At 62.4% G+C, this 56138-nt stretch carries 52 protein-coding genes, 1 tRNA gene, 2 pseudogenes and 1 riboswitch (2 of these 56 running past the window's edge); of the genes and pseudogenes, 31 read left to right on the plus strand and 24 right to left on the minus strand.

Annotated elements, in window-relative coordinates; translation table 11 throughout:
- On the plus strand, positions 1–862 hold the 3' portion of the coding sequence (locus tag AC07VU_RS17190; protein WP_274304583.1) for a sensor histidine kinase. Its footprint begins 479 nt before the window's first position; the window shows 862 of its 1341 coding nt (coding positions 480–1341); the start codon falls outside the window, past its left edge; it ends in the stop codon at positions 860–862.
- An 8-nt stretch (positions 863–870) separates the two neighbouring features.
- Here AC07VU_RS17190 and AC07VU_RS17195 read toward each other — a convergent pair whose 3' ends face one another.
- The 6 genes from AC07VU_RS17195 to AC07VU_RS17220 all read right to left on the minus strand — a co-directional run bounded on the left by AC07VU_RS17195 (position 871) and on the right by AC07VU_RS17220 (position 11356).
- A complete protein-coding gene (locus AC07VU_RS17195) occupies positions 871–3606 on the minus strand; it encodes a winged helix-turn-helix domain-containing protein (protein WP_495030180.1) in 2736 nt (911 codons plus the stop codon).
- A gap of 325 nt (positions 3607–3931) precedes the next feature.
- The gene (locus AC07VU_RS17200) at positions 3932–5296 is read right to left on the minus strand and encodes a DUF1329 domain-containing protein (RefSeq protein ID WP_007928419.1); all 1365 of its coding nucleotides are present in this window, start codon (positions 5294–5296) and stop codon (positions 3932–3934) included.
- A 28-nt stretch (positions 5297–5324) separates the two neighbouring features.
- A complete protein-coding gene (locus AC07VU_RS17205) occupies positions 5325–7214 on the minus strand; it encodes a DUF1302 domain-containing protein (protein ID WP_007928418.1) in 1890 nt (629 codons plus the stop codon).
- Positions 7215–7551: 337 nt separating this feature from the next.
- Complete coding sequence (locus tag AC07VU_RS17210; RefSeq protein ID WP_053262578.1) at positions 7552–9234, minus strand: fatty acid--CoA ligase; 1683 nt, start codon at positions 9232–9234, stop codon at positions 7552–7554.
- 255 nt (positions 9235–9489) lie between these two features.
- Positions 9490–10590: a hypothetical protein gene (locus AC07VU_RS17215; RefSeq protein WP_274304585.1), complete on the minus strand. Its 1101-nt coding sequence runs from the start codon at positions 10588–10590 to the stop codon at positions 9490–9492.
- Positions 10591–10726: 136 nt separating this feature from the next.
- Positions 10727–11356, minus strand: a complete 630-nt coding sequence (locus AC07VU_RS17220) for a LysE family translocator (protein ID WP_495030181.1) — start codon at positions 11354–11356, stop codon at positions 10727–10729.
- A gap of 82 nt (positions 11357–11438) precedes the next feature.
- Here AC07VU_RS17220 and AC07VU_RS17225 point away from each other — a divergent pair, with 82 nt between their 5' ends.
- From AC07VU_RS17225 to AC07VU_RS17235, 3 genes are all read left to right on the plus strand, one after another.
- Positions 11439–12404, plus strand: a complete 966-nt coding sequence (locus AC07VU_RS17225) for a 2-hydroxyacid dehydrogenase (protein WP_150052828.1) — start codon at positions 11439–11441, stop codon at positions 12402–12404.
- 33 nt (positions 12405–12437) lie between these two features.
- Positions 12438–13436, plus strand: a complete 999-nt coding sequence (locus tag AC07VU_RS17230; protein ID WP_274304586.1) for a methyltransferase — start codon at positions 12438–12440, stop codon at positions 13434–13436.
- A gap of 51 nt (positions 13437–13487) precedes the next feature.
- Positions 13488–13611: riboswitch (yybP-ykoY riboswitch) on the plus strand.
- 88 nt (positions 13612–13699) lie between these two features.
- Complete coding sequence (locus AC07VU_RS17235; RefSeq protein ID WP_009045541.1) at positions 13700–14284, plus strand: TMEM165/GDT1 family protein; 585 nt, start codon at positions 13700–13702, stop codon at positions 14282–14284.
- A 126-nt stretch (positions 14285–14410) separates the two neighbouring features.
- Here AC07VU_RS17235 and AC07VU_RS17240 read toward each other — a convergent pair whose 3' ends face one another.
- On the minus strand, positions 14411–15226 hold the full coding sequence (locus tag AC07VU_RS17240) for a M48 family metallopeptidase (protein ID WP_007928401.1): 816 nt from the start codon (positions 15224–15226) through the stop codon (positions 14411–14413).
- A 1356-nt stretch (positions 15227–16582) separates the two neighbouring features.
- On the opposite strand from AC07VU_RS17240, the pseudogene AC07VU_RS17245 reads away from it, so the two are divergent.
- Together AC07VU_RS17245 and AC07VU_RS17250 are read left to right on the plus strand one after the other, a co-directional pair.
- Positions 16583–16780 (plus strand): annotated as a pseudogene (locus AC07VU_RS17245) (HAMP domain-containing protein); the annotation flags it as partial.
- Between the two features lie 111 nt (positions 16781–16891).
- Entirely contained in the window at positions 16892–17635 is a 744-nt protein-coding gene (locus AC07VU_RS17250; protein WP_370686835.1) for a methyl-accepting chemotaxis protein, read from the plus strand.
- 168 nt (positions 17636–17803) lie between these two features.
- On the opposite strand, the gene AC07VU_RS17255 is transcribed toward AC07VU_RS17250, so the two are convergent.
- From AC07VU_RS17255 to AC07VU_RS17265, 3 genes are read right to left on the minus strand one after another with little or no spacing between them, the layout of a single operon-like run.
- On the minus strand, positions 17804–18424 hold the full coding sequence (locus tag AC07VU_RS17255; protein ID WP_009045543.1) for an SOS response-associated peptidase: 621 nt from the start codon (positions 18422–18424) through the stop codon (positions 17804–17806).
- A gap of 34 nt (positions 18425–18458) precedes the next feature.
- Entirely contained in the window at positions 18459–18719 is a 261-nt protein-coding gene (locus AC07VU_RS17260; protein WP_007928396.1) for a putative signal transducing protein, read from the minus strand.
- 11 nt (positions 18720–18730) lie between these two features.
- Complete coding sequence (locus AC07VU_RS17265; protein ID WP_007928395.1) at positions 18731–18913, minus strand: CPXCG motif-containing cysteine-rich protein; 183 nt, start codon at positions 18911–18913, stop codon at positions 18731–18733.
- A 142-nt stretch (positions 18914–19055) separates the two neighbouring features.
- On the opposite strand from AC07VU_RS17265, the gene AC07VU_RS17270 reads away from it, so the two are divergent.
- Positions 19056–20222: a 1-acyl-sn-glycerol-3-phosphate acyltransferase gene (locus AC07VU_RS17270; protein WP_007928394.1), complete on the plus strand. Its 1167-nt coding sequence runs from the start codon at positions 19056–19058 to the stop codon at positions 20220–20222.
- A 108-nt stretch (positions 20223–20330) separates the two neighbouring features.
- Here the strand turns inward: AC07VU_RS17270 and AC07VU_RS17275 are convergent, their stop codons facing one another.
- Positions 20331–20618, minus strand: a complete 288-nt coding sequence (locus tag AC07VU_RS17275) for a hypothetical protein (protein WP_274304589.1) — start codon at positions 20616–20618, stop codon at positions 20331–20333.
- A gap of 187 nt (positions 20619–20805) precedes the next feature.
- On the opposite strand from AC07VU_RS17275, the gene AC07VU_RS17280 reads away from it, so the two are divergent.
- Positions 20806–21012, plus strand: a complete 207-nt coding sequence (locus tag AC07VU_RS17280; protein ID WP_007928392.1) for a hypothetical protein — start codon at positions 20806–20808, stop codon at positions 21010–21012.
- 145 nt (positions 21013–21157) lie between these two features.
- Here AC07VU_RS17280 and AC07VU_RS17285 read toward each other — a convergent pair whose 3' ends face one another.
- On the minus strand, positions 21158–21742 hold the full coding sequence (locus tag AC07VU_RS17285) for a YajG family lipoprotein (RefSeq protein ID WP_009045547.1): 585 nt from the start codon (positions 21740–21742) through the stop codon (positions 21158–21160).
- A gap of 206 nt (positions 21743–21948) precedes the next feature.
- Here AC07VU_RS17285 and AC07VU_RS17290 point away from each other — a divergent pair, with 206 nt between their 5' ends.
- Positions 21949–22182 (plus strand): hypothetical protein, encoded by a 234-nt coding sequence (locus AC07VU_RS17290; RefSeq protein WP_025806225.1) that lies wholly within the window; start codon positions 21949–21951, stop codon positions 22180–22182.
- 732 nt (positions 22183–22914) lie between these two features.
- Positions 22915–24426, plus strand: a complete 1512-nt coding sequence (gene mqo, locus AC07VU_RS17295; RefSeq protein WP_274304590.1) for a malate dehydrogenase (quinone) — start codon at positions 22915–22917, stop codon at positions 24424–24426.
- A gap of 91 nt (positions 24427–24517) precedes the next feature.
- On the opposite strand, the gene AC07VU_RS17300 is transcribed toward mqo, so the two are convergent.
- The 4 genes from AC07VU_RS17300 to AC07VU_RS17315 all read right to left on the minus strand — a co-directional run bounded on the left by AC07VU_RS17300 (position 24518) and on the right by AC07VU_RS17315 (position 26480).
- The gene (locus AC07VU_RS17300) at positions 24518–24805 is read right to left on the minus strand and encodes a PA4642 family protein (protein ID WP_457274871.1); all 288 of its coding nucleotides are present in this window, start codon (positions 24803–24805) and stop codon (positions 24518–24520) included.
- A gap of 63 nt (positions 24806–24868) precedes the next feature.
- The gene (locus tag AC07VU_RS17305; RefSeq protein WP_007928383.1) at positions 24869–25354 is read right to left on the minus strand and encodes a hypothetical protein; all 486 of its coding nucleotides are present in this window, start codon (positions 25352–25354) and stop codon (positions 24869–24871) included.
- A gap of 91 nt (positions 25355–25445) precedes the next feature.
- A complete protein-coding gene (locus AC07VU_RS17310; RefSeq protein ID WP_274304592.1) occupies positions 25446–25919 on the minus strand; it encodes a WbuC family cupin fold metalloprotein in 474 nt (157 codons plus the stop codon).
- A 3-nt stretch (positions 25920–25922) separates the two neighbouring features.
- The gene (locus AC07VU_RS17315; protein ID WP_007928381.1) at positions 25923–26480 is read right to left on the minus strand and encodes a hypoxanthine-guanine phosphoribosyltransferase; all 558 of its coding nucleotides are present in this window, start codon (positions 26478–26480) and stop codon (positions 25923–25925) included.
- Positions 26481–26646: 166 nt separating this feature from the next.
- On the opposite strand from AC07VU_RS17315, the gene upp reads away from it, so the two are divergent.
- Together upp and AC07VU_RS17325 are read left to right on the plus strand one after the other, a co-directional pair.
- A complete protein-coding gene (upp, locus tag AC07VU_RS17320) occupies positions 26647–27285 on the plus strand; it encodes a uracil phosphoribosyltransferase (RefSeq protein WP_007928379.1) in 639 nt (212 codons plus the stop codon).
- A gap of 2 nt (positions 27286–27287) precedes the next feature.
- The gene (locus AC07VU_RS17325; RefSeq protein WP_053262590.1) at positions 27288–28562 is read left to right on the plus strand and encodes a uracil-xanthine permease family protein; all 1275 of its coding nucleotides are present in this window, start codon (positions 27288–27290) and stop codon (positions 28560–28562) included.
- Between the two features lie 88 nt (positions 28563–28650).
- Here AC07VU_RS17325 and hemH read toward each other — a convergent pair whose 3' ends face one another.
- Positions 28651–29667 carry a ferrochelatase gene (gene hemH, locus AC07VU_RS17330; protein ID WP_274304593.1) on the minus strand — a complete coding sequence of 339 codons (1017 nt, stop codon included), beginning with the start codon at positions 29665–29667 and terminating at the stop codon, positions 28651–28653.
- Between the two features lie 13 nt (positions 29668–29680).
- Positions 29681–30583: a TIGR01777 family oxidoreductase gene (locus AC07VU_RS17335; protein WP_457274873.1), complete on the minus strand. Its 903-nt coding sequence runs from the start codon at positions 30581–30583 to the stop codon at positions 29681–29683.
- 196 nt (positions 30584–30779) lie between these two features.
- Here AC07VU_RS17335 and AC07VU_RS17340 point away from each other — a divergent pair, with 196 nt between their 5' ends.
- The 5 genes and pseudogenes from AC07VU_RS17340 (at position 30780) to AC07VU_RS17360 (ending at position 35790) form a co-directional block, all read left to right on the plus strand.
- Positions 30780–31763, plus strand: coding sequence for an NAD(P)/FAD-dependent oxidoreductase (locus AC07VU_RS17340; protein ID WP_009050779.1), 984 nt, complete (start codon positions 30780–30782; stop codon positions 31761–31763).
- Between the two features lie 290 nt (positions 31764–32053).
- A complete protein-coding gene (locus tag AC07VU_RS17345) occupies positions 32054–33022 on the plus strand; it encodes a YbgA family protein (RefSeq protein WP_457274876.1) in 969 nt (322 codons plus the stop codon).
- Positions 33023–33025: 3 nt separating this feature from the next.
- A pseudogene (locus AC07VU_RS17350) lies at positions 33026–33962 on the plus strand (MerR family transcriptional regulator).
- Positions 33963–33975: 13 nt separating this feature from the next.
- Positions 33976–35421 carry a deoxyribodipyrimidine photo-lyase gene (gene phrB / locus AC07VU_RS17355; protein WP_495030182.1) on the plus strand — a complete coding sequence of 482 codons (1446 nt, stop codon included), beginning with the start codon at positions 33976–33978 and terminating at the stop codon, positions 35419–35421.
- A gap of 63 nt (positions 35422–35484) precedes the next feature.
- A complete protein-coding gene (locus tag AC07VU_RS17360; RefSeq protein WP_023967381.1) occupies positions 35485–35790 on the plus strand; it encodes a YkgJ family cysteine cluster protein in 306 nt (101 codons plus the stop codon).
- A gap of 7 nt (positions 35791–35797) precedes the next feature.
- Here AC07VU_RS17360 and AC07VU_RS17365 read toward each other — a convergent pair whose 3' ends face one another.
- The 6 genes from AC07VU_RS17365 to hemA all read right to left on the minus strand — a co-directional run bounded on the left by AC07VU_RS17365 (position 35798) and on the right by hemA (position 41167).
- Positions 35798–36316 carry an acyloxyacyl hydrolase gene (locus AC07VU_RS17365; protein ID WP_007928361.1) on the minus strand — a complete coding sequence of 173 codons (519 nt, stop codon included), beginning with the start codon at positions 36314–36316 and terminating at the stop codon, positions 35798–35800.
- Between the two features lie 115 nt (positions 36317–36431).
- On the minus strand, positions 36432–37223 hold the full coding sequence (gene murI / locus AC07VU_RS17370) for a glutamate racemase (RefSeq protein ID WP_457274882.1): 792 nt from the start codon (positions 37221–37223) through the stop codon (positions 36432–36434).
- A complete protein-coding gene (locus AC07VU_RS17375; protein ID WP_274304598.1) occupies positions 37216–37971 on the minus strand; it encodes a molybdopterin-synthase adenylyltransferase MoeB in 756 nt (251 codons plus the stop codon). Before AC07VU_RS17375 ends, murI begins: the two co-directional genes overlap by 8 nt.
- A complete protein-coding gene (gene prmC / locus AC07VU_RS17380) occupies positions 37965–38795 on the minus strand; it encodes a peptide chain release factor N(5)-glutamine methyltransferase (RefSeq protein ID WP_457274885.1) in 831 nt (276 codons plus the stop codon). The genes AC07VU_RS17375 and prmC overlap by 7 nt, the downstream gene beginning before the upstream one ends.
- A 6-nt stretch (positions 38796–38801) precedes the next feature.
- Entirely contained in the window at positions 38802–39884 is a 1083-nt protein-coding gene (gene prfA, locus AC07VU_RS17385) for a peptide chain release factor 1 (RefSeq protein WP_274304600.1), read from the minus strand.
- A complete protein-coding gene (hemA, locus tag AC07VU_RS17390) occupies positions 39881–41167 on the minus strand; it encodes a glutamyl-tRNA reductase (RefSeq protein WP_053262600.1) in 1287 nt (428 codons plus the stop codon). The genes prfA and hemA overlap by 4 nt, the downstream gene beginning before the upstream one ends.
- A 181-nt stretch (positions 41168–41348) precedes the next feature.
- Between hemA and AC07VU_RS17395 the strand changes: the two genes are divergently transcribed.
- From AC07VU_RS17395 to gspD, 14 genes are all read left to right on the plus strand, one after another.
- Positions 41349–43073 carry a tetratricopeptide repeat protein gene (locus AC07VU_RS17395; RefSeq protein ID WP_053262601.1) on the plus strand — a complete coding sequence of 575 codons (1725 nt, stop codon included), beginning with the start codon at positions 41349–41351 and terminating at the stop codon, positions 43071–43073.
- A gap of 4 nt (positions 43074–43077) precedes the next feature.
- Positions 43078–43695 (plus strand): lipoprotein insertase outer membrane protein LolB, encoded by a 618-nt coding sequence (gene lolB / locus AC07VU_RS17400; protein ID WP_007928346.1) that lies wholly within the window; start codon positions 43078–43080, stop codon positions 43693–43695.
- A gap of 2 nt (positions 43696–43697) precedes the next feature.
- Positions 43698–44549, plus strand: a complete 852-nt coding sequence (gene ispE / locus AC07VU_RS17405) for a 4-(cytidine 5'-diphospho)-2-C-methyl-D-erythritol kinase (protein WP_053262602.1) — start codon at positions 43698–43700, stop codon at positions 44547–44549.
- Between the two features lie 37 nt (positions 44550–44586).
- Positions 44587–44661 (plus strand) — tRNA-Gln (locus AC07VU_RS17410).
- A 48-nt stretch (positions 44662–44709) separates the two neighbouring features.
- Entirely contained in the window at positions 44710–45651 is a 942-nt protein-coding gene (locus tag AC07VU_RS17415; protein WP_003171603.1) for a ribose-phosphate pyrophosphokinase, read from the plus strand.
- Between the two features lie 140 nt (positions 45652–45791).
- Complete coding sequence (locus AC07VU_RS17420; protein WP_007928342.1) at positions 45792–46391, plus strand: 50S ribosomal protein L25/general stress protein Ctc; 600 nt, start codon at positions 45792–45794, stop codon at positions 46389–46391.
- 168 nt (positions 46392–46559) lie between these two features.
- Positions 46560–47144, plus strand: a complete 585-nt coding sequence (gene pth / locus AC07VU_RS17425; protein ID WP_007928340.1) for an aminoacyl-tRNA hydrolase — start codon at positions 46560–46562, stop codon at positions 47142–47144.
- Positions 47145–47166: 22 nt separating this feature from the next.
- Positions 47167–48267: a redox-regulated ATPase YchF gene (gene ychF, locus AC07VU_RS17430; RefSeq protein ID WP_007928338.1), complete on the plus strand. Its 1101-nt coding sequence runs from the start codon at positions 47167–47169 to the stop codon at positions 48265–48267.
- Positions 48268–48562: 295 nt separating this feature from the next.
- Positions 48563–49189, plus strand: coding sequence for a response regulator (locus AC07VU_RS17435; RefSeq protein WP_150052841.1), 627 nt, complete (start codon positions 48563–48565; stop codon positions 49187–49189).
- Between the two features lie 4 nt (positions 49190–49193).
- Positions 49194–52787: an ATP-binding protein gene (locus tag AC07VU_RS17440; RefSeq protein WP_495030183.1), complete on the plus strand. Its 3594-nt coding sequence runs from the start codon at positions 49194–49196 to the stop codon at positions 52785–52787.
- A 252-nt stretch (positions 52788–53039) separates the two neighbouring features.
- Positions 53040–54533: an N-acetylglucosamine-binding protein GbpA gene (gene gbpA / locus AC07VU_RS17445; protein ID WP_007928332.1), complete on the plus strand. Its 1494-nt coding sequence runs from the start codon at positions 53040–53042 to the stop codon at positions 54531–54533.
- A gap of 63 nt (positions 54534–54596) precedes the next feature.
- On the plus strand, positions 54597–55118 hold the full coding sequence (locus tag AC07VU_RS17450; RefSeq protein ID WP_495030184.1) for a cytochrome b: 522 nt from the start codon (positions 54597–54599) through the stop codon (positions 55116–55118).
- Positions 55115–55666 carry a type II secretion system protein N gene (locus tag AC07VU_RS17455; protein ID WP_009045571.1) on the plus strand — a complete coding sequence of 184 codons (552 nt, stop codon included), beginning with the start codon at positions 55115–55117 and terminating at the stop codon, positions 55664–55666. The genes AC07VU_RS17450 and AC07VU_RS17455 overlap by 4 nt, the downstream gene beginning before the upstream one ends.
- Positions 55663–56138, plus strand: partial view of a type II secretion system secretin GspD gene (gspD, locus tag AC07VU_RS17460; protein ID WP_495030185.1) — the beginning only. 1426 nt of this gene lie beyond the right edge of the window; only the first 476 of its 1902 coding nucleotides appear in the window; it begins with the start codon at positions 55663–55665; its stop codon lies off the right edge, out of view. The genes AC07VU_RS17455 and gspD overlap by 4 nt, the downstream gene beginning before the upstream one ends.

Here is a 56138-nt window from a genome sequence, read left to right on the forward strand (position 1 = left end):
CATCAGTCTGGCGGTATTCATCCCGGCACTGATCATCATCGCCCTGCTGGTCTGGTGGCTGGTGCGCCCTCTCGGCCGGCTGGCCCAGTGGTCCACCACCCTGAAAGATCCGGAGGAAGTGTCCAGCCAACGCCCGAATTTCCGCTTCAAGGAGTTCAATGTCCTGGCCGACTCCCTGGCCCAGAGCGTGCAGCAGGTGCAGGCCGCCAGCCAGCGCGAAGGGCGCCTGCTGCGCTACACCAGCCATGAGTTACGCACGCCGCTGGCGGTGCTCAAGGCCAACCTGGAACTGCTGACCCTGCAGGCCGGGGGCTCCCTGCCCCTGCCTCTGCAACGTATCGAACGCTCAGTGCTGAACATGCAGCGCATTGCCGAGACGCTACTGTGGATGAGCCGCGAGCGCGTTGAACCCTTGCCGGAAGAAGCCATCGACATGGCCGAGTTGTTCAACGAATTGATCCAGGAGCATCGCTACCTGATCGGCAAGCGGGATATCGAACTGATCCTCGACATCAGCAACGAGCCTTGTCGCCTGCCCCTGACCGCCTGCCGAATCGTGGTTGGTAACTTTCTGCGCAATGCCCTGCAATATGCTGAAGAAGGCAGCATCGAAATCACCTTCGAACAGCTGCAACTGCGCATCGTCAACCGTATCCGTGATACCAGCCAGTCAGAAGAATCCAGCGACTTCGGCTACGGCCTGGGCCTGGAGCTGATGCGCCAGTTGTGCGCCAGGCTGGGCTGGCACATCCAGGTCCTCACTGAACAACAGCGCTTCACCGTGACCCTGGACTTCAACACCGCAGAGCCCCCTGCTTCGCCCCAGGAGCGAGCCGAGGACGATACCTGCAAGATCAGCTGAGCGCTCAATCAGCCCAGTAACCCCAACTCCTGGGCCCGGGCCACGGCCTGGGTGCGACGCTCCACCCCTAGCTTGCTGTTGATATGGCTGGCATGGGTCTTCACGGTGTGCAGCGAGATAAACAACTGATCGCTGATTTCCTGGTTGGAACAGCCCTGGGCGATCAGTTGCAGCACCGCCAGCTCACGGGAGCTGAGGGCTTCGCCGTGATGCTGCTCCAGGGAATCACGTGCCAAGGCGGCCGGCAGGCGTTCGAGCAAGGTCTGGCGCAATGGCGTCGCCGCCCCCTGCTGAAGTTGCTCGCGAACCCAGGCCGGATGCGCCCGCACCGCCCATTCGAAGGGTTGCAATGCCCCGCCCACGGCAGCCTCCAGCGCCAGGGCAAAGGCCTGTCGGGCCTCGGGGTCGCGCCCCTGGGCCAGCAACAGCGCGACCTTCTGATTCAGCGCCATCACATTGAGCATCTGCCGCCCGGTCTGCCGGCCATGCTCCAGCAGTTTGTCCAGGCGCTGCTCGGCCAGGGCCGGCTCGCCCTGGATGCTATCGAGCAAGGCTTGCTGCAACTCGATATGCAGCGGCAGCTGTGGATGAAATTCCGGTGCCGCTGCGGCCTGGTCGCCGGTGTAGGTCTGCCCCAGGCGAGCCAGCCATGCCTGCGCCAGGTCGGTGCGGCCCTGGGCCAGCCAGAGTTCGCATTTGACCAGGGTGATCATCGCCAGGTAGTAGATCGGCGGTACGTCCCAGATGTGCATCAGGCGTTCAGCCTCGGCCAGCTCGGCAAAGGCCTTGGCAAATTCACCGTTGTGACCTTCCAGGTTGGCGATCACGCAATGGCCGATCAGCACGCTGATATCGCGACAGGCCCGCGCCTCGACCAGTCCCGCCCGCAGGCGCGCCAGTCCGGTCTCGGGCTGGCAGCGCAACGCCAGCAGGTAACCCTCATACAACGTCAGCCGCGCCCGCACCGCGTACAGGCGTTGCGCGGACAGGCCATACAAGCGCTGCAAGCCCTGGCGGACTTCATCCAGCGCCCGCAGGATCTCGCCGCGGGCTTGCAGCACCCGGGCCCGGTCGTAATGGGCCAGGGCCTCGAACAAGGGGTTGCCGACCCGCTGCGCCAGTTCCAGGGACTCGCGGTTAAGCCCCCGGGCACGCCACAGGTCGCCATCGGCGATCGCCAGGTTGGACAGGGTCGACAGACACACCAGCCGCTGCCCGTAACGTTTCTGCGGCAAGGTTTCCAGGGCTTCGGTGCAATACAGCAGGGTCAGCTCGCGATTCCCTCGTCCGCGGGCGACGATCCCGCTCAAGGCCAGCCATTGCGCCAGCATGGATTTCTGCGCGGTGGCCGAGGGGGCCGGCAGGAAGCGGCTCAAATGGCTGGCCAGCTCCTCGGCGGCGTCCAGCTGGCACGCCAGCCCCAGCGCCCAGCTGTACAGCACGATCAGCCGCGGGGTGCTGATCAGCAGGCTGTCGGGCAAGTCCATTTTCCAGCGCAGCAGCATGCCGACGTTCTGCTCGGCCAGCAGTTGTTCCTCGGACAGGTTCTGTACCAGGTTCGCCGCCACGTCCAGGTGCCCGGCGCGCAACGCCTGCTCCACCGCTTCATCCAGCAGCCCCTGGGCGTTGAACCAGCGACAGGCCCGCAGGTGCAGGCTGGCCGGCGGCAATATCGCGTTGGCGGTGGGCCGGGTGCGCAGCAGGTCGGAGAACAGGTGGTGATAACGGTACCAGTGCCCCTGCTCGTCCAGCGGCACCAGGAATACCTGGTGGGCCAACAGGTAACGCAGGATCTCGGCACTGTCGTGGGACTCGCGCAATGCATCGCACAGGTCGCTGCAGAAACGTTCCTGGGGCGCCGTGTCGTAGAGGAACGACTGCACTTCGGCAGGCAGGCAATCGATGACTTCTTCCAGCAGATAATCGCGAATCAGACCTTCGCCGCCATTCAGCGACTGCGGCAAGGTTGCGCCACTGCCCGCCTCCGAGGCCGCCAACAGCCAGAAGCGCAGCCCCGCCACCCAGCCTTCGCTGCGCAGGATCAAGTTTTCCAGCGCCTCGCCGCGCAGCGAACTGCTGTGCCGGTCGAGCAGGGTCAGGGATTCGTCGTAAGTCAGGCGCAGGTCCTGTTCGTGCAGTTCCAGCAACTGCCGCGACAGGCGCAGACGCGCCAGGTGCCAGTCCGGGCGCTGGCGGCTGGTTACCAGCACCAGCAAGCCGTCGGGCAAATGATTGAGGAAGAACTGCAGGCAGCGATCGAGCACCGGCCCCTGGGCCAGGTGGTAATCGTCCAGTACCAGCAACAAGGGAGAAGCAGTGGAAAGATGGGCCGCCAACTCATCGAGCAGCCCGTCCAGCCACTCTTCGAAGGCGAAGGGCTGGTGGCGCTGGCGCATCTTCAGCAGCCCGAGGGATTGGTTGCCCAGTTGGGCGAAATATTGTTGCAGCCCCTCAAGCAGGCGTTCAAGAAAACGTCCCGGATCGCTGTCCCGGCGACTGAGCCCCAGCCACAGGCTGCGCCAGTGCGGCGGCAGGCTTTGGCAGAACTCCACCGCCAGAGAACTCTTGCCAAAACCGGCCGGTGCGCTGACCAACAGCAGCCGGCCATTGAGGCCCGCGCTCAAGCGCTCGCACAGACGCGGCCGCAGTACGTAGCCGTCGGGCAAGGGAGGTCGGTAGAAGCGCCCTTCCGGCGCGGGAATGGCCGCACCGGCAGGCCCCTGGATACGGGACAGATCAGTCATGGCCAACTCTTATTGAAGTGCTGTTGTCGGCAATACAGATGTCGGCAGACTAGCGGTAAAAAGCCCCCTGTTGAAGATTTTTGCTACAGATGGATAGAAAAAGAATACAACCGGGTTTTTCAGCGTTCCCCGCGTACCAGTAGGAGCGAGCTTGCTCGCGATAAGGGCAGCGCGGTTTTACCGGGAGGTGGCATCGTCTGGAGTATTTTTCGCGAGCAAGCTCGCTCCAGAGGCCACCCCGGGTCTTGTAGAAAAACGCAGACAATAAAAAACGCCCCGAACCAGTCGGGGCGTCGATCGAGGATGCGCCTCGATTTACCGCGGGTTAACGAACGCCATCCTGGCGCAGGGCCGCCGGAGTGAAGTCGCTGGTGGTGGCAGTGAAGCCGAAGTCGTAGGCCGATTTCTCTTCGTTCTTCATGCCCAGTGCCAGATAACGGCCGGACTGCAGGTCGTAGAGGGTTTCCAGGGCGTACCACGGCACTTGCTTGTCGTAATAGTTCTCGGCATGCGCCTCGGCCACGCGCCACAGCTGGCCACGACCGTCGTAGTGGTCGATCACTGCGGCCTGCCAGGTGTCTTCATCGATGTAGAAGTCACGCTTGGCGTAGATATGGCGCTGACCTTCCTTCAGGGTCGCGACCACGTGCCAGACACGGCGCAGCTCGTAGCGAGCCAAGTCCTGGTTGATGTGGCCGGCCTTGATGATCTCGGCGTACTTCAGCTGCGGCGAGTCGAGCTTGTAGCTGTTGGAGGCGATGTACATCTCCTTCTTGCCTTCCAGCTTCCAGTCGTAACGGTCCGGCGCACCGTTGTACATGTCGAGGTTGTCGGAGGTACGCAGGCCGTCGGCGGCGGTACCCGGACCGTCATACGACACTTGCGGGGCGCGACGCACACGACGCTGGCCAGCGTTGTAGACCCACGCCGAACGCGGCTCCTTCACCTGGTCGAGGGTTTCGTGCACCAGCAGCACACCACCGGCCAGACGCGCCGGCGCGGTCACTTTCTGCTTGAAGTAGAACAGGATGTTGCCCGGGTTGGCCGGATCGTAGTCCTTCATCTTGTCGCGGAACACGAACTGGTCCTGGAAGTACACCAGGCTGAACGAGCCGTTGGCCTGTGGCGTCGCCTGGGTCACCAGGCGGGTCACGCTGCCGCCGCGATAGCGGGTGATGTGGTTCCAGATGACTTCCACGCCGCTTTTCGGAATCGGGAAAGGAATGGCGGTCTTGAAGTTTTCCAGGCCGTTGCCGCCGCTGACCAGGTTGGTCTTGGTGGCGTTTTCCTTGATCGCGGCGAACACATCGGCTGGCACCGTAGCGCCGCGATGGGAAGGATAGACCGGCATCTTGTAGGTTTCCGGGTAGCGCTTGAACATCGCGTACTGCCCTGGCGCCAGCTTGTCCTTGTACTGCTCGACGTTCTGCGCGGTGATGGTGAACTGCGGCTGCTCGCTGGCGTACGGGTTGGACAGGAAACCCTTGCCATCCACACTGCCGGCGTTGGTCGGCAAGGCTTTCCAGGCCGGAATGGTGCCGGCTGAGTTACCGGCCATTTCCGCGCCCATCGGCGTCAGGGAGGTACCCAGCTTGGCCGCTTCATCGGCCGAGACCGCGGCCATGACCCCGGTCGCCAGCAGCGACAGCCCGAGGACACCGACCTGCAACAGACTCTTGGTTACTTTCATATTCTTGTTCTTCCTGAAAATTCAGTGCTTAGAAGTTCACGCCGAAACTGAGGGCCACGAAGTCACGGTCATCCACGGTGGTGTACTTGCCGTCGAAGAAATTGGTGTACGCCAGGCTCGCGGTGTAGGTGTTCTGGTACTCGGCATCCACGCCCAGGCTGATGGCCTTGCGACCTTCCTCGAAGTTGCCGCCAGGGCCAGGCGAGTAACCGCTGACGTCATGGGACCAGGCCACGTTCGGCTTGAGGTTCACACCGGCGAACACGTCGTTGTATTCCCAGATTGCACGACCGCGATAACCCCAGGAAGTCGAGGTGGTGAAGCCGTCGTCGTTACAGTTGCGGCTGCGATTGTTGGTCGCCGCGCCTGGGCCCGCGCCGTTGATGGTGCTGGTATTGAGGATCTGCGAGCAGGTGTCCAGGCTGCCGGTGGCAGGCAGTTCGCCCGGGCCATAGACCGGATCGCGGCCGTAACGAACCTTGGAGGTGCTTTCCAGGCCGCCCACGTAGGTCAGGCCGACTTCACCAACCAGGGTCAGGCGGCTCGCGCCCATGACCTGATCGAAGAAGTGGGTGAAGGTGGTCTGCAGCTGGGTGATCTCTTTACGGCGATAGCCGTGCAAGTCCTGACCCGGGGAGCCGTCGAGCAACGAGGCATTGGCCAGGGTGCCGCCCAGGGGGCGAACACCGGCGAACAGGATATCGGTGGAGTTCAGCTGCACCGGAGCGTTCGGGCGATAGCTGATCTCACCGCTCCATGCGGTACCGGTAGGCAAGGTGGTGGAGAAGCTCAGACCGTAGAGGCGGATGTCCTCAGGGTACTCGACGAAGTACTCGGAGCTGCCCGCCACCACCAGTGGGCCCAGGGCGCGGAACGCTGGAGGCAAGGCCGCGACACGGTCGAAGACCGACTGCGGAGCACCGGTGGCGCTGAAGATCGGCGCACGGCTGTGGTAGTTCATGAAGTACGCGCCGAACTCGGTGTCGAGCGGCTCGTACATGTACTTGAAGGACACGCCCCACTGCCCGCTGTCCCGTGCATCGCGGTCCGGGCCACGACGCACCAGCACGCCTTCCTGATTGACGTCGACGCCCGCGGCGGCCAGTGGCCCAAGGGCAATCGACGGAATGGTCGAGCGCTTGTTCAACACCCGCAGATTGTCGCTGCAACCGTCGGCGATGATGTCCGGCTGGGAGAAGAAGGTGCCGCAGTTGTCGACGACGGTCTGGTCCCACTCCAGCTGATAGAAGGCTTCGGCCGAGAGGTTATCGGTCAGGCTCTGGGAGACGTAGAACATGTTGACCGGGATCAGGCCTTCCTTGATCTCCGCGCCAGGACGGCGGAAAGCCGATACGTCGATCGGGTTGATCGAGTTGATACCGCCGCCGATGAAGGTACTTTCACCCCAGCTCACCACTTGCTTGCCCAGGCGCACGGAACCCGGCTGCTCGGCGATCGAATAGTTGTGGTAGATGAAGGCGTCGAGGATCTGCCCGCCGGAGGACTTGGCGCCTTCCTTGCGGTTGCTGTCGCTGATGTCCTTGAACTCGCGGCTTTCGTCCTTGAGTTCGAAGTCATACCAGTACTTGCCACGGACGAAGACGCCGGTGTCGCCGTATTTCAGTTCAAGGTCATGGATGCCCTTGAAGATCTTGGAAAAGGTTTCGCCACTTTTGAAGTTAGCGTGGCCATCGTCGGAGGTCTGGGACAGGCCATGACCGCCGTTGTTGACACCAATCAGATTCTTGTTGGGGCTCTGGGTAGACCAGCTCGCACCCAGCGATAGAGAAGAGTCGAACTGACCTTCGATTTCACCGATGTTGAAACTGACGCCGAAGGCAGGTCCGGCGAGCGTAGAGGCGAGACTGACGGCCAGAGGCAGTTTCGCCCGGCGCCAGAACTGGTTTACTGATGTCATCGACGCTACTCCATGTGCTTTATTGTTATGGCAGTGAGCACTTTTAAAAACGCTCTGAACGGGCGGAACCCAGTCAGCTCCGAAGTCGTTCAAAGTTGCATCGCCCCATGTTGTGCGGTTGCCCCGTTCTTAAAAATCCTTGGGCGGACTATAGCCAGCAGGTGGTACGGCTTGATCCCTCTAAAGTGTGATTTGCAGCCTCCAACCACTCTGGAACGGTCCTTTCGCCAGTCCGGCAAATGCCGGCACGGCAAGGATGGCTGAAAATTCGGATTTGACAAGGCAAGCGCTTGCTTGGTGGGCTCTACCGTGCCCTTTCGGGCACGGTAGAGGGTGTTTATAGCGTCGAAAGAAAGGTGCTGTTGTTGGCCTGCCATTCGGTGATGTCGAGGCGGATGCGCTTCTTGTCGAGCTTGCCGACACTGGTCTTGGGAATTTCAGTAACAAGGGCGATCTGGCTGGGAATCGCCCACTTGCTCAAGTGCCCCTGTTCGACAAACGGCTTGAGATGTTCCTTGAGCTCCTTGGCCTCGATCGCATGCCCTTCACGGACCACCAGCAAGGCGAACGGGCGCTCGCCCCATTGCGGATCGGGGATCCCCACCACTGCTACTTCGCGTACCGCCGGGTGACGGCTGATCAGGTCTTCCAGGGCCAGGGACGATACCCACTCGCCTCCGGTCTTGATCACATCCTTGATCCGGTCGCGAATATCGATCACGCCCATGCCGTCGAGAGTCGCCACGTCGCCGGTGTGCAGCCAGCCGCCTTCCCACAGCTCTGCGCCCTTCTGCGGCTCATTGAAATAGCCTTCGGTCAACCAGGGCGCGCGCAGCACCAGCTCACCCTGGGTCTCGCCATCGGCCGGCAGGAAGTTGCCGTCGCCATCGACAATCGCCGCCTCCACCAGAGGTCCGGGCACGCCGGCCTTGATCCGGTAGGTAGTGCGCTCATCCTCGGTGCCCACCAGCAGTTCTTCGTTGAGGTGGGCGCAGGACACCAGCGGCCCGGTTTCCGACATGCCATAGGCCGCCGTCAGCTGAATGCCCTTGGCCTTGGAGGCCTCGTACAGCGCACGGTTGAGCGCGCTGCCGCCAATGACGATCTTCCAGCCGCCGAAATCGGTGCCCTGGGCCGCCTTGGCATTGAGCAGCATCTGCAAGATAGTCGGCACGCAATGGGAGAAGGTGACCTTCTCCTTGCGCCACAGCTCCACCAGAAGTTCCGGGTCGTAACGGCCGGGGTAGACCTGCTTGAGGCCGAGCATGGTCGCCACATAAGGCAGGCCCCAGGCATGCACATGGAACATCGGGGTAATGGGCATGTACACATCGCTGGTGCCCAGCAGGCGCACGCTGTCGATGCTGCCCATGATCACCGCCACGCCCATGGTGTGCAGCACCAGCTGGCGGTGGGTGAAGTACACGCCCTTCGGATTGCCGGTGGTGCCTGTGGTGTAGAAGGTGGTGGCCACCGAGTTTTCGTCGAAATCCTCGAAGGCGTACTGGGTGCTGGCAGCCGCCAGAAGCTGCTCGTATTCGCCCACCAGGTTGGGCAGGTCGGCGCTCTTGTCCGGGCCGTCGGTCAGCAGCAGGGTTTTCTCCACCGTGCTCAGTTGCCCGGCGATCGCCTGGTAGAGCCCGACAAACTCGCTGTTGACCAGCACGAAGCGGTCCTCGGCGTGATTCATGGTGTACAGGATCTGTTCCGGCGACAGACGCACGTTGATGGTATGGATCACCGCGCCGATCATCGGGATGGCGAACATGCACTCCAGATAGCGATGGCTGTCCCAGTCCATCACCGCCACGGTATCCCCGGCCTTGACCCCGGCAGCCGTCAACACGTTCGCCAGCCTGGCCACGCGCTCGATCAGGGTTGGGTAGCTGTAACGCAGCTTGTCCCGGTAGACGATTTCACGGGTCTTCTCGTAACGGGTGCCGGACATCAGCAGCCGCTTGATCAATAGCGGGTATTGGTAGGCGCCTTCGGCTGGCGGAATAACGCGAGTCTGCAACATAAGCATCCCTTTTCGTGACTGCACGGTCGTGGCTGAAGAACGCTCACTCTAGAGCGCCGCTGGCTCTGCCAAATCAGCCAAAGGAATGATTTGCAGAGCCGTACGAATGCTAGCTCCAAGCCAGCATTCGCGCGACCAGACATTCGCCATGGGAAGGCACATGCGTGAGCGTCAAGCCGTTTGCTCGACCACCCTGCGCGGGAATAGCTCGGCGCCCCGAATCAGCTCAAGGCGCCAGGCCCCATTACAGCCCCATCAGTTAGCCCCGGGTGTAGCCCCGTGCAGTTGCAAATGCTGTTGCAGGTAGCTGCGCAGACGTTTTTCCAAATCGCGGTTACGCGGTCTGGGCAACCCGGCCGGCCATTCGCCACGTGCCAGCGCGCGAATCGGCGCCTGCTGGCTCATGCCCCGGCGCTGGATCTGACGCAGCCCCTGATCCCACCAGACATGGCGGCAAGCCTCGACATAGGGCGAGATCGGGCCGCAGCTGCCATACAGCAAGTCGCGTCCGACTTTTTGCATGTCCTTGTTCTGCCGCCTCAAGTAGAACTTGATCCGCGAGCGCTGAAACAACGACGGCAAGGGTTTACGCCGTGGGACCTCGCGCTGCAGGCGCAGCAACTCCGGCCGGAAGGCTTCGCCATGGCGCTGGAAGAACAGCGCTTGCATGGCGTGGAAGAAATCCTTGTCGGAGAAGTAGTGATAGATGCAACTCTTGCTCTCGCCCACGGATTGACCGCGCAAGGCAAATGACAGGGCGATCTGTTCCAGGGTGTGCAGGTCCTTGATGTGGGCGCTCCATTCGTCAATCAAGGCAATCGAGGCTTGCATCAGCGGACCATCGCCGGCCGTCAGGCCACAAACCCCGCTGTTGAACAGGCGCTGGTCGTCGGCTACCGACTGACCGCTGGACTGCAGGTAGCGGTCGAGTTTGACGAACTCGGGGCGGGTGCGGACCTCGGACCAGAGAAACTCGTCTTCATCGATCAGGTACTGGCCGGGTGCGATGCGATCGAACAGCCGCTGCGGGTCGGCCTCGAACAAGGTGTCGGTATCGACAAACAGGGTCTTGTCCGCCAGCGCGAGGCCCGCGGCAAAGGCACAGGCCTTGCGCCGGTGGTAGTAGCCCTGGTCACCCTGCCACTCGACCAGCGTTTGCTCACTCAACGGCACCACTTGCACCGGCCAGCCGCGGTAATCCTCGGGACGGTCGGTCATGACCCGAATCACCAGCGGCTCGGCACTCTTGCTCTGGTCGAGGGCCGTCAGAATGCTGAATTTCGCTTCATGGCGATAAACCTCTTTGCCGCCATAAACCAGATAGAGCAACTGCTGCGGTACTTTTTGTATCGTCATCAAGCGTCCGGTCTCGCGCGCTCTCCGGACGGTCAAGGGGCTCGACCTGCCGGAGTGGCATAAAAGCGGACGATTGTACGATTAATCCCAATTAAGGATCAGAAATATCCGACAAACCTGAACGAGAAAGACCGGCTCAATGCATCTCGGTAAAGGCCAGCTTCACCCCGATGGCGATCAGCACCGCGCCCATGGTGCGGTCGAACCAGTGGCCCATGCGGGCAAAACCGGCGCGGACTTTCTGCTGGCTGAACAGCAGCGCCACCAGGCAGAACCAGGTAGCCGTCGCCACCGCCAGGTACACGCCATAACCGGCCTGGATGGCCAGGGGCGTGTGCGGATTGATGACCACGGTGAACAGCGACAGGAAAAACAGCGTCGCTTTCGGGTTCAGGCCGTTGGTCACGAAGCAGGAAGTGAAGGCACCGCGCGCGGTGCGCTCGCCAGCTTCCAGGTGCAGATTCTCGGTAGCGGGCTTGGCCGGCTGCGCCCGCAGGGCCTTGTAGCCGATGTACAGCAGGTAAGCGGCGGCGGCCCATTTCAGCGCGTTGAACAGCACGATCGACTGCGACACGATCAGGCCGATACCCAGCAGCGAATACCCCACGTGCAGGAAGATCGCGGTGCCGACGCCCAAGGCGGTCCAGGTGCCGGCACGGCGACCGTGGGTCACGCTTTCGCGCACCACGACGGCGAAATCCGGGCCCGGGCTGGCCACTGCAAGCAGGTGAATAAGGGCGACGGTCAAGAACTCGGCGAGGTACATGGACACTCCTGTGTATCTAATTATTTCATCTGTTAGGCTCGGCAGATTACGCCTTCAGACCCTCGTGCAAAAGGTACAGTTGATGACTAACAATCGCCGCGCCGTCTTCCTCGACCACAGCTCCCTGGACCTCGGCGACCTCGACCTCAGCGCGCTGCGCCACAGCTTCGACGAACTGCAACTGCATGACCGGACCAGCCCCGAACAGGTGGTCGAGCGCCTGCAGGGAGCCCAGGTGGCGATCAGCAACAAAGTACCGCTCAATGCCGAAACCCTGGCCGCCTGCCCCGAGCTGAAACTGATCCTGGTGGCGGCCACCGGCACCAACAATGTCGATCTGGCCGCCGCCCGCGCCCAGGGCATCACCGTCGCCAACTGCCAGGGCTACGGCACGCCATCGGTGGCCCAGCATACCCTCATGCTGCTGCTTAACCTCGCCACTCGCCTCGGCGATTACCGCCAGGCGGTCAGCGACGGTCGCTGGCAGCAGGCCCGGCAGTTCTGCCTGCTGGACTTCCCGATCGTCGAACTGCAAGGCAAGACCCTGGGCCTGCTGGGCCATGGCGAACTGGGTGGCGCCGTCGCCCGCCTGGCCGAAGCCTTTGGCATGCGCGTGCTGCTGGGGCAGATTCCCGGCCGCCCGGCCCGCGCCGACCGCCTGCCGCTGGACGAATTGCTGCCACAAGTCGATGCGCTGACCTTGCACTGCCCGCTCAACGAACATACCCGGCACTTTATCGGCGCCCGGGAGCTGGCCCTGCTCAAGCCCCAGGCCTTTGTGGTCAACACCGCCCGTGGCGGCCTGATCGACGAGCAGGCCCTGGCCGACGCCCTGCGCCGCGGTCACCTGGGCGGCGCGGCCACCGACGTGTTGAGCGTCGAGCCACCGACCGCTGGCAACCCGCTGCTGGCCCATGACATCCCGCGGCTGATCGTGACCCCACACAACGCCTGGGGCAGCCGCGAAGCCCGGCAGCGCATCGTCGGCCAGCTGGCGGAAAACGCCCAGGCGTTTTTCAGCGGTACAGCGCTGCGGGTCGTCAGTTGATAAACTGCGCCACTTTTTTCCCAGGAGCAGATTATGGATCCGCGCAGTGAAGTACTGCTTCGTCAGGCTGACTTGTTTCAAGGCTCGCTGCTGCTGGCCGGCCTGCCCGCCGATGACCTGCTCGGCCGCCTGCCGGGCGCCCATGGCTGGTGCTGGCATGCTGGCGATCAGGCCGCCCTGGATGCGCGTTTCGCCGGGCGCAGCCACTTCGGCGTGACGGCCCCCGAGCAAGCCTTTGCCAACGCCGTGCTGTTCCTGCCCAAGTCCAAGGAACTGACCGACTACCTGCTCAACGCCCTCGCCTCGCGCCTGGCCGGGCGCGACCTGTATCTGGTCGGGGAAAAACGCAGCGGCATCGAACGCGCGGCCAAGCAGCTCAACCCCTTCGGCAAACCGCGCAAGCTCGACAGCGCGCGGCACTGCCAGCTGTGGCAAGTGACGGTAGACAACGCGCCACAAGCCGTCAGCCTGGAAAGCCTGGCCCAGGAATATGAACTGCCGTTGGCCGAAGGGCCGCTGAAAGTGATCAGCCTGCCGGGGGTGTTCAGCCATGGTCGCCTGGATCGCGGCAGCGCCCTGTTGCTGGAACACCTGGACAAACTGCCCAGCGGCCACCTGCTGGATTTCGGTTGCGGCGCCGGGGTTCTGGGCGCGGCGATCAAACGTCGCTACCCCCATAACAATGTGACCCTGCTGGATGTCGATGCCTTCGCCGCTGCCAGCAGTCGCCTGACCCTGGCCGCCAATGGCCTGGAAGCCGAGGTCCTGACCGGTGACGGCATCGATGCCGCGCCCATGGGTTTGAACACCATCCTGACCAATCCGCCGTTCCATGTCGGGGTCCACACGGACTACCAGGCAACGGAGAACCTGCTGCGAAAAGCAGCCAAACATCTGAAAACCGGTGGCGAACTTCGGCTGGTGGCCAACAGCTTCCTGCGTTATCAACCGCTGATCGAAGAGCATCTCGGCCCTTGTTCGATCAAGGCCGAAGGCCAGGGTTTTCGCATCTACAGCGCCAAGCGCGGCTGAAAACCTTTTTGCAAAAGAACGCTTGCCGAATGGATTTTGCCTAGGCAGAATCCGCTCCGTCCTAGGGGAGTAGTCTCCCGCGAGCGCCACGCTCGCCCGGCATGCGTCAACATACTTGATCCTCAGATCATGGCGCATGCGACCCAAGAGTCCGCACAGACGGACCGCAGGGTTTGACAAGACCTATGACACGCACACCTTACCCGGGGCGGGAAGGCTGTACGTGTCATAGCCGTGTCGACCCGCCCCTTAGGAATGCCCTGATGCTGGACTCTCTACTGGTTCCCACCGCGATCGTTGCCTTGGCCGAAATCGGCGACAAGACGCAACTGCTTGCCCTCATTCTCGCCGCGCGCTTTCGCAAACCCTGGCCGATCATCGCCGGCATCGTCGCCGCGACCCTGGCCAACCATGCGGCAGCCGGTGCGGTAGGCGCCTGGTTCGGCAGCTTCTTCTCGGACGCGACCTTGCACTGGATCCTCGCCGCGAGCTTTACCGCGACCGCACTCTGGACCCTGGTGCCGGACAAGATGGACGACGACGAAGCCAGCACTGCCCGCAAGTTCGGCCCCTTCCTGACCACGCTGATCGCGTTCTTCCTCGCTGAAATCGGCGACAAGACCCAGATCGCCACCGTCATGCTCGCAGCGCAATACCCGGAACTGTGGCTGGTGATCATCGGCACCACCGCCGGCATGCTGATCGCCAACGTCCCGGTGGTACTGGCCGGCAACTTCGCGGCGGAGAAACTGCCCCTGACCCTGATCCGTCGCCTCGCGGCCTCGGCGTTCTTCATCCTGGCCATTGTCGCGGTGTACAAGGCCATGCAGAGCAGCGGCTGGTTGTAAGCACACCATCAGCAGGCACGCCTCCGGGCAAACCTGCGAGCACAAAAAAGCCCCGAACCAGTCGGGGCTTTCTTTTGCAGGGGGCCGGCTTGTTCACGACCCTGTCGTCAACAACACGCCAGACGATCAGGGCCTCTTGGCTTGCTGGTACAACGGCATCACCTTCGGAATCGCCGCTTCCAACGAGGAAATACGACTGCCGGACGCCGGGTGAGTACTGAGGAATTCAGGTGGCGCGCCTTCCGAGGCCTTGCTCATCTTGTTCCACAGGGTGATGGCCGCGTTCGGGTTGTAGCCGGCGCGGGCCGCCAGTTCCAGGCCGATCAGGTCGGCTTCGTTTTCATTGCCGCGACTGTTGGGCAGGGTCATCAGCAGGTTGACCCCGTTGTCGCCCACGGCGACCGCTTCCTGCGGCGCGCCGGCGATCAGCGCAATCTGCTTCAGTGCGCTGACACCGTAGGCCTTGGACATCGCTTCACGACCGTGCTCGCGCAAGGCGTGAGCGATTTCATGCCCCATGACCGCGGCGATTTCATCGTCGGTCAGCTGCAACTTGTCGATGATCCCAGTGTAGAAAATGATCTTGCCGCCAGGACCGCAGTTGGCGTTGAGCTCATCGTTCTTGATCAGGTTGACTTCCCAATTCCACTGCGCGGAATCCGGGCGGAACACCGGGGCCTGGGCAATCAGCCGGTTAGCGATCGCCTGGAGGCGCCTGGCATTGGCACTGGACTTGTCCAGCACGTTCTTGCTGCTCGCCTCGCCGATCGTCTGTTGATAGGACTGCGCGTAGGACTGGTTGACCTCATCGGTCGACAGCATGCTGAACATGTACTGCTTGCGATCGACCCCAACAGCGCCACCGCTGGTGGTGTTGACCGACTGGCAACCCGACAGCAGCAACGCAGCGGTGAGTGCACCCAAAACCTGCTTCTTACTCATGAAAACGCTCCCTGAAAACATGGCGCGTATCCTAGGCCCAGTTGTGTATCGACGCCAGATACAACGGACGTGTAGCACGCTGTTTTCAGATACGGCACCGTAGGAAAAAATTCACAGAACCTTCCCCTCCTCGCTGGCAACGGCCGGCAGCTGTCCATTTGCGACATGCCAGCCTACAAAACAGCCATTTTTCCAATCCTCGCTCATGGTCGGCGAGGGCCTTGCCGATACAACGGGGCAGACGTCATTCCTGCGTCCGGAGCCCTTATGAAATTCAAGTCGATCCAGTTTTCCGTGGCCGCCCTGGCCGGTGCCATCGTCCTCAGCGTGGTCGTTGCCCTGGTGCTGTACGCCCTGTTCGCCGGCGCCCGGACCCAGGAGATGGTCCAGCAGCAAACCCAGGCCCAATTCGAGCAAGTCATCGAGCAGCGACTGGTCGGCCTGGCGCAGACCCAGGTCAGCCAGATCCAGCGCGAACTCGAGGCGCCCCTGCTGATCGCCGGCGGGCTGGTGCGGATCAACGCGCTGATCGGCAGCAAGGGCGCGGACGGCAATCCACAGCTCAATCTCAGCCGCGAGCAACTGATCAACCTGATCAAGGAAAACGTCGCGCAGAACCCGAAGATTCTCGGTGCCTATATAGGCTGGGAAAAGAACGCCATCGACCATAACGACAGCGCCTATGTCGACACCAAGGTGGTGGGTATCGATGCCAGCAACGGACGCTTCCTGCCGTGGTGGTTCCGCAACGAAGACGGCAGCCTGGGCCTGGACAAACTGGTGGACGTGGACGACCAGAAAGTCCTGTCCACTGGCGTGCGTGCCAGCGAGTACTACCTGTGCTCCAAGGAAAGCAAGAAATCCTGCGTGATCGACCCGGCGCCGTACAAGGTCGGCGACAAGATCGTCATGCTCGCCTCCTTTATTGAGCCCATCCTGCTCGACGGGGCCTTCCAGGGCATCGTCGGCGCCGACCTGTCGGTGAACTTCATCCAGGACATGCTCCTGGGCGCCAACCGGAAACTCTATAACGGCGTGGGCGAAATGGCCCTGATCGGTGGCAATGGCCGGCTGGTGGCCTATACCAAGGACCCGAGCAAGTTCGGCGAAAAGGTCAGCGACATTCTCGACAGCGAGGAAGTCGCCAAGCTGGGCAACCTCAAGCGCGGCGAAGTGAACTACAACGTCGATCAGGCCCACGGGCGGATCGAGCTGTACCTGCCGTTCGGTATCGGCCAGGCCGACGCCCGCTGGACCCTGATGCTGCAACTGCCGCTGGACGCTGTCATGGCCGACCTGCAAAAACTGCAGAGCGACCTGGCCGAACAACGCAAGGCCGACACCTTCGGCATGGCCATGGTCGGCCTGATCATCGCCGGCCTCGGCCTGCTGGTGATCTGGCTGGTGGGCCACGGCATCGCCCGTCCGCTCAAGCAAATGGTGGCCATGCTCGACGATATCGCCCAGGGCGAAGGCGACCTGACCCGCCGCCTGAGCAGCGACCGCGCCGACGAACTGGGCTCGATCGCCAAGGGCTTCAACACCTTCCTGGCCAAGCTGCAGGCAATGATCAGCCAGGTGGTGACCTCGGTGCAGAGTGTCAGCGACTCCTCCGAACACACCGCCGATATCGCCATTCGCACCAACCAGGGCGTGCACAAGCAGATGGCCGAGATCGACCAGGTAGCCACCGCCGTGCATGAAATGACCGCCACCGCCCAGGACGTGGCCCGCAACGCGACCCAGGCCGCGCAAGCCGCCAACCATGCCGACCAGGCCGCCAGCCAGGGCATGCGGATCGTGCGCGACACCTCGACCGCCATCGGCGCCCTGGCCGTGGAAATCGGCCGGGCGGTGGGCGTCGTGCAGACCCTGGCCAAGGACAGCGAGAACATCAACGCAATCCTGATCGCCATTCGCGGCATCGCCGAACAGACCAACCTGCTGGCCCTCAACGCCGCCATCGAAGCCGCCCGCGCCGGCGAACAGGGCCGCGGCTTTGCCGTGGTGGCCGACGAAGTACGCAACCTGGCGCAGAAGACCCAGCAGGCGACCGAAGAAATCCAGTCGATGATCCAGCAACTGCAGCAAGGCACCCGCGATGTGGTACGGGTCATGGAGGACAGCCAGAACCGCACCGACGAAAGCGTGCAGCACGCGGCAAAAGCAGCCGAGGCCCTGGAAACCATCACTCAGGCGGTGTCGGTGATCAACGACATGAACACCCAGATCGCCAGCGCCGCCGAAGAGCAAAGCGCCGTCGCCGAGGACATCAACCGCAACGTGATCAATATCGGCCAGGTGGCCAACGAAGTGGCGGGCGGCGCCGACGAGTCCAGCGCAGCCAGCGCCGGCCTGACCAAGCTGGCCGAGCAGCAGCGGCGCCTGATCAATCAGTTCAAGGTGTAAAAAAGGCCCTGCGGACCTTGCGCAACCTTCGGCAGCGACTACAGGGATTGCGGCGCGATTCAACAGCCCGACACGGGCTCTGTAGCCGCTGCCGCAGGCTGCAATCGAGTTGGGCGGCACTCCGTGCGAAGCGCTCGCCGAATCAGGCCACGCGACTCAGGGACGGCGTCAACCCGGGGTCAGGCATTCCGGGGCGTTGAGCTTCGGATCGTTCACCAGGTTGGCCAGCACCCGCTCGCGCAAGGCGGCCGGTGGGCTGGCCAGCAAGGCTTGCAGCACCGGCAACGGTGTATCGGGGTCGAGCCAGGCTTCCTGGCCCTGGGCATCGAGAATCAATGGCCGACGCTGGCTGGCCGCCGGCTGGGTGACCACCGCGGTGCTCAGCCAGACCTGTTCCTGCACCGGATAGGCTTCCCAGATCGCTGCGAAGAACAGCGACGAACCCTCCCCCGGCGTCAGCCAGTACGGACGTTTGCGGGTGCCGCCGCGCCATTCGTAAAAACCGTTGGCCGGCAGCAGGCAGCGGCGCTGGCGAAAGGCTTCGCGAAACATCGGCTGTTCGGCCAGGGTTTCGGCGCGGGCATGGGCCGGGGTGCGCGACAGATCGGTCAGCCAGGGCGGCGTCAGGCCCCAGCGGGCGCGGGCAAGGTTGCGCTGGCCGTCGCTACTGCGCAGGATCAGCACCGAATCGTTGGGTGAAATGTTCCACTGCGCCTGCTGGTCCGCCGGAAATCCGGGCAAGGCGGCAAACGCTTGGTTCCAGCGAAACAGGGCATAACGTCCACACATGGGGCAAACAACTCTCGGAAAATCGGCGGCCAGCCTAACAGATCAGCACACCGGCATGATTGGCCGGCTCGTCGCCGGGCATCGGCAGCGCGGCATTGTACGCGGCGATCAGCTCCCGAGCGTATTGCGCCTGGTCGTTATCCACCGCCAGCCCAAGGAGGCCGAACATGGGCAACTCCCCGGTACCACCAAGCAAATCCCGCCCCACCAGATGCGCCTCGACCCCCTCGCTGGCCAGCATGCCCTGGAGCAATTCCGCCTCCAGCAGGTTTTCCGGTTCGTAGATTCGCTGCATAAAGCCCCCCGTCACTCGTTTTCGCTGCGCACGTCGAGCATCCATTCCTGCCCGTCGGTCTGCAGGGTGAACACAATGGGCCGACAACAGACCGGACAATCCTCGATGTACTGCTGATCGCCCCCGGACAGGTCCAGTACAGCCTCGGCCTCTTCACCACAGTAGGGACATTGATAGCGCTCGGTTTCCAGCATCGCGGCCTCCGGAGTGACTTGTGCGTATAATCGCCGGTCTATTTGCAGGGCTATTGAGATCTGAGCTTACTTTTCAGACCGCGCCCGGCTATTTTTCGATCCAAACCTTTTCTTACCTAGCCGTTTCCAACAAGAGAGCATGATGGGCGAATTCGATGCCATCCGACCTTACGACGACACTGAAGTACCAGCGGTGCTGGCTCGACTGCTCGGCGACAAGGCGTTTCTAGATATCCTCACCCACTTCAGCTTCCCGCGCTTTGCCGGTGCTTTCGGCTGGCTGCTCAAACCCCTTATAGCTCATCGGCTGCGCCGTGAGTTCGCCGCGGTCACGTCGGTGGCGACCCTGCAGGACAAGGTCGAGTTCTACGTCGACCGCACCATCGAGCGGGCCACCGACGGCGTGACCTACACCGGGGTCGAGCAATTCAAGTCCGGCAGCGCCTACCTGTTTATCGCCAACCACCGCGACATCGTGATGGACCCGGCCTTCGTCAATTACGCGGTGTACCACGCCGGGCTGCCGACCCCGCGCATCGCCATCGGCGACAACCTGCTGCAGAAGCCCTTCGTCAGCGACCTGATGCGCCTGAACAAGAGCTTCATCGTGCACCGTTCTATCACCGGACGCCGGGAAAAGATGGCCGCCTACCAGCTGCTGTCGGCCTACATCAACCACTCGATCCGCAACGATTGCGCGTCGATCTGGATCGCCCAGGCCGAAGGCCGGGCCAAGGACGGCGACGACCGTACCGAATCGGCGATCCTCAAGATGTTCCACATGAGCCGCAAGGACGAGCCGTTCGGCGAGGTCATCCAGTCGCTGAACCTGACCCCGGTGTCGATCAGCTACGAATACGACCCTTGCGATCAGGCCAAGGCCCGCGAGCTGTATATCCGCGCCACCACCGGCAGCTACACCAAGGCCCCGGGCGAGGACGACATCAGCATCGCCAAGGGCATCACCGGCTATAAGGGCCGGGTCCACGTGAACTTCGCCGCGCCGATCAGCGAGCTGTTCGAGGACACCAAGCAATTGGCGGTGGAGATGGACCGGCAGATCCTCGGCGGTTATCGCCTGTTCCCGGTGCATTACCTGGCCTACGCCCAGTGGAGCGATGCCGACCCGGCGCTGCAGGTACCGAGCGCGGCCCAGGTGTTCCCGGCGGACGAACTGGCCAAGGCCCAAGAAGAGTGGCAACGGCGCCTGGACGCCTGCCCGGAGGAACATCGCCCGTACCTGGTGCTGCAATATGCGACACCGGTGCGCAATCAGTATCGGGTCAAGGCGGGACTGGCATTGCCATAACGCTCACCGCACACGACAACGGCGCCAGAAGGCGCCGTTGTCGTTTGTGCAATGTGTGCCGGGAAACGATGCCGATCGCCAGCTTGCTCGCGAGAGCGGCCTCGGCTTTCAGAATCGGGTGCTGATCCAGGACACCAGTAACGCCAGCCCCAGGCAGGCAAAACCGAAACGGTAGAAGAACCGGTTCATGCGCAAGGTCGCATCGTCCAATGCCTGCCCCGGCAGATTCTGAGGGCGGGATTGGCCCTGGGCGGCCAGATTGGCCAGCGCGCGCTGCTCGCGACGTCGGGTGGCGTGCAACAACCAGCTACCGGGAAAGGCGAACAGCAAGGCAAGAATATTGATCAGCTTGGCGGGGTGGGCGCTGAACAGCGACCAGATCAGTTGCAGCGACATCACGAACCTCGAATGAAACCGGATAACGAGCCCTGGCGGCTCGCGGCGCGGATTTTACCCAAAGGCCCACTTTCTGCCTGGGCTTTCCGACAGATAACAAGCCGCCTGCCGGTTAATTCGCCCTGTCATACGTTCGTCATACAAACAGGCCAGTCTGGCGCCCCTCGAAACCGACACGGAGCTTGTCATGCTGCACGCAGAAAACCAGGACCGCCTCTACCTGATCGCCCCCAGCGACGAACAGGAAGCCTTGGTCGGCGCCCTGGCCTTCAACGTCCAGGACCGTCACTGGCTGGTGTATTGCGCCCTCGGCGGGCACCAGCATGCCGACCTGCCGGAAACCGACCTGCTGACAGGCGTCAGCGTGCTGGATTTTTACGTCGAGGCGGCGTGACTTCTGGCCTGACGGGAATCAACAGGAAATAAAAAAGCCCGGTTTCCAATGGAAACCGGGCTTTTTTGTGTAGGGAGCTCAAGACGTCAAGCAAGGCCCTTCGGGCCTTATCGCAGCCTGCGGCAGCGGCTACACAAGGCTCACATTATTCGCCGAGAATCTGGCCGATGCTCGGGTCCTTGAACAGACGGGTCAAGGCGTCGCTGAGTACGTCGCTGACCAGCTTGGTATTGGTTTCCTGGTTCGGCGCCATGCCGAAACGCTGGTCCAGGGACGCACCGTAGCGACCGCTGTAGCGGCGGTTGGCGTTCTGCACATCGGAACGGAAGGTCGCGCCGATGGTGGCCTCGGTCACGTACAGGCCTTCCTTGGGCGACTGATACTTCAGCTCGGCCAGGGTCACGGTCAGTTGCGGAGCGTTCAGCGCGTTGGCGGTCGGGGTGAAGCCCAGCAGGCGTACCGCGGCCTCGGCCTGGGCCTGCAGCTTCGGCAGGATCTGCGCACCCTGGACGGTAATCGCGCTGGTTTCAGGGTACAGCCCGCCGCGGGTACCCAGGGTTGGCGACGGACGGCCATCGACCACTTTCACGACCACCGGCTGGCCATGGCCGACCGGCGCGAGCTGAGTGGTGAGCTTCGGTTCCGGGCTGAGTTGTTGCGGGCTATGGGCGCAACCAGCCAGCGTCAAACTGGTCACAGTGATCAAACCGAACAACAGGCGTTGCAACATGCTCATTTCTCCAGGAATCAGGCACAGACAGACGCGCAGTATAGCGGGGGTCAGCGGCCGCTAACCAGCGGCCCGGCGCGAGTCAGTCAGCTCTCATACAGGTTCGGTACAAGGCGCTTGCTGTAACCTCCCCGTCACGGACGTTACATGGCCATGTAACGCCCAGGCGGCATTCTTCATCGCAACTGCCCAACAGGTACATCGCCATGCATTTCCTCTGGTCCTTGTTCGCTCCGCGCCAGAAATACCGCAGCTTCGCCAAGCTCGACCCCCAGGGCCGCTGCCAGGCTTTCAAGCACTGCAAAGTGCCGCCAATGGGCGACGGCTGGGTCGAAATCGAGGAAATCCGTCTCAACTGGTTGCACCAACCGCTACCCGCCAGCGCCCGCGTCAGCCCACGCATCGCCCGCGCCCGGGTACAACCGATGATGGCTACCTGACCAAAAGACTAATAAAAGTCATTAAACAGGATCATTTCCGCGCGTTTCTTCGTTACAATCTCCCCCCGATTATAAGGACGTCTCCTGATCGGGCCTCGCAGCATCGCTGATGCATCAGCTTCAGCTCCCCCGCATTGCCCACAGAGAGCCGCCCACACAGATCGAGTGAAGCCGGCGTGCTTGCTGTTCATCTTGCAAACCACCGCTTTTCGCGCATCTGCAGAGCTGCCATTGCTCGGCCACTAAGCTGTTCGCCCGTTAATGCCACGTGCTCCATGTCGGCATTCACCCCTCGGGCCGGTGCCAGGCTTGGACAGCCCTTTTTTGAGGTTCACGTCTTCAAAAGAGCGTGAAAAAACGGGTTTTCACAACTTCACAAGAGTGTGGCGAGCAAATGAATAGTTTTGCGTCTGTACTGGCACCATTAGCGTCTACAACAGCCCGATTACACAGGACCGAGCACGCCTCAGATACTTGCGCTTGAAGCCTGTCCGCTACGGATTTGGTTGCACAAACGGACTCTTGACCATAAGTCGAATTGCCCGCCCTGCCCTGAAATGCGTTCATACGCGGATCAGGCCCGGTTGGTAGCGTCCGTCGAAGTTGCGAAAAATTGCGAAGATTCGGACATGGCGATCCTGGCCATGAGTGACCCGGGGCATAACGTGAACCGCCCCTTACTCCTGGCAGCTATGCCGTCAATTTGGTGCTGCAGATTTTGGAGACGCGTTAATGGCGCATAACGAAGCAGTAGACGTCGTATTGGTTGGGGCCGGCATCATGAGTGCCACCCTCGCTGTACTGCTCAAGGAGCTCGACCCCGCGATCAAGCTGGAAGTCGTCGAGCTGATGGATTCGGGTGCCGCGGAAAGTTCCAACCCGTGGAACAACGCCGGTACCGGCCACGCCGGCCTCTGTGAGCTGAACTACACGCCACAGGCCGCCGACGGTTCCGTCGATATCAAGAAAGCCGTGCACATCAACACCCAGTTCGAGGTGTCGAAGCAGTTCTGGTCCTACCTGACCAAGAAAGGCACCTTCGGCTCGTCCAAGTCCTTCATCAGCCCGGTGCCGCACCTGAGCTTTGTCCAGGGCGACAGCGGCGTGTCCTTCCTGAAGAAGCGCTTTGAAGTGCTGAGCAAGCACCACGCTTTCGCGGACATGGAATACACCGAAGACAAGGCCAAGATGGCCGAGTGGATGCCGCTGATGATGCCGGGACGCGCGGCTGACGAAGTCCTCGCCGCCACCCGTGTGATCAACGGCACCGACGTCAACTTCGGCGCCCTGACCAACCAGTTGCTCAAGCACCTGACCAGTGCACCCGATGCCCAGGTCAAGTACTGCAAGCGCGTGACCAGCCTGAAACGCAACAAGGACAACGGCTGGACTGTCAGCATCAAGGACGTCAACAGCGGCAACACCCGTGAAGTCGACGCCAAGTTCGTGTTCCTCGGTGCTGGTGGCGCGGCACTGCCGCTGCTGCAAGCCTCGGGCATCGAGGAAAGCAAAGGCTTCGGCGGCTTCCCGATCAGCGGCCAGTGGCTGCGTTGCGATAACCCGGAAGTGGTCAAGCATCACCAGGCCAAGGTCTACAGCCAGGCCGCGGTCGGTTCGCCACCGATGTCCGTGCCGCACCTGGACACCCGCGTGGTCGATGGCAAGAAGTCCCTGCTGTTCGGTCCTTACGCCGGCTTCACCACCAAGTTCCTCAAGCACGGCTCGTTCATGGACCTGCCGATGTCGGTTCGCGCCGGCAATATCGGCCCGATGCTGGCCGTGGCCAAGAACAACATGGACCTGACCAAGTACCTGGTCAGCGAAGTGATGCAGTCCATGGAGCAGCGCCTGGAATCCCTGCGTCGCTTCTACCCGGAGGCCAAGGCCGAAGACTGGCGCCTGGAAGTGGCCGGCCAGCGGGTGCAGATCATCAAGAAGGATCCGAAGAAAGGCGGCGTGCTGCAGTTTGGTACCGAGCTGGTCGCAGCCAAGGACGGCTCCCTCGCCGCCCTGCTTGGCGCTTCGCCAGGCGCTTCGGTGACCGTCTCGATCATGCTGGAACTGATCGAGCGCTGCTTCCCGGCCAAGGCCAGCGGCGAGTGGGCCAGCAAGCTCAAGGAAATCTTCCCAGCCCGTGAAAAGGCCCTGGAAACCGACGCCGCGCTGTACCGCAAGATCAACAGCGAGAACAACGTCAGCCTGGAGCTGGTCGAACAAAGCAGCGAAGCCGAAAGCTACGCTTAAGCCGCGCTCATAAAAAACGCCCCGCTCTCTTGGAGAACGGGGCGTTTTTTTATCGCCGCTTAAACACAGCCACAGCCGGGGCGGTGAGTTTTCAGCCGCGGGCTTTTTCGATCAGGTCGATGTAGTCGGCGGCATTGCGCTGGTCCTGGATCAGGGCCACGAAGTCCTTGCCGTGTTCGTCCTTGCCGTCCAGGTCGTAGCCGGCCTCGACGAAAAACACCAGGAAACGCTCGAAATCGTCGATACGCAGGCCACGATAGGCCTTGATCAGCTTGTGCAGGGATGGCGAAGTGGCGTCGGCCGGCTCGAAATCGAGGAACAGTTTGATCTGCGCATCGCCGATCTCGTCACCAATCACTTGTTTCTTATCTTTACGCATTGCCGACTCCAGCTCGCAGACATTTCACGGGGCAGGCAGTTTACCCCCAGGCCGCGTCGGGCCTCAACGCGAGCGTACGGCGCCGGTGTGCAGATCGGCCCAGATGTGGCCGTTGGCGTAGCTGAGGAACTGGCAATACACCGTGTCGTTGCGCAACAGGTCCATCACCACCCGATACTGGGCCAATGGATAGAACAGGGTGAGGGTCTTGCTCTTGGCGTCGAACTGGGGCTTTTTCAGGCTTTTGCTCTCGCCGTCGAAATTCACCAGCACCTGGCTGATGGTCGCGCCCTTGTTCAGCGGCTTGCCCTTGAGCCGGACCAGCAGCGGCGAAGTGACCGGGATCGGTTGCTGGTTGGATTGGCGCTGGCTGCCGATGACCACCGAGTATTCGGTGACCTGCAACAACTGTTGCTGCTCGGGGGCGGCGTCACGCAGGGTCAGGTCATCGGGGGGCAGGAACTGCGCATGCATGGGCGCCGGGGCGGCGGCCAGGGGCAGGCTCAGGATCAGAACAAAGGCCGCGCAACTGCGAATCAAAAGGCTCATGACAGGCTCCGGACACAAGGCCTGGCACTCTAGCATGGGTCAGTGCAGATGTTTGCAGGCGGCGGCTACAGCTCAAGCGCGAGGATGGCGCTCAGTCGAACTGGGCGCGCATCCAGGCCTGGTATTCGGCCACACCCGACTCCCCCTCGCGGGGCGCCCAAGCGGCCAGTTCACCTTCGCCGACCGGGCGATAAGGCCCGGCCTTGCATTCGAACATCAGGCTATCGGGCTCAAGCACCACCAGGCCGTGGTAGACGCCGACCGGCAGGTCGACACCCATGCAATCGCCAACCGCCTGCAGCACACGTTTTTCCAGCACCTGACCGGCGTCGTCGAAAATCAGCAGGCCCAGGCGTCCCTTGAGTACCAGCAGGGTCTCGGCCTTGTCGTCACTCAGGTGGCGATGGGGCGGGATATAGGTAGATGGCTGCAACCCCACCGCCATGCGGTGACAAGGCTCTTGCATCTGATGGAAATTGTGGTGATGGCGACCACGGGGGCTGGCCGAGGCTTTTTCGGCCAGTTCGGCAAACAGCGACTGATCCAGATAGCTCGGCCCTCTCATGGCTTACATGCCCTTGACGGCAAAGATGCCGGCAGCGTTGCGCCAGTAACCCTTGTAGTCCATGCCGTAACCGAAGATGTAGCGGTCCACGCAGGGCAGGCCGACGTAATCGGCCTTCAGGTCGGGACGGGCCTTGCGGTCGTGGTCCTTGTCGATCAGCACGGCGGTGTGCACCGCGCGGGCACCGGCGTGTTTGCAGAAGTCGATGATCGCGCCCAGGGTATGCCCCTCGTCGAGGATGTCGTCGATGATCAGCACGTCACGGTCGATGAAGGACACTTCCGGCTTGGACTTCCAGAACAGCTCGCCGCCGCTGGTTTCGTTGCGATAGCGGGTAGCGTGCAGGTAGGAAGCTTCCAGGGGGAATTTCAGGTGGGTCAGCAGCTTGCCGGAGAAGATCAGGCCACCGTTCATCACGCAGAAAACCACCGGATTGCGCTCCGCCAGTTGTTCATTGATTTGTGCACCGACTCGGGCGATGGCCGCCTCGACCTCAGCTTCGGTGTACAGGCAGTCAGCCTCGCGCATGATTTGACGGATATGCTCGAGATCAGCGGACATGGCGCTCTCCAGGGGGGTGGCAGTTTCGGAAAAGCGAGCAAAGGTACGCATCCGGCCCGGTCAGATCAAGCGTTTCTGGACTAACGTACTTAGATGTCTATAGGACAACACCCTCGGATAGATTAATCTAGGCCGGTTTTTTTGCCCGCCGCCGGAGCCTTTCCCTATGCCCATCCGTGAGATCCGCCATCCGCTGATCCGACACAAACTTGGCCTTATGCGCCGCGCCGACATTAGCACGAAGAACTTCCGCGAGCTCGCTCAGGAAGTCGGTGCCCTGCTGACGTACGAAGCCACCAAAGACCTGCCGCTCGAATCCTATGAGATTCCGGGCTGGTGCGGCCCCGTCCAGGTCGAGAAGATCGCCGGCAAGAAGATTACCGTGGTGCCGATCCTGCGTGCCGGTATCGGCATGCTCGAAGGCGTGCTCAGCCTGATCCCGGGCGCCAAGGTCAGCGCCGTGGGCGTGGCCCGCAACGAGGAAACCCTGCAGGCGCACACCTACCTGGAAAAACTGGTTCCGGAAATCGACGAACGCCTGGCCATGATCATCGACCCGATGCTCGCCACCGGCAGCTCCATGGTCGCGACCATCGACCTGTTGAAAAAGGCTGGCTGCAAGGACATCCGCGCCATGGTGCTGGTCGCCGCCCCCGAGGGCATCGAAGCCGTCGAGAAAGCGCACCCGGACGTGACCATCTACACCGCATCCATCGATCAGAAACTCAACGAGCACGGCTACATCATCCCGGGCCTGGGCGATGCCGGCGACAAGATCTTCGGCACCAAGCAGAAGGACGCCTGAGCATGCGGGATGAGTTCAACGATCCGCTCTGGCGCCAGGTGCTGTCTGGCGCGCAGATGCTCTTCGTGGCCTTTGGCGCGTTGGTGTTGATGCCGCTGATTACCGGTCTCGACCCCAACGTGGCGCTGTTCACGGCGGGTCTCGGGACTCTGTTGTTCCAGCTCGTGACCGGGCGCCAGGTACCGGTATTCCTGGCCTCCAGCTTTGCCTTCATCACCCCGATCATTCTCGCCAAGGGCCAGTTCGGCCTGGCCGCGACCATGGGCGGGGTGATGGCGGCCGGTTTCGTTTATACCTTCCTGGGCCTGGCGGTGAAGATCAAGGGCACCGGTTTCATCGACCGGCTGCTGCCGCCGGTAGTGATCGGCCCGGTGATCATTTCCATCGGCCTGGCCATGGCACCGATCGCCGCCAACATGGCGATGGGCAAGGCCGGCGACGGCAGCGAGCTGATTCATTACCAGACGGCGATGATGATCTCGATGCCGGCGCTGCTGACCACCCTGATCGTCGCGGTGTTCGGCAAAGGCATCTTCCGCCTGGTGCCGATCATCTCCGGGGTACTGGTGGGCTTTGCCCTGTCATTCTACTTCGGCGTGGTCGATACCGCGAAGATCGCCGCGGCGCCCTGGCTGGCCCTGCCGCACTTCACCGCGCCGGAGTTCAACTGGCAGGCGATCCTGTTCATCGTCCCCGTGGCCCTGGCACCCGCCATCGAGCACATCGGTGGGGTGATCGCGGTCGGCAGCGTGACCGGTCGCGATTACCTGAAGAAGCCCGGCCTGCATCGCACCCTGTTCGGTGACGGCATCGCCACCACCGCCGCCGGCCTGTTCGGCGGTCCGCCCAATACCACCTACGCCGAAGTGACTGGCGCGGTCATGCTGACCAAGAACTACAACCCGAAAATCATGACCTGGGCGGCGGTCTTCGCCATCAGCCTGGCGTTTATCGGCAAGTTCGGCGCATTGCTGCAAAGCATTCCGGTACCAGTGATGGGCGGGATTCTCTGCCTGTTGTTCGGCTCGATCGCGGCGGTGGGCATGAACACCCTGATCCGTCACAAGATCGACCTGGGCGAAGCCCGCAATCTGGTGATCGTCTCGGTGACCCTGGTGTTCGGGATTGGCGGGGTGTTGATCGGTACCGGTACCGGTCCGGACGACTTCGGCCTGAAAGGGATCGCCCTGTGCGCCGTCGTCGCGATTGCGCTGAACCTGATCCTGCCGGGCAACGATGGCTGGAAGAACAAGAAGGCTGAGGAACCGCTGATCTGAGGATCCGCGTCAGCCGGAAATCCATCGCGGGCAAGCCTCGCTCCTACAAACGGTGTTGCCGTAGGAGCAAGGCTTGCCCGCGATGCGTTTACAACGCCAAAGGCGCGCGCTCGCACAAGGTGTTCAATGCCTTGGCCCATTGCGGGTCGTCGTTCAGGCACGGCACCAGCACCAACTCCTCCCCTCCCGCTTCGCGGAACTGTTCGCGACCGCGATCACCGATCTCTTCCAGGGTCTCGATGCAGTCGGCGACGAACGCCGGGCACATCACCAGGATCTTCTTCACCCCCTGTCGGGCCAATTCATCCAGGCGTGCCTCGGTGTAGGGTTCGATCCACTTGGCACGCCCCAGACGGGACTGGAACGACACCGACCACTTGCCGTCCGCCAGCCCCATGCGCTCGGCGAATGCCCGGGCCGTGCTCAGGCACTGGCCGCGGTAACAGGTGGTGGCCACCTCTGGGGTCGCGTCGCGGCAACAATCGCCTTCCAGGCTGTGGCCGGGATTGAGCTTTTTCAGGTGCCGCTCGGGCAAGCCATGAAAGCTCAGCAGCAGATGATCGAAGTCCTGTTGCAGGTGCGGCCTGGCACTGGCCATCAGCGCGTCGAGGTACTCCGGCTGATCGTAAAACGGCTGCAGCACCGACAGCTGCACATCCAGCTTCTTGTCCCGAAGCACCCGCCGGGCTTCCTCCACCACCGTGGTCACGGTGCTGTCGGCGAATTGTGGATAGAGCGGCGCCAGGGTGATCTTCTTCTGCCCCTGGGCCACCAGACGCACTAATGCCGACTCGATGGACGGCTCGCCATAACGCATCGCCAGTTCCACCGGGCCGTGCTTCCACTCCCGCATCATGGCTTCCTGCAAGCGGCGGCTGAGCACCACCAGCGGCGAACCCTGCTCCCACCAGATCGACGCGTAGGCATGGGCCGATTGCTCCGGCCGCTTGATCAGGATCAGCGACACCAGCAGCCGCCGAACGGGCCACGGCAGATCGATCACGTAAGGGTCCATCAGGAATTGATTGAGGTAGCTGCGCACATCCGCCACCGAGGTGGAGGCCGGCGAACCCAGGTTGACCAGGAGCAACGCGTGATCGGTCATGCAACGTCCTATTTCAGAGGCGGCTGGACAGGTCGTCCAGGGCCGCACGCAAATCAGTGAACTGGAAAGTGAATCCGGCGGCCTGCAACCGCGCGGGGACCGCGCGCTGACCACCCAGCAGCAACAACGACAATTCCCCCATGCCGACACGCAAGACAAAGGCCGGCACCGGCACTACCGCCGGCCGGTGCAAGACGCTGCCCAGGGTCTTGGCGAACTCGCGATTGCGCACCGGCCTGGGCGCGCAGGCATTATAAGGACCGCTGGCATCACTGCGGTGCAGAAGAAAATCAATCAGGGCGATTTGATCCTTGATATGAATCCACGGCATCCACTGCCGACCGTTGCCGATCGGCCCGCCCAGCGCCAGTTTGAAGGGCAGCAGCAGGCGCGACAAAAAGCCGCCCTCGGCCGCCAGCACCAGGCCCGTGCGAATCAGCACCACACGCAGGCCCATGGCCTCGGCACGCTGCGCGGTCTCCTCCCAGGCGATACACAACTGGCTGGCGAAATCCTCACTGACCGGGGGCGAATCCTCGTTCAGCTCGCGCTCCCCGCCATCGCCATACCAGCCCACGGCCGACCCGGAGATCAGCAACCCGGGCTTCTGCCCCCGGCTTTCCAGCCAGGCCAACAACTTTTCCGTCAGGGTAATGCGGCTGCTCCAGAGCAGCGCCTTGCGCTTGTGAGTCCAGGGTCGATCGGCGATCGCTGCTCCCGCCAGGTTGATGATGGCGTCGACCGGTTCCTCTGCGAGCTCGTCCAGGCGGGCGATGCCGCGAACCTGAGCGCCACAGAGTTTGGGCACCTCGGTGGGCCGACGACTCCATACGGTCAACTGATGGCCCTGGGTCAACCAGTGACGGCAGAGCTGACGTCCTATCAAACCAGTACCGCCGGTCAGCAATATGTGCATGACATCTTCCTCGCGTGGCGTTTTACCCGCATCCCTAGTCTATTTTTATAAGCAGGGATCTTTTCAATCGGGCAGGCTCTGTGTTTAACAATAGGACACCCTGTAAAACCGATAACGCCGAAAGTTATACCAAAAAACAAAATTGTACAGATTTTAACGACGGCGTAGTCTGCACAGAAAGGTAAACGAGGCCCCTATGACCGTACCCATCGCAATCATTGGTACCGGCATCGCCGGACTCTCCGCCACCCAGGCGCTGAGAGACGCCGGGCATGTCGTGCAACTCTTCGACAAGAGCCGCGGCAGCGGCGGGCGTATGTCCAGCAAACGCAGCGACGCCGGCGCGCTGGACATGGGCGCGCAATATTTCACCGCCCGCGACCGGCGCTTCGTCACCGAAGTCCAGCGCTGGCAAGCCAATGGCTGGGCCGCCGAATGGGCGCCGCAGTTGTACAACTTCCATGGCGGCCAGCTCACCCCGTCGCCGGACGAACAGACCCGCTGGGTCGGCACCCCACGCATGAGTGCCATTACCCGTGGCCTGCTGGGCGAAACGGAGGTGCATTTCGCCTGCCGCATCACCGAGGTCTACCGCGGCGAACAGCATTGGCACCTGCAGGATGCCGAAGGTTTCACCCACGGCCCGTTCAGCCACGTGATCATCGCCACGCCGGCCCCCCAGGCCACCGCCCTGCTGGCCGCCGCACCGAAACTGGCGAGTGCCGCCGCCGGAGTGAAAATGGACCCGACCTGGGCTGTCGCCCTGGCATTCGAGACCGCGCTGGAAACCCCGGTGGAAGGCTGCTTCGTACAGGACAGCCCGCTGGACTGGCTGGCCCGCAACCGCAGCAAGCCAGGGCGCGACAACAGCCTCGACACCTGGGTCCTGCATGCCAGCAGCACCTGGAGCCGCCAGCACATCGACCTGCCGAAAGAAGCGGTGATCGAGCAATTGCACGGCGCATTCGCCGAGCTGCTGCACAGCGCCATGCCCGCCCCCAGCTTCAGCCTCGCCCACCGCTGGCTCTACGCTCGCCCGGCCAGTAGCCATGAGTGGGGAGCCCTGGCGGATGTCGACCTGGGGCTCTATGTGTGCGGCGACTGGTGCCTGTCCGGTCGCGTCGAAGGGGCCTGGCTCAGCGGGCAGGAGGCCGCCCGCCGGTTGCACGAAAACCTGTAAGCGCATCACCCGCGTAACGTTTTGCTGCTGTCGCAATGGACAGCAGCCTGTCTGCTCCGCTCAAGAATCGAACACACTTCTACCAGTCGGACCGTTCCGAGACGAAGAAAAACGCGCGCCACAATCTCATGCGTTAGCCAGCCAGCAATCGCACGACAGATGAGCAGGACATAACCCGAAGGGCTGCGCGGCAAACCTATACAAAATATTTGACTTGCACACCTTTGACCCTATGATGAGGCAAAGTTGTACAAAATCTTATTTTTGTACATGAAACCGGAGCCTCTCACATGCCCGACAAGCCAGCCCAGACCGACAAGCCGAGAATCGCCATCAGCGCCTGCCTGCTGGGGGCGCCTGTGCGCTACAACGGCGGGCACAAGGAATCGCGCCTGTGCAGCCAGGCCCTCGCTGAGTTTTTCGAGTTTGTCCCGTTGTGCCCGGAAGTCGCCATTGGCCTGGGTACCCCCCGCGAACCGATCCGCCTGATGGGCGATCCGCGGCAACCGCGGGCCGTTGGCAGCGTCGACCAAACCATGGATGTCACCCGGGCACTCACGGATTACGGCCAGCGCATGGCCGCTGAACTGGACAGCCTCTGCGGCTACATCTTCATGCAGAAATCTCCGTCCTGCGGCCTGGAGCGGGTCAAGGTCTATCAGGACCAGGGCCGCCCCGCCGAGCTCAGCGGACGCGGTATCCATGCCCAGGCTTTCTGCAGCCGCCATCCGGACCTCCCAGTGGAAGAAGACGGCCGGCTCAAGGATCCGGTTCTGCGGGAAAACTTCCTGACCCGGGTATTCGCCTACAGCGCCTGGCGGGACGTGCTCAGGCAGGGCCTGAGCCGTCGCCGCCTGACCGACTTTCACGCGCGCTACAAATACCTGCTGATGGCCCACAACCCGGAGCAATACAAGGTCCTCGGCAATCTGCTGGGCAGCATGGGCCAAAGCGACCCGGTGCTCGTCGGCCCGCGTTATTTCAGCCAGTTGATGGCGGCCCTGAAAAAGTGCGCCACCCGCCGTACCCACAGCAACGTGCTGCAACACATCAGCGGCTATCTCAAGCAAGTCATCAGCCGCGACGACAAACAGGAAATGCAGCACCTCATCACCCAGTACCGTCACGGCATCGTGCCGCTGGTGGTACCGCTGACCCTGCTCAAGCATCACCTGCGCCGGCACCCCGATCCCTACATCGCGCAGCAGGCGTACCTGCAGCCCCACCCGGAAAGTCTCAGCCTGCGCAACGCGCTCTGAACCATGAACGACTCGAAGCTCGACCCGGATGCATCCGCCAGCGAATCCGATGGTGTCCATGAGCAAGGCTGGTTGCCGATTCGCGAGGTGACCCGCCAGACCGGGGTCAATGCCGTCACCCTGCGTGCCTGGGAACGCCGTTACGGGCTGATCGTGCCGCAACGCACCGCCAAGGGTCACCGGCTGTTTTCCAACGAACACGTGCAGCGCATCCTGAAGATCCTGACCTGGCTCGATCGCGGGGTGGCGGTCAGCCAGGTCAAGCACCTGCTGGACGCCGAGCCGGCGCCCAGAGAACCGGCCCACAACGACTGGCACCTGCAACGCCAGCGCCTGGTCCAGGCCATCAGCCAACTGGCCGAGCGTCAGGTCGACGAAAGCTTCAACCAGGCCATGGCGCTCTATCCGCCACGAACCTTGTGCGAGCACCTGCTGCTACCGCTGCTGGGCGAACTCGAACAGCGCTGGCAGGGCCGCTTCGGCATGCGGATGGAGCGGGTGTTTTTCCATTCCTGGCTGCGCAGCAAATTCGCGGTGCGGGTCTATCACAACAATCGCCAGCTACAAGGCGCCCCGCTGCTGCTGATCAATCACTCGGACCTGCCGCTGGAGCCGCACCTGTGGCTCTGCGCCTGGCTGATCAGCAATGCCGACTGCCCGGTGCAAGTCTTCGACTGGCCGCTGCCCCCCCGGTGAACTGGCCCTGGCCGCCGAACACCTGAAAGCGCGGGGCGTGCTGCTGTACTCGAGCCAGTCGATCAACCTGCGGCAACTGCCACGCCTGCTCGGCGGCTTCGACCGCCCGGTACTCATCGTCGGCCCAGCAGTGAGCATCCACCACGCCGAACTGGCCGTCTGCACTACCGAGATCACCAATCTGCACCTCGCCGCAGATCCGCTCTCGGCGCACCAGGCCCTGACCGGGCTAAAGCTTCTCTAATGCAGGAATTCCCATGCAACTGATCTGGCTACGCAGCGACCTGCGCCTGCATGACAACACCGCGCTGAGCGCCGCGACCCTGCGCGGGCCGGCTGTCGCCCTGTACCTGCTGAGCCCGCGGCAGTGGCAGGCGCATGACGATGCGCCGTGCAAGGTCGACTTCTGGCTGCGTAACCTTGAGCAGCTGAGCGGCGACCTGGCCCGGCTGAACATCCCGCTGCTGATCCGCCAGGCGCCGAGCTGGGAACAGGCACCCCAGGTGCTGTTGCAGCTGTGCCGGGAACTGGCCATCGAGGCGCTGCACGTCAATGAGGAATACGGCATTCACGAGAGTCGCCGTGACATGGCGGTGGCCAGCCTGCTGAAGAGCCAGGGCGTGGGCTTCCACAGCTACCTCGACCAACTGCTGTTCCGGCCCGGCAGTGTGCTGACCAGGAGCGGCGGCTACTTCCAGGTCTTCAGCCAGTTTCGCAAGGTCTGCTACAACCGGCTGCACAGCGCCCTGCCGCCACAGCTGGCGGCTCCCGGGGCGCAAGCCGCGCTGAGGATAAAGGCCGATGCGCTGCCCCGGCAGGTCGAGGGCTTCCCCACACCCGGCCCGCACCTGCAAGCACTCTGGCCGGCCGGTGAAACCGCGGCGCAACAACGCCTGGCGCGCTTTGCCGAGACGCAGCTCGACCACTACCAGGCCGAGCGCGACTTCCCGGCCAGGCCCGGCACCAGCCAGCTTTCGCCCTATCTCGCTGTCGGCGTGCTGTCGCCGCGCCAATGCCTGCACGCGGCGCTGCAAAACAACCGGGGCGAGTTCGCCAGTGGTAGCCCCGGCGCCGTCACTTGGATCAACGAACTGCTCTGGCGCGAGTTCTACAAACACATCCTGGTGGGTTATCCGCGGGTGTCCCGGCACCGGGCCTTCCGCCCGGAAACCGAAGCCGTGGCCTGGCGCGATGCCCCCGAGGAGCTGGCGGCCTGGCAGCAGGCCCGCACCGGCCTGCCGATCATCGATGCAGCCATGCGCCAGTTGCTGGAAACCGGCTGGATGCACAACCGTTTGCGGATGATCGTGGCAATGTTCCTGACCAAGAACCTGCTAATCGACTGGCGCCAGGGCGAACGCTTTTTCATGCGCCACCTGATCGACGGCGACCTCGCGGCGAATAACGGTGGCTGGCAATGGAGTTCATCCACCGGCACCGATTCGGCGCCCTACTTCCGCATCTTCAACCCCTTGAGCCAGTCGCAGAGGTTCGACAGCCAAGGGACGTTCATCAAACACTGGCTGCCAGAGCTGGCGGGGTTGAATGCAAAAGATATCCACAACCCGGCCGCCATGGGCGGCCTGTTCGGCGTGGCCGATTACCCGCCGCCGATGGTCGATCTGTCGATGTCCCGCGAGCGCGCCCTGGCGGCCTTCAAGAACCTGCCATCCCGGGTGGCGGCCGAGGAATATCGGGAGTAAGGGCGGCAGGCGTCCGTCAGTGGTTTCACACAGCCTGCGGCCACTGCCTTACACTGCGCGCCTATGACCACTATTCCTGTCACCCAGATCGCCGAAACGGCGGTCACCTGCTCGAGCTGCGCAGCCTGCTGCTGCCAACTGGAAGTGATGCTGATCACCGAAACCGGGGTGCCCGAACGTTTTATCGACACCGACGACTGGGGTGGCGAAGTCATGCTGCGGCTGGATGATGGCTGGTGTGCCGCGCTGGATCGCAACAGCATGCTGTGCAGCATCTACGAACAACGGCCGCTGATCTGCCGGGAGTTCGAGATGGGGGAAGTGGACTGCCTCAACGAACGCCGCGGCATCGCCACGGCGTATCGCTGAAAGGGTCTTACAACGGCATGGTGTAATGCAGCGAGTAGCTCTCTACGCCGTCGTTGGGTGTCGCGATACCGGCATTGGAATAGTGCGTGGCACGTAGACCGACTTCATGCCCGCCGTTGAACCGCAGGCCGAAACCGAAGCGGTCCTCGAACTGGAACGCCGAACCGAGCTTGTTGTCCTCAACCTCAGTGTTGGCGAACACCGCCACACCGATCCCCGCCTCGATGTAAGGCTTGATGTTCTGCCCGGCAAATTCGTACACCAGCACCGGCGAGAACGACAGGCTGTGGTTGCTGGACTTCTCGTCGCCATCCCAGAAGGTATAGGCACCGCTCCAGTAGCCGGTCAGGCGACCGACATCGCTTTGCAGCCAGCTTTTGTCCCAATCGAATTGCATGCCCAGGCGATAGGTCTGGGTCGAATCGCCGGTCTGCCCCACCGAAAACTCGACGCCGGCCGCCTGTGCCGAAAAACTTTGCCCCAATAGCGCGGCTGCAAGTGCAGCCAAACAAAACATTCGTCTCATCAGGAACATCCTTTTCAAACGATTTGTATGGTGTTGTCAGATTCCGCAAACAGGTTAATAGAAATCTGTGCTTGAGCAGAAGTTCAGCTTAAATCACCGTTTCTGCGCGATTTTCTTATAGGGCGAAGCTTTGCACCGCTCCCGCCTCTTTCCAGAGCAGCGGCAGAATATGTTTGAAGTGATACGGATCGCCACTGGTCCAGAACCGGGCCTGGCGTGCAGGCCCCGCAGCCAACAGCTCGCGCTCGCCGAGCAGGCGCTCCAGTTGGCGGGCAACCGCGGCCCCGGTATCGATCAGGCTGATGTCCTCGGGGATCATCGACTTGAGCAACGGCTTGAGAAACGGATAGTGGGTGCAGCCGAGAATGAGGGTGTCACAGCCGGCCGCCAGCAGCGGTTCGACATACCCCAGCAGCAGTTGGCGCAACGCGGGGCTGTGCAGGTCCCCGGCTTCGATCCGTTCCACCAGGCCCGGACATGGCCGGGTAATGACCTTGATATTGGTGGCGAAACGATCGAGCAAGGCAGCGAACTTGGCACTCTGCAAGGTCCCGGTGGTGGCCAGCACGCCGACCACGCCGCTGCGGGTGGCGGCGGCAGCCGGCTTGACCGCGGGCTCCATGCCGATGATAGGCCAGTCCGGATAGTCCCGACGCAGGTCGGCGACAGCGGCCACGGTCGCGGTGTTGCAGGCCAGCACCAGCGCCTTCGCGCCCTGCTCGCGGAAAAATCCGGCGACCAGGCTGCAACGCTGACGGATGAATTCGGGGGTTTTCTCGCCGTAGGGAATGTTGCCGCAATCGGCTACATATAGCAGCGATTCATGGGGCAGGCGCTGCTGGATCTCCGCCAGCACCGACAGGCCGCCGACGCCGGAGTCGAAGACACCGATCGGCGCCTCACGCATGTGGGCCCCCACAGACGCTGCAGCCCGGGTCGCGCTTGACCCGCAGTTCACGAAAGCGCGTGCCCAGGGCATCGATCAACAACAGGCGGCCCACCAGCGGCTCGCCGAACCCCACCAGCAACTTCAAGGCCTCGAGGGCCTGCAGGCTACCCACCAGCCCCACCAGCGGCCCGAGCACACCGGCCTCGCTGCAGGTCAGTTCGGCTTCGCTGCCGTGTCCATATAAACAGTGGTAGCACGGGCTCTCGGGACGCCGTGGGTCGAACACCGACAGTTGCCCCTCCAGGCGAATCGCCGCGCCGCTGACCAGCGGCTTGCCGGCGGCGACACAGGCGGCATTCACTGCCTCGCGGGTCGAGAAGTTGTCGGTGCAATCGAGTACCAGGTCCACCGCCGTGACCGCGGCCGCCAGGGAGTCGGCATCCAGCGCGGCACGATGAGGCACCAGCTGGATTTCGGGATTGATCGCGGACAGGCGACGCATTGCCGAATCGACCTTGCTCAGGCCGACGCTGTCGGTGTCGTGGATGATCTGGCGTTGCAGGTTGGTCAGGTCGACCGTATCGAAGTCGGCCAGGTGCAGCTCGCCGACGCCCGCGGCGGCCAGGTACAAGGCCACCGGAGCGCCCAGGCCACCCAGGCCGACGATCAATACGCGGCTGGCTTTGAGTCGCAACTGGCCGTCGATGTCGACGTGCTGCAACAGAATCTGCCGGCTGTAGCGCAACAACTCCTGATCGTTCAGCACGGCAGGCTTCCTAAGCTGATGCGTTCATGACCGCCCAGGTCGACACGGCTGTGCACCTCGGCAAACCCTTGGCTGAGTAACAGGTCGCGTACAGCCGGCGCCTGGTCGTAGCCATGCTCGAGCATCAACCAGCCGCCAGCCTCAAGATGCTCTGGCGCCTGGGCGATGATCAGGCGCAGGTCGTCCAGCCCGTCCTTGCCCGCGACCAGGGCGCTCTCCGGCTCGAAACGCACATCGCCCGCCGCCAGGTGCGGGTCGGCGTCGGCGATATAGGGCGGGTTGCTGATGATCAGCTGATAACGCTCGCCTGGGAGAGCACTGAACCAATGGCTACTCAGCACCGTGACATTGTCCAGTTGCAGGCGCTGGCGGTTGCGTTCGGCCAGGGCCACGGCTTCCAGCACCCGGTCGACCGCGGTGACCCGCCACGCCGGGCACTCGCTGGCCAGGGCCAGGGCGATGGCGCCGCTGCCGGTGCCCAGGTCGAGCACTCTGGCCGGGGTGGCGGGCAGCAGTTCCAGCGCCGCTTCCACCAGCAATTCGGTGTCGGGACGCGGAATCAGGGTGTGTGGCGCCACTTCCAGGTCGAGTTTCCAGAAGCCCTGCTGGCCCAGGATATAAGCCACCGGTTCGCCGGAACGGCGCCGCTGCAGGTAACTGGAGAAGGTCAGCGCCGCTTCGCTGGGCACGATCCGCTCGGGCCAGGTGTGCAGGAAGCTGCGCGGCTTGCCCAGGGCAGCGGCCAGCAGCAACTCGGCATCCAGGCGGGCCGTGGGCGAATCGGGCAATTGAGCGGCGCGCAACAGGCTGGCGATGATGGTCATTTATGTTTACTCGCCCAGTGCCGCAAGTTGATCGGCCTGGTATTCGGCCAGAAGCGGTTCGATCACGGCTTCGACGCCACCGGCGAGGATTTCATCGAGGGAATAGAGGGTCAGGTTGACACGGTGATCGGTCACCCGGCCTTGGGGAAAGTTGTAGGTGCGAATGCGCTCGGAACGGTCGCCCGACCCCACCAGCAGCTTGCGTTCGCTGGCAATCGCATTGGCCGCGGCGCTGGTCTGCTGGTCGTTGAGCTTGGCCGACAGCCAGGACATGGCCCGCGCCCGGTTCTTGTGCTGGGAACGTTCTTCCTGGCACTCGACCACGATTCCCGACGGGATGTGGGTGATGCGGATCGCCGAGTCGGTCTTGTTGACGTGCTGGCCACCGGCACCGGAGGAGCGGTAGGTATCGATCCGCAGGTCCGCGGGGTTGATCTCGATGGCTTCCTGTTCGTCCGGCTCGGGCAATACCGCCACGGTGCAGGCCGAAGTATGGATGCGGCCCTGGGACTCGGTGGCCGGCACCCGCTGCACGCGGTGGGCACCGGATTCGAATTTCAGCTTGCCGTAGACGTTCTCGCCTTCGACCCGGGCGATGACTTCTTTATAGCCGCCGTGCTCGCCCTCGTTTTCCGAGAGGATCTCCAGCCGCCAGCCACGCCGCTCGGCATAACGCGAATACATGCGGAACAGGTCGCCGGAGAAGATCGCCGCCTCGTCGCCACCGGTGCCGGCGCGGATTTCCAGGAACACGTTGCGCCCGTCGTTGGGGTCCTTGGGCAGCAGCATGCGTTGCAGGGTGCTTTCCAGTTCGACCAGTTGTTCCTTGGCCTCGCGGACTTCTTCCACCGCCATTTCGCGCATATCCGGGTCGCTGTCCTTGAGCAGAGCCTGGGCGCCCTCGAGGTCGGCCTGGACCTTGAGCACCTGTTTATAGGTCTCGACGATCGGCTCGACTTCGGCGTACTCCTTGGAATAGGCGCGGAACCTGGCCTGATCGGAAATGACTTCGCCGTCGCCAAGCAACGCGGTCAGTTCTTCGAAACGGTCCTGGAGGACATCCAGCTTATTGAGCAGTGACGCTTTCATTGCGGTTTTTTATCCGAAGAGTCCGAAGCGCCCTCACCGAGGGCAAAGAGTTCCTGGGCCATGGCCAGCGCATCCAGGCGGCCTTCAGCGGTCAGTTTTTTCAACTGGACGCTGGGCGCATGCAGCAGTTTGTTGGTCAGGCCGCGAGCCAGTTGCATCAGGACGTCTTCGGCGCTGCTGCCGTTGGCCAGCATGCGCTGGGCCTTTTGCAGTTCCTCATCGCGCAGGCGTTCGCTCTGCTGACGATACGCCTTGAGCACGTCCACCGCAGCCAGCTCGCGCAGGCGCACCATGAAGTCCTCGGCGCCGATGTTCACCAGCTCTTCCGCCGCCTGCGCCGCGCCTTGGCGGCTCTTGAGGTTTTCGGCGACCACTTCGTGGAGATCGTCGACGGTATAGAGGTAAACGTCGTCCAACTCGCCGACTTCCGGTTCGATATCCCGCGGAACGGCAATATCCACCATGAAGATCGGCTTGTGCTTGCGCAGCTTCAGCGCGCTTTCCACCGCGCCTTTGCCAAGGATCGGCAACTGGCTGGCGGTGGAACTGATGACGATATCGCTGTGCACCAGCTCCTGAGGAATATCCGACAGCAGCACGGCATGGGCTCCAAACTGTTCGGCCAGGGTGCTGGCGCGCTCCAGCGTGCGGTTGGCGACCACGATGCGCTTGACCCCCAGGTCATGCAGATGGCGGGCGACCAGGGTAATGGTCTCGCCGGCGCCGATCAGCAGCGCCTGGCTGCGCTGCAGATCGCTGAAAATCTGTTTCGCCAGGCTCACCGCGGCAAAGGCCACGGAAACCGGGTTTTCGCCGATGGCGGTGTCGGTACGTACCTGCTTGGCGGCACTGAAGGTGGCCTGGAACAGCCGCCCCAGCAGCGGACCAATGGTTCCGGCCTCACGCGCCACGGCGTAGGCGGACTTCATCTGCCCGAGGATCTGCGGTTCGCCCAGCACCAGCGAATCCAGCCCCGAGGCGACACGCATCATGTGACGAACGGCCGCATCGTCTTCGTGCACATAGGCACTGGCGCGCAGGTCTTCGAGGCTCAGATGGTGGTACTCGGCCAGCCAGCGCAGCACGATATCCGCCGAAAGGTGATCCTGTTCTATATAGAGTTCACTGCGATTGCAGGTGGAGAGGATCGCAGCTTCGCGGCTGTCGGTGAGGCGGCAGAGCTGCTGCAAGGCCTCAACCAACTGCTCAGGGGTAAAGGCCACGCGCTCGCGGACGTCTACTGAAGCAGTCTTGTGGTTAATACCGAGTGCGAGGAAGGCCATTCAAGGTCGCTGATGATGTCGAGAAGCCGACAATTGTCCTACTTCGAAAGATTCAGAACAACCACTGCCGACTATTGTCCCAATAGACTGCCTCTGTAAGGCATCCGCTGAGTCTCGGTTATGTTTGGCCGAAGGCTTGTGTCATGATGATCCGACCGCAGGTTAGTCGTCCTCTTCCTATATGAATAGATCTTCCGCGTTGCTCCTCGCTTTTGTCTTCCTCAGCGGCTGCCAGGCCTTGGCACCCGTTTCACCGGACGGTACGCCGCCGGTCGAAGACACTACCCCGGCTCCTGAAAAGCCCAAGGTTTACTCCTCGTTCAGCGAAGACACGGTCTTCAGCCTGCTGAGCGCGGAGCTGGCTGGCCAACGCAATCGTTTCGACATTGCCCTGGACAACTATGTCACCCAGGCCATCAATACCCAGGACCCGGGCATCTCCGAGCGGGCGTTTCGCATCGCCGAATACCTGGGCGCCGACCAGGCCGCGCTGGACACTGCGCTGATCTGGGCGAAAAACGCCCCGGACGACCTGGAAGCCCAGCGTGCCGCCGCCATCCAGCTGGCCCGCACTGGGCGTTACGACGAATCCATGGTCTATATGGAGAAAGTCCTGCAGGGCAAGGGCGATACCCATTTCGATTTCCTCGCGCTGTCGGCCGCCGACACCGACCAGGACACCCGCAACGGTCTGATGAAGAGTTTCGACCGCCTGCTGCAAAAACACCCGAACAACGGCCAACTGGTGTTCGGCAAGGCGCTGCTGCTGCAACAGGACGGCGACACCCGCGAAGCCCTGAAGCTGCTGGAGCAGAACCCGCCGGAAGAAGGCGAGATCGCGCCGATCCTCCTGCGCGCCCGCCTGCTGCAGAGCCTCAGCCGCGCCGACGAAGCCCTACCGCTGCTGGAAAAAAGCATTCGCAAGTACCCGGACGACAAGCGCCTGCGCCTGACTTACGCGCGCATGCTGGTCGAGCAGGATCGCATGGACGACGCCAAGACCCAGTTCTCCAGCCTGGTCCAGCAGTATCCGGAAGACGACGAGCTGCGTTACTCCCTGGCGCTGGTCTGCCTGGAAGCCAAGGACTGGGAAGAAGCCAAGGGTTACCTGGAGGACCTGATCGCCCGGGAAAGCCACGTCGATTCGGCGCACCTGAACCTGGGCCGCATCGCCGAAGAACTCAACGACCCGCAAGGCGCGCTGGCGGAATACGGCCAGGTCGGCCCAGGTACCGACTACCTGCCGGCACAATTGCGCCAGGCTGACATCCTGATGAACAACGGCCGTACCGCCGAAGCCGAAAAACGCCTGGCCGCCGCCCGCGACACCCAGCCGGACTACGCTATCCAGCTGTACCTGATCGAAGCCGAAACCCTGTCCGCCAACAAACAGGGCGACAAGGCCTGGAAGATTCTCCAGCAAGCCCTGCAGCAATACCCGGACGATGTGAACCTGCTCTACACCCGTGCGATGCAGGCCGAGAAGCGCAACGACCTGGCCCAGATGGAAAAGGACCTGCGCCTGATCATCAAGCGCGAGCCGGACAACGCCATGGCATTGAACGCCCTCGGCTACACCCTGTCGGATCGCACGACCCGCTACGCCGAAGCCAAGGCCCTGATCGAACAGGCCCACCAGCTGACCCCGGACGATCCGGCGGTGCTCGACAGCCTGGGCTGGGTGAACTATCGCCTGGGCAACCTCGCGGAAGCCGAACGCCTGCTGCGCCAGGCGCTGGAACGCTTTCCCGACCAAGAGGTCGCCGCGCACCTGGGCGAAGTGCTCTGGGCCAATGGCAAGCAACGCGAAGCCAAGCAGATCTGGAGCAAGTTCCTCAAGGACCAGCCCGACAGCCCTATCCTGCGCAGCACCATCAAGCGCCTGACCGGATCAGAGACCCTTTAAGACTATGTTTTTGCGCCACCTTATCGTTTTCAGCTTTATCGCTCTGCTCGCCGGTTGCTCGGGTTTCGGCACCCGCGAATCCGTCGAGGGTCACGGCAGCCCCGCGCTATGGCGCGAGCACAAACAACAACTGAGCGGCCTCGACGGCTGGCAGATCAACGGCAAGATCGGCATTCGCGCCCCCAAGGACTCAGGCAGCGGCACGCTGTTCTGGCTGCAGCGCCAGGATTACTACGATATCCGCCTGTCCGGCCCGCTGGGGCGCGGCGCCGCCCGCCTGACCGGACGTCCCGGCAAGGTCGCGCTGGAAGTCGCCAACCAGGGACGTTACGAAGCCCCGACCCCGGAAGCCCTGCTCGAAGAACAGTTGGGCTGGAACCTGCCGGTCTCGCATCTGGCCTGGTGGGTTCGCGGGCTGCCCGCCCCCGACAGCAAGAGCCGCCTGACCCTGGATGGCGACAGCCGACTGTCCAATCTCGAACAGGACAACTGGCAGGTCGAATACCTGAGTTATGCACAACAGAGCGGTTACTGGCTGCCCGAGCGGATCAAGCTGCATGGCCGCGACCTTGACGTCACGCTGGTGATCAAGGAATGGCAACCACGCAAGCTGGGGCAGTAAGCATGAGCGCGCCACGACTGACCCTGCCCTCCCCGGCAAAACTCAATCTGATGCTGCATATCCTCGGTCGCCGTGAAGACGGCTATCACGAACTGCAGACGATTTTTCAGTTTCTCGATTACGGCGATGAAATCACCTTTGCCGTGCGCGATGACGGCGTCATTCGCCTGCATACGGAGTTCGCCGGTGTCCCCCACGACAGCAACCTGATCGTGCGCGCGGCCAAACAGCTTCAGGAACAGTCCGCATGCCCGTTGGGCATCGATATCTGGATCGAGAAAGTCCTGCCCATGGGCGGCGGCATCGGTGGCGGCAGTTCCAATGCAGCAACCACTTTGCTGGGCCTGAATCACCTCTGGCAACTGGGCTGGAACGAAGATCGCCTGGCCGCGCTGGGCCTTTCCCTGGGCGCCGACGTGCCGGTTTTCGTGCGGGGGCATGCGGCTTTCGCCGAGGGCGTGGGAGAAAAACTCACCCCGGTAGACCCCGAGGAACCTTGGTATCTCGTGCTGGTGCCGCAAGTCTCTGTAAGTACAGCAGAAATTTTTTCAGATCCGCTGTTGACACGTGACACTCCGCCCATTAAAGTGCGCCCCGTTCCCAAGGGAAACGGCAGAAATGACTGTTTACCGGTGGTTGCAAGGCGTTATCCAGATGTACGTAACGCATTGAATTTGCTAGGTAAATTTACTGAGGCAAAACTGACCGGAACTGGAAGTTGTGTGTTTGGGGGCTTCCCAAGCAAAGCTGAAGCTGATAAAGTCTCGGCCCTTCTTACAGAGACCCTTACAGGGTTTGTAGCAAAAGGAAGCAACGTTTCGATGTTGCATCGCAAGCTGCAAAGTCTGCTCTAAAAGGAACCAAGTGCCAGGCACTTGATGCAACAGATACAGGGGCGTCGCCAAGCGGTAAGGCAGCAGGTTTTGATCCTGCCATGCGTTGGTTCGAATCCAGCCGCCCCTGCCATTTTCCTTATACTCATCCAGGTATACCCTCAGCCTTCAGGTACTGCGCGTGTCCAAGATGATGGTCTTTACGGGGAACGCTAACCCCGATCTGGCTCGGCGTGTTGTACGTCAGCTGCATATCCCTCTCGGTGACATCTCTGTCGGTAAATTTTCCGACGGCGAAATTACCGCTGAGATCAATGAAAATGTCCGCGGTAAAGACGTCTTCATTATTCAGCCGACTTGCGCTCCGACCAACGATAACCTGATGGAACTCGTCGTGATGGCTGATGCCTTCCGCCGCTCCTCAGCGACTCGAATCACTGCTGTAATTCCTTACTTTGGTTATGCCCGTCAGGATCGCCGTCCGCGTTCCGCACGTGTGGCTATCAGCGCGAAAGTCGTGGCTGACATGCTTACCGTAGTCGGCATCGACCGTGTTCTCACGGTTGATCTGCATGCTGACCAGATTCAGGGCTTCTTCGATATTCCGGTAGATAACATCTACGGCTCCCCGGTTCTGGTGGATGACATCGAAGACCAACGTTTCGAAAACCTGATGATCGTCTCCCCGGACATTGGCGGCGTCGTGCGTGCACGTGCCGTGGCCAAATCCCTGGGCGTGGATCTCGGGATCATCGACAAGCGCCGCGAGAAAGCCAATCACTCTGAAGTGATGCATATCATCGGTGACGTTGAAGGCCGTACCTGCATCCTGGTTGACGACATGGTCGATACCGCCGGCACCCTGTGCCACGCGGCCAAGGCCCTGAAAGAGCATGGCGCTGCCAAGGTCTTTGCCTACTGCACACACCCTGTGCTGTCGGGTCGAGCAATCGAAAACATTGAAAATTCCGTGCTGGACGAGCTGGTGGTGACCAACACCATCCCGCTGTCCGCTGCAGCACAAGCCTGTGCGCGTATCCGTCAACTGGATATCGCACCGGTTGTTGCCGAAGCGGTTCGCCGTATCAGCAACGAAGAATCGATCAGCGCGATGTTCCGCTAGGGCCCTGCCCTAGCCTTACATCTCGATGACGAAAAGCGCCCCGCCCCAGCATTCCTGTTGGGGCGGGGCTTTTTTGCCCATATCGCCTTTAGCGCTGGTCGCAAACGCTGGGGCGAGTGTGGTTATTTTGGAGATACAACATGAACGATTTTACTCTGAATGCTGAACTGCGTTCCGACCTGGGGAAAGGTGCGAGCCGCCGCCTGCGTCGTCTCGCAAGCCTGGTTCCAGCTGTAGTTTACGGTGGCGACAAAGCCCCTGAATCCATCAGCATGCTGGCCAAAGAAGTTGCCAAACTGCTCGAAAACGAAGCGGCTTTCAGCCACGTTATCGAACTGAACGTTGGCGGCACCAAGCAAAACGTCGTGATCAAGGCGCTGCAACGTCACCCGGCCAAAGGCCACGTGATGCACGCTGACTTCGTACGCGTTGTTGCTGGTCAGAAACTGACCGCTATCGTTCCAGTGCACTTCATCAACGAAGCTGCTCCGGTCAAGAAAGGCGGCGAGATTTCGCACGTTATCGCTGAAATCGAAGTGTCCTGCCTGCCGAAAGACCTGCCTGAGTTCATCGAAGTCGACCTGGGCGACGCTGAAATCGGCACCATCGTTCACCTGTCGAACATCAAGGCCCCTAAAGGCGTTGAGTTCGTTGCTCTGGCTCACGGTAACGACCTGGCTGTTGCCAACGTTCACGCTCCACGTGTTGCTCCAGAAGCTGCAGAAGGCGCTGCAGAGTAATTCACTCTGCTTGCCGGAGTTACCGGAAACATCGCGGACTGGAACGTAGCGAGAAAGCGGGCGGGAACGCGGAGTTTACATAATGGTAAATGAGCACTTGTCGTCCACTTTCGCCGCACACTCCAGTCGCGGCGATGTTATCCACAACTCCAAGGAAGGGCCCCTATCGTGACTGCCATCAAACTGATCGTTGGCCTGGGTAATCCAGGCGCCGAATACGAACAGACCCGGCATAACGCAGGGGCCCTTTTTGTTGAGCGCATCGCCGAGAAACAAGGCGTCAGCCTTGTGGCCGATCGCAAATATTTCGGCCTGACCGGGCGCTTTTCGCACCAGGGTCAGGACATTCGCCTGCTGATACCCACCACCTACATGAACCGCAGCGGCCAGGCCGTGGCGGCATTGGCCGGTTTCTTCCGTATCAAACCCGAAGAAATCCTGGTGGCGCATGACGAACTCGACCTGCCACCCGGCGTCGCCAAGCTCAAACAGGGCGGCGGGCATGGCGGGCACAACGGGTTGCGCGACATCATCGCGCAACTGGGCAACCAGAATACCTTTCACCGCTTGCGGCTTGGCATCGGCCACCCAGGCGTCGCCAGCATGGTCTCGAACTTTGTCCTGGGTCGCGCGCCGCGCGCCGAACAAGAAAAGCTCGATGCCAGCATCGATTTTGCCCTCGGCGTGCTGCCGGATATCTTCGCCGGTGAATGGAACCGTGCGATGAAAAACCTGCACAGCCAGAAGGCCTGACTCTTATCCGAGGGGAAACACCATGGGATTCAACTGCGGCATCGTCGGCCTGCCTAACGTCGGCAAGTCCACCCTGTTCAACGCCCTGACCAAATCCGGTATCGCGGCCGAGAACTTCCCCTTCTGCACCATCGAGCCGAACAGCGGCATCGTGCCGATGCCGGATCCGCGTCTGGACGCCCTGGCCGCCATCGTGGTGCCCGAGCGCGTGCTGCCGACCACCATGGAGTTCGTCGACATCGCCGGCCTGGTGGCGGGCGCCTCGAAAGGTGAAGGCCTGGGTAACAAGTTCCTGGCCAACATCCGCGAAACCGATGCCATCGCCCACGTGGTCCGCTGCTTCGAAGACGACAACGTGATCCACGTGTCCAACAGCGTCGACCCGAAACGCGACATCGAGATCATCGACCTGGAACTGATCTTCGCCGACCTCGACAGCTGCGAAAAGCAACTGCAGAAAGTCGCGCGCAACGCCAAGGGCGGTGACAAGGACGCCGTGGCGCAGAAAGCCCTGCTCGAGCAACTGATCGCGCACTTCACCGAAGGCAAGCCAGCGCGCAGCCTGATGAAGAACATGAGCGCCGACGAAAAAGCAGTGATCAAAGGCTTCCACCTGCTGACCACCAAGCCGGTCATGTACATCGCCAACGTTGCTGAAGACGGTTTCGAAAACAACCCGCACCTTGACGTGGTCAAGGCCATCGCCGAAGAAGAAGGCGCCGTGGTGGTGCCGGTCTGCAACAAGATCGAAGCGGAAATCGCCGAACTTGAAGACGGCGAAGAGAAAGACATGTTCCTCGAAGCCCTGGGCCTCGAAGAACCTGGCCTGAACCGCGTGATCCGCGCCGGCTACGAAATGCTGCACCTGCAGACCTATTTCACCGCGGGTGTAAAGGAAGTGCGCGCCTGGACCGTCCGCGTCGGCGCTACCGCTCCGCAGGCCGCCGCGGTGATCCACACCGACTTCGAGAAAGGCTTCATCCGCGCCGAAGTGATCGCCTACAACGACTTCATCCAGTTCAAGGGTGAAGCCGGTGCCAAGGAAGCCGGCAAATGGCGCCTGGAAGGCAAGGACTACATCGTCAAGGACGGCGACGTGATGCACTTCCGCTTCAACGTCTGATCTGACCTCTGCGAAATGCCCCGTGGCTTGAAACCCAAGCCACGGGCTCGCCGATGGGACTCCTGGCCCTGCTGGCTGTTACGCCCCCCCTTACTCCCTCCTATTTGCCAATGCTTTACGGACATCCCCTGCCCCATGCCCGCTGTCAGGCCAACGCCTGTTTTGCCTGAAGCGGTGGACACTTCATCGCGCCACGCGACAGGAGTACCCTGCGCACCGCTGACACTGTCAGATACTTGCATGCGTTCTGCTTAACTCTATGCTCTCGCTACGCACGGACAGGAACCCGCCACAGATGCAAAGGAAAGTAATACTCGTCGACGATCATCTGCTGACACTGATCGGCATCCGCGCCTCGCTCAGCGGCGACAGCACGTTGCAGATCGTCGGCGAGGCCCAGAATGTCGAAGGGCTGTTCCAGCTGTTGGCCGAACAACCCTGCGATCTGGTCGTCACCGATCTGATGATGCCCCACAGCGAACAGGCCGACGGCATCCGCCTGATCGAACAGTTGCGCCGCCGTTACCCCGAGATCGCAGTCATCGTGGTGACCATGCTCAACAACCCGGCGCTGCTGGCCTCGATCCTCAAGCTGGGGGTCCAGGGGTTGATCAGCAAGCGCGGGGTACAAGGCGACCTGCAAAAGGCCATTCGCGCCAGCCAGGCCAAACCCTTCGTCTCCCCGTCCATCCGGCATCTGTTCGACCCCGTGGAGCCTATGGCCGAGGTCGAACAACTGTCCCCTCGCGAAGTCGAGGTGCTACGCCTCTACGGCGCCGGGCTGTCGGTCAATGAAATAGCCACGCACCTTAATCGTTCCAAGCAGACCATCAGCAGCCAGAAGAGCAGCGCCATGCGCAAGCTGGGCCTGGACAGCAACGCCAGCCTCTACCTGTACATCCAGGAAGTCGGGCTGGCCTGAGACTATGCCGAACCCTCCAGCCGGCCTGCCGCGCCTGATCCTCTGGATCACGCTCTTGCTGACCAGTGTCGCGTCCCTGGGCGCCGCCGAGCCTGAGCCTGCGCCGCTGTCCCTGGCCACGCTGATGGCCATGCGTCAGACGTTGCCCCCTCGCCCGCTACGGGTCGCCGAAGTGAGCGCCTCCAACGAGCAACCCGAACCTCGTGGCAACGATGTGCTCAACCAGATCACCAACGACTACCTGGAACACATCAGCCAGTTTCTCGAACTGCCGATTCAACGGGTGCCCTACCCTTCGGTGGACAGTGCCATCGCCGCCCTGATCGCTGGGGACATCGATCTGATGCCCCGCGCCACCGAGTACGAAAGAAAACAATCTGGGTTCGTCTACAGCAAGCCCTACCTGGACAACGAGCCGATCATCGTCGGGCGCATCGCCGACAAGGACCTGTCCCCTGACCTGGCGGGCAAACGCGTGCTGGTTCCGGCCTACTATGTGCAGGCTGAAACAGTCGGCAAGGCCTATCCCAAGGCTGAACTGATCGTGATCAACAGCATTGTCGAAGGCCTGCAACGCCTGTCCGACGGCGGAGCCGACGCACTGATCGGCGATCAGCTGCGCACCAATTTCTATATGCGCAGCCTGGCCAACCTCAAGTTGCAGAACAAGTACGTCGCCAACCTGCCGGCCATGGGTTTCAGCTTCGCCGCCCGCGGGCATGAGGATAATCTGGTGCCCCTGATCAACGCCGCGCTGAAGACGGTTTCCCGGGAGCGCAAGCAAGAGATACTGCAGCACTGGGAACGCTCGCCCTGGCTGTTCGCGCCGACCGACTCCTTCGCCCTCAACAGCGCGGAAGACAGCTGGCTCAAGCGTCTTCCTTCGCTGAACCTGATCGCCCACGAAATCCCCAATTACCTGTATCGCAAGGACGACGGCCAATGGGCCGGACTGGCGTTCAATGTGCTGCGCAGCCTGGCCGACGACTACCAACTGCAACTGAACATCATCGACAGCCAGTCCCCGGATATTGACCGCCAGCGCCTGGAACGGGATGAGGCGCAAATCGCCCTGTCGCTGGCACCGACTCCGGTCCGACAAAAGAGCCTGTTGTTCAGCGATGGCTTCGGCACCGAGTACTGGGCCTTCATTACCCGCGAGGGCGCCAGTTCCCCCAGCTCGCTAGCGGCCCTGGAGGGCAGGCGCCTGGCGATCGCCGCCGGACATCCCCTGCAGCCTCTGCTCCAGAGCCGCTACCCGAGCATCGAACTGGTACTCACCGACCACTATTCCCAGGCCGTGCATCTGGTCGAACAGGGCATGGTCGACGCCACGCTGAACAGCGCCGCCGATGCCCAACTGCTGGACAATCCCCGGCTCCGGGCCGGCAAGCAGTTCCAGGCCCAGGCCGAGCCCCTGGTGTTCGCCGTATCGGCCAAGCACCCGGAACTCCTGAGCATTCTCAACAAGCTCCTGTATTCGTTGAAAACTTCGGACGGCAACCAGGACCGCATCAGCATCCTGGCGTGGCCCGCCACCAAGGGTTCGCTCTGGGCCTACCTGCCGAGCTGGGTCTGGCAAAGCGCCGCGCTGGTCCTGGTGCTGGTGCTGCTGTCGTTTTACTGGAACTGGCGCCTGCGGATTCAGATCCGCCAGCGGCGCGTCGCGCAGAATCAGCTCAAGGACCAACTGGCCTTCCAGTTCGCCTTGCTCAACGGCTTGCCCATCCCGCTTTACGTGCGTGACTTGCAAGGGCGCCTGAGCACCTGCAACCACGCTTATGAGCAGTTCTTCGGCCGGTCCCTGGACGAGATGCGCGGCACCACGCCGCAAGAGCAAGGCATCGCCCCACGCGCCCTGGCCCTGGATCTGGAGGAGCAGCACCAACGACTGCTGGATAACCGCCAGTCGCAATTCCTCGACAGCGTGATCGAGGTCGATGGCCAGGCCCATCATATCTACCAATGGCTGGTGCCCTTCTACACCGCACTCGGCAAGCAGCAGGGCCTGCTGGGCGGCTGGATCGACATCAGCGTGCGCAAGCACCTGGAACACAAGCTGCTCGAAGCCCAGCAGCAGGCAGTCGACGCCAGCGCGGCGAAAAGCCAGTTCCTCGCGACCATGAGCCATGAGCTGCGCACCCCGCTGAACGCCATGGTCGGCCTGCTGGAGCTGGAAACCAGCGGCGCGTCCACCCCTTCGCAAAACCTCAGCATCGCCCAGCAGTCGGCGCAATCGATGATCGATCTGATCGGCAACATTCTCGATCTGGACAAGGTCGAGACCGGCCAGATGGAGCTGGTGCCCGGCCCCACCGCCCTCGATCAACTATTGGCCAACTGCCTTGAGCTGTTCGCCGCGCAGGCCCGGGAAAAACACCTGGAGCTGAAGCTGCAACACCGCCTGCCCCCCGAGCGGCGCTACCAGGTGGACGCCCTGCGCCTGACGCAGATCCTTCACAACCTGTTGTCCAACGCCTTGAAGTTCACGAACCAGGGCTGGGTCGAGCTGTCGGTCCAGGAGCTGGACTCGGGGCCTCGGCAAAGCCGCCTGATGTTCCATGTCAGCGACACCGGCATCGGCATCGCCGAGGATCAGCAGCCGCAGATTTTCGCGCCTTACCAGCAAGCCCACGCCGAGATCGCCCACCTGCACGGCGGCTCCGGCCTGGGCCTGAGCATCTGCAAACAGCTGGTCGAACTCATGGGCGGCAACATCCGCCTCGCCAGTGCAGCGGGCCAGGGTTGCCGGGTCAGCTTCGAACTGACCCTGCCCTGGCAACCGGACGAGGACGAGCCGCAGCATGCCCTTCAAGGCGCTACGGCGGTGGCCGGGTTGAATGTACTGATCGTCGACGACGTTTCCACCAACGGCCTGGTGCTCGAACAGCAACTGCTCAGGCTCGGCCATCGCGGGACCTACGTCAGCAATGGCAAGGCGGCCTTGCAAGCCTGGGAACAGGGCCAGTTCGATGTGCTGGTCACCGATTGCAACATGCCGCACATGGACGGCTACGCCCTGGCCCGCAATGTCCGAGCCGCAGAACAGTCGCGCGGGCTACCCAGGATCCCGATCATCGGCTACACCGCCCGCGCCCTGGCAGACGAAAAGCAGCGTTGCCAGGCGGCCGGCATGGACGACCTGATGATCAAGCCCATCGTCCTCGAGCGCCTGCGGGAAATACTCGGCAAGCTGAAAGCGCCCGGGCTATCCAGTTCATCCCTCAACGCCCCCCTCACGCCACCCCTCGCCCCAGCGCCTGACGAGGAGGCTGCCGCAACGTTCGACCTGACCTACCTGGAGGGCTTCCAGAGCGATCCGCAGCTCAAGGAGCGCTTGCTCCAGGAGCTGCGCCGGAACCTGGAGCAGGAGCGCGAGCTGCTGAGCGCCCCGCTGCCCGACACGCCGGAGTTCCTCGAACAGTGGGTCCACCGGGTCAGCGGCCTGGCCTGCACAGTCGATTCGCCGGCGTTGATGCGGGCCTGCCTCGACCTGCAACGTGCGGCTCGTGAAAGCGAGCAGGACCTGGAGGCGCAACGCCACGCGGTGCTGTCGGTCATCGAATGCATGCTGCGCGATATCGAACGCCACGGCTGACCCGTCCCGGGCAGCCCTGAGCAACAATCCGGCCCTGGGCAACCCCAGGCCGCCCTCCTGAAACATTTTGTTCCATTCCCTGGCTCGCCGTTTCGTACTCGTCTCATACAAGGCAAAAGCCCCGCTCGGCATCCTAGGCCCCCTTCGAAACCGGGCGCCGCGGACCAGAAACATTCCAGGTCGACTCATTGGGCGGCCGGCATCGAAGAACTCAAAAAAGACTCTTTCACATCCCTAATTCAAGGTGATTCGATGCTTCATAACACCCGCGCCAGCGCCATGCGCAAGCTTCCGTTGGCCATCACCCTCGGCCTGGCTTCACTGGCCAGCCAGCAAGCCTTCGCCCACGGTTATGTCGAAAGTCCGAAGTCCCGTGCCTTCATGTGCTCCGCCACCGGCGGCAACCTCAACCGCGATTGCGGCCCCGTCACTTACGAACCGCAGAGTGTCGAGTACTCGCCATCGGTCCAGCATCACTACCCCAAGGATTACTGCTCGGGCGACTTCACCCAATGCGGTCCGGCGAACGGCACCATCCCGGCGGGCGGCATCACCAGCTTCTCCCAGCTCAACGAGCAGACGGCGACCCGCTGGCAGAAAACCACGATCAAGCCGGGCATGAATGAATTCACCTGGCACTACTCCGCCGGTCACGCCAGCGCCTACTACCAGTTCTACATCACCAAGAAAGACTGGAACCCGAACCAGCCGCTGACCCGCGACTCCTTCGAGATGACCCCGCTGCTCAATGAAAACGCCGGTGGCGTGCGTCCGCCGGCCGGTGGCAAGACCCAGCACAAGGTCAACATTCCTGCTGACCGCAGCGGTTACCACGTGATCCTGGCGACCTGGAAAATCGCCGACACCGCCGCCACCTTCTACCAGGCCATCGACGTCAACATCGACAACGATGGCGCGCCGATTCCCGACTGGAAAATCCTCGGCGCGGTACAGCCTGAACAACTGCAGGTCGGCGACAAGGTCAGCACTCGCGTGTTCACCAATGCCGGCGAACAGCAGAACCGCCAGACCCGCCTGAACATCGAGACCGCCGAGCAGGCCAACGCCAACACCTGGCCGTTCCTGTTGGCGGAAAAGGTCAACAAGGCCAATGCCGGTTATGTGATGGGCGAGCTCAACGCCAACAACGAAGTCGTGCCCAACTACGGCAAGAACACTATGTACGCCAAGAACAACAGCGACGTGGTGCGTGTGGAAATCCAGAAAGAGCAGCCGAGCATTCCTGGCGAGCTGAAACTTTCCGGCCTGCAGGCCGAGTACACCCTGAAGGACAACGCCACCGACCTGCACTTCAATGCCATTGCCCAGGGCGGCAAGTACACCATCAGCTCGACGGTCTTCAACGGCAAGAACGAAAGCATTGCTCACGTACAAGCCGAGCCTGGCAACAACACCCCGCACTTCTCCATCCCGCTGCGTAACGTCAGCGAAGGTGAGTACGACGTGGTAGTCGTGGCCAAGCCGGAGAAAGGCGAGCAGCTGCAACAAAGCCAGCGCATCACCCTCAAAGCCGAGGAAGTGGGCGGCGGCGGTGATTACGACTTCGTCTTCCCCAAAGGCCTGACCGGCTACAAGGCCGGCACCAAGGTCCTGGCCAAGGACGGCAACGTCTATGAGTGCAAGCCGTTCCCTTACAGCGGCTACTGCATCCAGTGGAACGCTGGCGCCACTCAGTTCGAGCCTGGCGTGGGCAGCAACTGGAAGGACGCCTGGATTCGCAAGTAATCCATAACCTGACCAACCGCAGCGTGGTGCCTCGGCACCGCGTTGCGGACCTTGGGAATCGACATGAATCACCCTCACTACTCAAGACCGCGCAGGCTGCTGCACTGGCTGTTCGCCGCCGTTGTGCTGTGGGCCACGATCAGCGGCTATGCCAGCGCCCTGTTGCAGCCTTCGCCCTCGGTCCAGCAGGCGATCGCCTTTATCAATGTCTCGCTGACCACCCTGCTGGTGCCGCTGTTCGTCCTGCGGCTGTTCTACCTCCTGCGCCATCCCGCTCCGGCGGCGCCTGTCCACCAGAGCGCGGGTGAACGCCGCCTGGTGCATGCCGGGCACGCAGCCCTGCTGGTCACCCTCGGTACCGTGCTGTTCAGCGGCGTGCTGATGATGTCGCGCCCGATCGACCTGTTCGGCCTGCGGCTCCCGCAACCCTTGCAGGACCCGGCGGCCATCACCTTTTTCGAAGAGCTTCACCATTACAGCTGCATGGCCCTGGCCCTGCTGGTGGCCGGCCATATCGCCGCGGTGATCCTCCACCAATGGCGCGGGCAGGGCGTGCTCAGACGCATGCTGCCCAAACGCCCATGAAAACGCTGCTCTCATGGCGCCCGCGCGGCTCCGGCCAACGCTACCTGCTGCCCGCCAGCCTGGTGGCCCTGGGTCTCTGGCTGAGCTGGCTCGGCCTCGACAGCTGGAGCTACCGGCAAGTCGTGGCGGGCCAGCCGGTGCCGAGCGCGGTACCGAGCGCCAGCGCCGAAAAGCTGCTGCCCGCGCCCCTGGACGATCGCAACATCGCCAGGGTGTTCGGCGCCGTGCCGGTCGAATTCGACAGCGCGCAGGCCAGCCTGCCGCTGGTCCTGCTCGCCAGCCTGCTGGGCAACCAGCCCGAACAGTCCAGGGCCCTGATCCAGTACGCCGACAGCCGGGCCTTCTACTCCCCGGGCGAACGCCTGCCCGACGGCACGCTGCTCAAGAGCGTCAGCGCCGATCAGGTGGTGGTGCTGCGCAACGGCCGTGAACAGAACCTGCTGCTACCCGGGCGCCAGCTGCGCCTGCTCAGCCCCCAGACAACCCCACCGGAGGTCGCCGACCGAAAAGCCACGGCCCTTCTGCGAGCGATAGAGAACACACCATGAAACTGTCCAAGATTGCAGGCGCCGTGCTCAGCCTCGGCCTTCTTTTGAGTGCCCTGCCCAGTACCGCGGCCCTCACCACCCAGCGCCTGTGGACGCTGAACATGAAGGACGCCGAACTGCGCGACCTGGTCAGCGAAGTCGGTGAAATCACCGGCAAGACCCTGGTGGTCGATGCCCGGCTGCAAGGCAAGGTCAGCGTGCAATCGTCCAATGCACTGGACAAGGACGGTATCTACTCGCTGTTCCTCAGCGTGCTGCGCAGCCAGGGTTTCGTCGCCCTGGACCAGGGCGACCGGGTGCTGATCGTGCCGGCGATGGAAGCCAAGACCAAATCCAGCGAGCAGTCCGGCGATGAGTTCGTGACCCGGGTCCTGGACCTGCGCAACGCCAACGCCGCGGAAATCTCCGGGGTGGTCCGCCCGCTGGTGAGCGACGACGCCTATGTCGCGCCCTCGGCCAGCTCCAACGCGCT

It is taken from the genome of Pseudomonas sp. GW821-FHT02B10 (genome assembly GCF_059421865.1).

What these genes read in the sequence shown, in the direction of transcription:
- AC07VU_RS17195 (WP_495030180.1), bottom strand. Translation starts at nt 3,606, where the DNA reads ATGACTGATCTGTCCCGTATCCAGGGGCCTGCCGGTGCGGCCATTCCC.
- AC07VU_RS17200 (WP_007928419.1), bottom strand. Translation starts at nt 5,296, where the DNA reads ATGAAAGTAACCAAGAGTCTGTTGCAGGTCGGTGTCCTCGGGCTGTCG.
- AC07VU_RS17205 (WP_007928418.1), bottom strand. Translation starts at nt 7,214, where the DNA reads ATGACATCAGTAAACCAGTTCTGGCGCCGGGCGAAACTGCCTCTGGCC.
- AC07VU_RS17210 (WP_053262578.1), bottom strand. Translation starts at nt 9,234, where the DNA reads ATGTTGCAGACTCGCGTTATTCCGCCAGCCGAAGGCGCCTACCAATAC.
- AC07VU_RS17215 (WP_274304585.1), bottom strand. Translation starts at nt 10,590, where the DNA reads ATGACGATACAAAAAGTACCGCAGCAGTTGCTCTATCTGGTTTATGGC.
- AC07VU_RS17220 (WP_495030181.1), bottom strand. Translation starts at nt 11,356, where the DNA reads ATGTACCTCGCCGAGTTCTTGACCGTCGCCCTTATTCACCTGCTTGCA.
- AC07VU_RS17225 (WP_150052828.1), top strand. Translation starts at nt 11,439, where the DNA reads ATGACTAACAATCGCCGCGCCGTCTTCCTCGACCACAGCTCCCTGGAC.
- AC07VU_RS17230 (WP_274304586.1), top strand. Translation starts at nt 12,438, where the DNA reads ATGGATCCGCGCAGTGAAGTACTGCTTCGTCAGGCTGACTTGTTTCAA.
- AC07VU_RS17235 (WP_009045541.1), top strand. Translation starts at nt 13,700, where the DNA reads ATGCTGGACTCTCTACTGGTTCCCACCGCGATCGTTGCCTTGGCCGAA.
- AC07VU_RS17240 (WP_007928401.1), bottom strand. Translation starts at nt 15,226, where the DNA reads ATGAGTAAGAAGCAGGTTTTGGGTGCACTCACCGCTGCGTTGCTGCTG.
- AC07VU_RS17250 (WP_370686835.1), top strand. Translation starts at nt 16,892, where the DNA reads ATGGCCGAGATCGACCAGGTAGCCACCGCCGTGCATGAAATGACCGCC.
- AC07VU_RS17255 (WP_009045543.1), bottom strand. Translation starts at nt 18,424, where the DNA reads ATGTGTGGACGTTATGCCCTGTTTCGCTGGAACCAAGCGTTTGCCGCC.
- AC07VU_RS17260 (WP_007928396.1), bottom strand. Translation starts at nt 18,719, where the DNA reads ATGCAGCGAATCTACGAACCGGAAAACCTGCTGGAGGCGGAATTGCTC.
- AC07VU_RS17265 (WP_007928395.1), bottom strand. Translation starts at nt 18,913, where the DNA reads ATGCTGGAAACCGAGCGCTATCAATGTCCCTACTGTGGTGAAGAGGCC.
- AC07VU_RS17270 (WP_007928394.1), top strand. Translation starts at nt 19,056, where the DNA reads ATGGGCGAATTCGATGCCATCCGACCTTACGACGACACTGAAGTACCA.
- AC07VU_RS17275 (WP_274304589.1), bottom strand. Translation starts at nt 20,618, where the DNA reads ATGTCGCTGCAACTGATCTGGTCGCTGTTCAGCGCCCACCCCGCCAAG.
- AC07VU_RS17280 (WP_007928392.1), top strand. Translation starts at nt 20,806, where the DNA reads ATGCTGCACGCAGAAAACCAGGACCGCCTCTACCTGATCGCCCCCAGC.
- AC07VU_RS17285 (WP_009045547.1), bottom strand. Translation starts at nt 21,742, where the DNA reads ATGTTGCAACGCCTGTTGTTCGGTTTGATCACTGTGACCAGTTTGACG.
- AC07VU_RS17290 (WP_025806225.1), top strand. Translation starts at nt 21,949, where the DNA reads ATGCATTTCCTCTGGTCCTTGTTCGCTCCGCGCCAGAAATACCGCAGC.
- mqo (WP_274304590.1), top strand. Translation starts at nt 22,915, where the DNA reads ATGGCGCATAACGAAGCAGTAGACGTCGTATTGGTTGGGGCCGGCATC.
- AC07VU_RS17300 (WP_457274871.1), bottom strand. Translation starts at nt 24,805, where the DNA reads ATGCGTAAAGATAAGAAACAAGTGATTGGTGACGAGATCGGCGATGCG.
- AC07VU_RS17305 (WP_007928383.1), bottom strand. Translation starts at nt 25,354, where the DNA reads ATGAGCCTTTTGATTCGCAGTTGCGCGGCCTTTGTTCTGATCCTGAGC.
- AC07VU_RS17310 (WP_274304592.1), bottom strand. Translation starts at nt 25,919, where the DNA reads ATGAGAGGGCCGAGCTATCTGGATCAGTCGCTGTTTGCCGAACTGGCC.
- AC07VU_RS17315 (WP_007928381.1), bottom strand. Translation starts at nt 26,480, where the DNA reads ATGTCCGCTGATCTCGAGCATATCCGTCAAATCATGCGCGAGGCTGAC.
- upp (WP_007928379.1), top strand. Translation starts at nt 26,647, where the DNA reads ATGCCCATCCGTGAGATCCGCCATCCGCTGATCCGACACAAACTTGGC.
- AC07VU_RS17325 (WP_053262590.1), top strand. Translation starts at nt 27,288, where the DNA reads ATGCGGGATGAGTTCAACGATCCGCTCTGGCGCCAGGTGCTGTCTGGC.
- hemH (WP_274304593.1), bottom strand. Translation starts at nt 29,667, where the DNA reads ATGACCGATCACGCGTTGCTCCTGGTCAACCTGGGTTCGCCGGCCTCC.
- AC07VU_RS17335 (WP_457274873.1), bottom strand. Translation starts at nt 30,583, where the DNA reads ATGCACATATTGCTGACCGGCGGTACTGGTTTGATAGGACGTCAGCTC.
- AC07VU_RS17340 (WP_009050779.1), top strand. Translation starts at nt 30,780, where the DNA reads ATGACCGTACCCATCGCAATCATTGGTACCGGCATCGCCGGACTCTCC.
- AC07VU_RS17345 (WP_457274876.1), top strand. Translation starts at nt 32,054, where the DNA reads ATGCCCGACAAGCCAGCCCAGACCGACAAGCCGAGAATCGCCATCAGC.
- phrB (WP_495030182.1), top strand. Translation starts at nt 33,976, where the DNA reads ATGCAACTGATCTGGCTACGCAGCGACCTGCGCCTGCATGACAACACC.
- AC07VU_RS17360 (WP_023967381.1), top strand. Translation starts at nt 35,485, where the DNA reads ATGACCACTATTCCTGTCACCCAGATCGCCGAAACGGCGGTCACCTGC.
- AC07VU_RS17365 (WP_007928361.1), bottom strand. Translation starts at nt 36,316, where the DNA reads ATGAGACGAATGTTTTGTTTGGCTGCACTTGCAGCCGCGCTATTGGGG.
- murI (WP_457274882.1), bottom strand. Translation starts at nt 37,223, where the DNA reads ATGCGTGAGGCGCCGATCGGTGTCTTCGACTCCGGCGTCGGCGGCCTG.
- prmC (WP_457274885.1), bottom strand. Translation starts at nt 38,795, where the DNA reads ATGACCATCATCGCCAGCCTGTTGCGCGCCGCTCAATTGCCCGATTCG.
- prfA (WP_274304600.1), bottom strand. Translation starts at nt 39,884, where the DNA reads ATGAAAGCGTCACTGCTCAATAAGCTGGATGTCCTCCAGGACCGTTTC.
- hemA (WP_053262600.1), bottom strand. Translation starts at nt 41,167, where the DNA reads ATGGCCTTCCTCGCACTCGGTATTAACCACAAGACTGCTTCAGTAGAC.
- AC07VU_RS17395 (WP_053262601.1), top strand. Translation starts at nt 41,349, where the DNA reads ATGAATAGATCTTCCGCGTTGCTCCTCGCTTTTGTCTTCCTCAGCGGC.
- lolB (WP_007928346.1), top strand. Translation starts at nt 43,078, where the DNA reads ATGTTTTTGCGCCACCTTATCGTTTTCAGCTTTATCGCTCTGCTCGCC.
- ispE (WP_053262602.1), top strand. Translation starts at nt 43,698, where the DNA reads ATGAGCGCGCCACGACTGACCCTGCCCTCCCCGGCAAAACTCAATCTG.
- AC07VU_RS17420 (WP_007928342.1), top strand. Translation starts at nt 45,792, where the DNA reads ATGAACGATTTTACTCTGAATGCTGAACTGCGTTCCGACCTGGGGAAA.
- ychF (WP_007928338.1), top strand. Translation starts at nt 47,167, where the DNA reads ATGGGATTCAACTGCGGCATCGTCGGCCTGCCTAACGTCGGCAAGTCC.
- AC07VU_RS17435 (WP_150052841.1), top strand. Translation starts at nt 48,563, where the DNA reads ATGCAAAGGAAAGTAATACTCGTCGACGATCATCTGCTGACACTGATC.
- AC07VU_RS17440 (WP_495030183.1), top strand. Translation starts at nt 49,194, where the DNA reads ATGCCGAACCCTCCAGCCGGCCTGCCGCGCCTGATCCTCTGGATCACG.
- gbpA (WP_007928332.1), top strand. Translation starts at nt 53,040, where the DNA reads ATGCTTCATAACACCCGCGCCAGCGCCATGCGCAAGCTTCCGTTGGCC.
- AC07VU_RS17450 (WP_495030184.1), top strand. Translation starts at nt 54,597, where the DNA reads ATGAATCACCCTCACTACTCAAGACCGCGCAGGCTGCTGCACTGGCTG.
- AC07VU_RS17455 (WP_009045571.1), top strand. Translation starts at nt 55,115, where the DNA reads ATGAAAACGCTGCTCTCATGGCGCCCGCGCGGCTCCGGCCAACGCTAC.